We start from the raw sequence: 53,530 nt of genomic DNA on the forward strand, positions 1-53,530 counted from the left end.
CCTGCGGGTGCCCTCCGGCGTGTCGTACATGATGGAAAACCGGGTGCTGACCAAGCGGGTGTTCGGCGAGTTGTTCGAGAGCACCAGCATCGAACCCGTGGGCAACTACCCCACCCGGCTGTTCGACATGCTCGCGGCTCTGTCCCCCCGGCCCATGGACTACCCCGAGGTGGTGGTTCTCACCCCCGGCATCTACAACTCTGCCTACTTCGAACACTCCTTCCTGGCCCAGCACATGGGCGCGGAACTCGTCGAGGGCTCCGATCTCATGGTGGCCGCTGATGATTGCGTGTATATGCGCACCATCGACGGCCCCAAGCGGGTGGATGTCATCTACCGTCGCATCGACGACCTGTTCCTGGACCCGGAGGTGTTCCGAAAAGACTCCGCTCTGGGCGTGCCCGGCCTCATGCGCGCCTGGCGCAAGGGCAATGTTGGCCTGGCCAACGCCCCCGGCGCCGGCGTCGCCGACGACAAGGTGGTGTACGCCTTCGTCCCGGACTTCATCCGCTACTACCTGGCCGAGGAACCGATCATCCCCAACGTGCCCACCTACCGCTGCTACCTGGACGACGAGCGGGAATACGTGCTCGACCACCTGGATGAACTCGTGGTCAAGCCGGCCAACGAGTCCGGCGGCTACGGCATGCTCATCGGCCCGACCTCCACCAAGAAGGAGCGGACGGCCTTCGCCCGGCAGATCCGCAAGGACCCACGCAACTACATCGGCCAGCCGCTGATCCGCCTGTCCACGGTGCCCACGGTCACCGACGGCAGCGTCGAGCCCCGGCATGTGGACCTGCGACCGTTCGTCCTCAAGGGCGACGACATGTACGTCACCCCCGGCGGGCTCACACGGGTGGCCCTGCGCAAGGGGTCCACCGTGGTGAACTCCTCCCAGGGCGGCGGTAGCAAGGACACGTGGATCGTCGATACACAGGAGGGGCGCTGATGCTCTCGCGGGTCGCTGAACGGGTCTACTGGATGGGGCGCTACCTGGAGCGGGCCGAGAGCACCGCGCGGCTGGTGAGTGCATACTCCAACGAAGTCATGGATTTGCCGCGGGACATCAGTCCCAGCTGGCACAGCCTGGCGGACATCACCGGCGCCAACGAGGCCTTCGCCGGACACTACAAGAATTACGACGAGCGCAACGTGGTCAAGTTCCTGCTCGCCGATACGTTCAACCCCGGCTCCGTGCTCACCTCGGTGCGCGCCGCCCGGGAGAATGCCCGCACCACCCGGGAACTGCTCCCCACCGAAGCCTGGGAAGCCATGAACCGGCTGTACCTGTACGTCAAGGAGCATGCCCAGAAGTCCCTGGCGCGCCGCCACCGCTTCGACTTCCTGCACGAGGTCATCTTCCGCTGTCAGCACCTCAGCGGGCTGCTGGACGGCACCATGAGCCACGACTCCGCCTACGACTTCGTGCGCCTGGGGCAGAGCCTGGAGCGCGCCGACATGACCACCCGCATCGTCGACAGCGCCGTGACCATTCTCATGCCCCGCGAGGAGGCCCCCAGCGAGTACGACAACATCTTCTGGGTGAACGTGCTGCGCTCACTGTCGGCACTGCAGATGTACCGCCAGCGCATTCACCCGCGGGTGGTAGGGCCGGACGCGGTGCGCTTCCTTTTGCAGGACTACTTCTTCCCGCGGGCGTTCGCGTACAACATCGCCGTCGGCGAAGGCTGCCTGAAGGCGCTGCCACGCAACGACGCGCCCCTGCTCCGGGTCGGTCGCCTGCAGCGTCGTATTCAGGAAGCCATGCCCCGGGAGATGGGCCTGGAAGAACTCCACGCCTACATCGACACCCTGCAGGAGGGGATCGGTGACATCCATGAGCAGGTGGCCGACGTGTGGTTCCGGATGACACCGGACACGGTGCCCACCGCCTGACTGCGCCGGGGAACGCCCCACCATGGCCATCCACGTCGGTATCGAGCACCACACCGGGTATCACTTTGACCGGGACGTTCACCTGTCACCCCACCTGATCCGCCTGGCACCGGCGCCACATACGCGCACGCCGGTGCACCGGTACCACCTGGCGATCCAGCCGGAAAACCACCATTTACAGTGGCAACAGGATCCGTTCGGCAACTGGCTGGCACGGGTACGCTTCCCCGAACCGGTACGATCGCTGGCGATCACGGTGCATCTGACCGCGGAGCTCAGCGTCTTCAATCCGTTCGACTTCTTCGTCGAGCAGCACGCGGAGACGTTCCCGTTCCGCTACGACGCCCTGCTGCGGGAAGAGCTCCAGCCATACTTCGAGACCACTGACACCGGACTGCTGCTGCGGCAATGGCTCGCCGCCGTGGACCGTTCCCCACGCCCCATCGTCCACTTCCTGGTGGCCATCAACCAGCGCCTGCAGCAGGACATCGGCTATACCGTACGCATGGAACCGGGCATCCAGAGCTGTGAACAGACTCTGGAGCGGGGGATCGGCTCCTGCCGCGACACCGGCTGGCTGCTGGTGCAGATCCTCCGGCATCTGGGCCTGGCGGCCCGCTTCGCCTCCGGCTACCTGGTGCAGTTGCGCGCCGACGAGAAGGCCCTGGACGGCCCCTCCGGCACCGAGGAGGACTTCACCGACCTGCACGCCTGGGCGGAGGTGTATATCCCCGGCGCCGGCTGGATCGGCCTGGACCCCACTTCGGGACTGTTCGCCGGCGAGGGACACATCCCCCTGGCGTGCACTCCGGAGCCGGTGAGTGCCGCCCCCGTCACCGGGTTTACCGACCCCTGCGAGGTGGAGTTCGAGTTCGCCAATCGGGTGATTCGCGCCCACGAGGACCCCAGGGTCACCGCGCCGTACGATGACACCCAGTGGGCCGCCGTGCAGGCCCTGGGCCGGCGCATCGACGCCGAGCTGGACGCCATGGACGTGCGCCTGACCATGGGTGGCGAGCCCACCTTCGTCTCCGTGGATGACATGGAGTCCGCGCAGTGGAATACCGAACCCCTCGGCCGGCACAAGCGGGAGCGGGCGGAGGCCATGCTGCACCGCCTCCGGGACCGATTCGCCCCCGGCGGACTCCTGCATCACGGACAGGGCAAGTGGTACCCCGGGGAACCCCTGCCGCGCTGGGCCCTGGGCTGTTTCTGGCGCACCGACGGTGAGCCCCTGTGGCAGGACTCGTCGCTGCTGGCGGACGAGCGCGACGCGTCGGACCACACCACCGCCGATGCCCGGGCGTTCGCCGAGCAGCTGGCAACCCGCCTGGGCACGGATCCGGGCCATGTCCTGACCGGGTACGAGGACTGGCTCTATTACCTCTGGCGAGAAGCCAGCGGCCCGCCGGACGTGGACCCCATCGCCCTGGACTGGGCACCGGCCTACCGGGATGATCTGAGCCTGGCACTGGCCCGCGGCCTGGACACGCCCGTGGGTTATGCCCTGCCGCTGCAGTGGGACAATGACACCGAAAGCTGGCAATCGGGCCCGTGGCCATTGCCCGGCGGGACGCTGACCCTGGCGCCCGGGGCCGCGCCCATGGGGCTGCGCCTGCCCGTCGCTGAACTGCCCGCGCGGACCGCCGCCCCGGTGCGGCGCGGCACATCGCCCCGGGCGGCCACCGCGCCCGGGCCGGGACAGACCGGCGCGACGACCGGACAGCCTGCCGCCGCCGAGGCGGCAACCGATGCCTCCGTGACGGTTCCCCGCACGGCCCTGTGTGTCGAAGCCCGGCAGGGGCACCTACATGTCTTCCTGCCACCCGTGCGGGGGTTCGAGCCCTTTGTCACCCTGATCGAAGCCATCGAGGCCACCGCCGCGGAAACCGGCACCGCCGTGCTCCTGGAAGGCTTCGAGCCGCCGCGCACGCCGGCACTGGAGGCGCTCCGGGTAACGCCGGACCCGGGTGTCATCGAGGTGAACATCCACCCGGCCCGGGACTGGGACAGCCTCGAGCAGACCACCGTGGCCCTCTACGAAGATGCCCGGCAGGCCCGCCTCGGCACCGAGAAGTTCATGGTGGACGGGCGCCACTACGGCACCGGCGGGGGTAACCACGTCACTCTGGGCGGGCCGACCCCGGCGGACAGCCCCTTTCTGCGCCGGCCGGACGTGCTGCGTTCGCTGATTACCTACTGGCAGCACCACCCGGCCCTGTCATACCTGTTCTCTGGGCTGTTCCTGGGGCCCACATCCCAGGCGCCGCGGGTGGACGAACGCGGCGAGGCTTTCGTGCCCATGCTGGAGAAGGCCCTGAGCCTCATCGGGGCCGACACGCCCCCGCGGCAGGTGGACCGCACCCTGCGCAGCTGCCTGGCGGACCTCACCGGCAACACCCACCGCGCGGAGTTCAGTATCGACAAGCTCTGCGCCGCGGACCACGGTAGCGGCGCCCAGGGCCTGGTGGAGTTCCGCGCCTTCGAGATGCCGCCGCATCCGCGCATGAGCCTGGCGCAGATGCTGCTTCTGCGTGCGCTGGTAGCCCGCTTCTGGCAGACTCCGTATCACCATTCGCTGGCCCGCTGGGGCACGCTGCTCCACGACCGCTTCCTGCTGCCCCACTACACCTGGGAGGATTTCCGCGAGGTCGTCGCCGACATGAACGCCGCCGGCTACCCGGTGCAGGAGAGCTGGTTCGCGGCCTTTCACGAATTCCGCTTTCCGGTCCTGGGACGCGCCAGTTACGACGGAGTGCAGCTGGAACTGCGCACCGCCCTGGAACCCTGGCCGGTGGTGGAAGTGCAGAGCTCCATCCAGCGGTCGTCCCGGGCGGTGGACTCCTCCGTGGAGCGGGTGCAGATCCGCTGTTCCGGGCTGGATCCCGACCGCCACCTGATCACCTGCAACGGCCGTCGGGTGCCGCTGCAGTGCACGGGCACGCCGGGGGACTACGTGGCCGGCGTGCGCTTCCGCGCCTGGCCGGACCCTCTGGGCCGCCACCCCACCGTGCCCGTCCACGCCCCGCTGGTGTTCGACCTGGTGGACACCGGCCTGGGGCGGCCGGTGGGCGGCTGCGTCCACCATGTCGCCCACCCCGGCGGTCGCGCCTACGACACCGTCCCCATCAACGCCAACGAGGCCGAGGCGCGCCGCATGACCCGCTTCTGGGACTGGGGCCACAGCCCCGGCGGCGACACCCGGCCGGACTGGCTCGCCGCGCTGCGGATGCGCCGCGGCGACCCCGCCACACCACCGGCGGAGGAACCGGACCCGGATTGCCCCCACACCCTGGATCTGCGTCGGGAGCCCCGCTCATGAGCGAGCCCGCACCCCGCATTGCCCTGCGTCACCGGCTGGACTACCGGTTCGACCGACCGGTACGGCTGTCCACTCACTGGCTGCGGCTGTGCCCGGCTCCCGGCACCCGCGCCAACGTCACCGCCTACACGTTGCGGGTGGATCCGCGCACGCATTTCCTGAACTGGCTCCGCGATCCTTTCGAGAACCATCTGGCGCGGCTGGATCTGCCGGAGCCGGTCCGCCACTTGACCCTGGACGTGGAGATCCTGGCAGAACTGCAACCGGTGAACCCCTTCGACTTCCTGACGGAGCCCTACGCCGTCAGCCACCCCTTCGACTACCCGGAACAGCTTGCCCGCGATCTCGCGCCGTACCTGCTGCAGCCGGCCTGCGGACCGGCCACACGTGCCTGGCTTGCCGGGCTGGACGGTACCGCGACCCCCACCATCGAGCGTGTCACCGCCCTCAACCAGCGCGTCGGCGAGAGCCTCGCCGCGGCGGACGTCGACACCCCTGGCAGCGTCGATACCGATGCCGTGCTCGCCGCCGGTACCGGCTCCCCGCGGGCACTGGCGTGGCTGCTCACCCTGGCACTGCGCCATTGCGGGGTCGCCGCACGACTGGTGTCCGGCTACCGGCTCACCGGCACCACGCCGGACTATCACGCCGCCCTGGCCGCCTGGGTGGAGGCGTACCTGCCCGGCGCCGGATGGATCGGCATGGACCCGGTGACGGGTCTGTTCACGGCGGAGCAGCACATCCCCCTGGCCACTGCCGCCGATCCGCTGCGCCTGCGGCCGGTGGTCGGCTACCGGGAGGCCTGCGAGGAGACCGTAAGTGAGCACCTGCAGGTGATCACCCTGGCAGACCGGGAGGCGGACGGGCCCTACACCGACGCGCAGTGGACCACCATCGGAGAGACCGCCGCCGAGGTGGATAAACGCCTGCAGGACCACAACATCGCTCTGACCGGCGCGACCGCACTGGAATTCACCCGTCCGGATCACACGGCGGCACCGGAATGGCGCACCACGGGCCCGGGTCCGGACAAGCTGGCCACCGCCGAAAGGATGGCCCGCCGGCTGCGCGACCGGCTTCTCCCGGGTGGGGTGATCTGTACCGGCCAGGGAGAGTGGTTTGCCGGGGAGCCGGCGCCGCGCTGGCGCATCCACTGCATTGCTCGCCGGGATGGCACGCCGGCGTGGCAGGAACCGGCCCTGCTGAATGTGCCGGGGCGGGATGACAGTCCCGGGCAGGAGGCCGTGCTGACCCTGGCCACCGGCATCGCCCAGCAACTGGGCCTCGCCCCGGAGGACCTTCTGTCGGCCCACGAGGACCAGCTCTACGCCCTGTGGAACGACGGCCTGGCCGCGGACTTCCAGCCCGATGCCAACGATCTGGCCACACCGGAGGCGCGCCTGGCCCTGGCGCGGCACCTGGATCGTGCCCACGGCGCACCCACTGGATTCGTGCTCCCGCTGCACCGGGATCCGCATACGGGCACCTGGCGCAGCGGCCCGTGGCCCACCCGGCGCGGGACGGTGACGCTGCTCCCCGGCGAGGCGCCCATGGGCTTCCGGCTGCCGCTGGGCGGGCTGCCCCGGGCCGCGGCGGGGCGGGTGGAGCCGCCGCCGGCCCGCTCGCCGTGGGATGCCAACGCACCGCTCGCGCCCGCGCCGGGGAACAGCGGCGCCGCGACCGGGGCCGACCTCATACCCACCACAGCCCTGTGCGTGGAGCGCCGCCAGGGCCGGCTCCACGTCTTTCTGCCGCCGCTGGCCAGCAGTGACGATTTCCTCTACCTGGTGGGCGCCGTCGAGGCCGCCGCCACCGAACACGGATTGCCCCTGCATCTGGAGGGCTACACGCCACCCGCCGACCCGCACCTGCAATGCCTTGAACTGGAACCGGAAACCGGCACCCTGCGTATTACCGTGCCGCCAGCGCCGGACTGGCACCAGGAGTGCGCCTGGCTGCAGGCGGTCTATGGCGAGGCGCAATGCCTGGGACTGGCCGCCTGGACCGGTGACCCCGATCTACCAGCACCGGCGGGACAGCGAGCAGGTCGCCAACTGGGCGGACCGACCCCGGCCACTAGCCCGTTCCTGCGCAACCCGGGGCTGCTGCGCTCGCTGCTGCTCTACTGGCAGCGCCACCCCAGTCTCTCCTACCTGTTCGCCGGCCCCCGGGTCGGCGCCGACGGCTGGGCGCCGCGACTGGACGAAGTCAGCGGCAGCCACATGCACGAACTGGTACTGGCCCTGGAACGCCTGCCCCACGGCGACTGCGACCGGCCCTGGCTGGGGGACCGTGTGCTCTCGCACCTGGTCACCGATCCCACCGGCGACCCCCGGGGCGGCGAATTCCGCCTGCACCGGTTGTATCCAGCGGGCGCGGGCAACGAACGGCTGGGCATAGTGGAGCTGCACGCCTTTGCCATGGCGCCGCACGCCGGGCTCGCCGCCCTGCAGTCACTGCTGCTGCGGGCCATCGTGCTGCGGCTGGCGGAGCATCCGGAGAGCGGTGCCCCGGTGCCCTGGGGCACCGCCCTGCACGACCGCTTCCTGCTACCCGAGGTCCTGCAGCGGGATTTCGACGCAGTCCTGGCCGAACTCGCCGAGTGCGGCGTCAGCCTCGATGCTCGCTGGTTCGCGCCCTGGGTGACATGGATGTTCCCGCAACTGGCCGACCTGCACGCGGGCCCGGTTCGCCTGCGCCTGCAACCCGCGCTGGAACCCTGGCCGGTGCTGGCGGAGGAGAGCACCGGCCGGGGCAGCTTCCGTTTCATCGATCCGGCCAACGCCCGTTTCCAGGTGCACCTCAGCGGCCTGACGCCCGGCCGCCACGTGCTGCTGTGCAACGGCCACCGCGTCCCGTTGCAGGAGACCGGCAGGGCGGGGGAAGCCGTGGCCGGGATCCGCTGCAAGATGGCCGATCCGCCGGCCACGCTGTATCCCGGTGTCCCGCCGGTCCGCGCCCTGGTATTCGACCTGGTGGACACCTGGACTGGCCGGACCCTTGGCGGCTGTACCTACGAACTTCCCGACACCGGCACCTGGAGCCCTCCCCCGCTGTCACCAGCCACGGGTATCACGACTCCGACGCCTCCCGGCTCACCGGCAGAGGCGCGGCCGGCGCCACCGGGCCCTCCCCCGGGGTTCTGTGCCCGCGGGCGCGTCCTGCCCGAGGGCAGCCCGCGGACACCCGCCGTGCCACCGGGCCCGTCCGCCAGCCCCGAGGCGCCGTACCTGCTGGATCTGGCGGACCCACGGCCGGGATCAGTACCATGACCCGACCCGGGACCAGGCCGGGAGGCCGGAGCGGGAATCAGGCTTAGCGCGGCGGGGCTGCTCGGGTTATTCTGGCGACGATCAACAGCCCCCAGGCCCTTTCATGTCAGCCAGCCCCGAGTCCACGCTCCTGTCCACGTACCATCGTCTGTCCGACCAGCCGGACGAGATGTTCGCGGCCAATGGCCAGGTGCGCGCCACCTGGCAGTACCTGGCGGACGCTCTGGACGCACTGGGCGTGGACAACCTCCGGCAGCGCCACGGGCAGGCACGGCGCCTGCTGCGCGAGCGCGGTGTGACCTACAACGTCTACGGCGATCCGCAGGGCCAGGAGCGCAGCTGGGACCTGGACCCGATCCCGGTGCTCATCGGCAGCGATGAATGGGCCCAGGTGGAAGGCGCGCTGCAGCGCCGGGCCGAGCTTTTCAACCTGATTCTCAAGGACATCTACGGTCCGCAGGAACTGTTGAAACGCGGGCTGCTGCCGGCGGAGGTAGTCTACGGCCACAGTGGCTTCCTGCGGCCGTGCTACCCGTACGATCCGGAGCTGGCGCACCCGCTCACGATCTATGCGGCCGACCTGGCCCGCACCAATGACGGGCGACTGCATGTGGTCGGCGACCGCACCCAGTCGCCCTCCGGCGCCGGCTACGCCCTGGAGAACCGGGTCGTGATGAGCCGGGCCATGCCGAGCCTGTACCGGGAGTCCCACGTGCACCGCCTGGCGCTGTTCTTCCAGAACCTGCGCGCCAGCCTGGCGGCGCTGGCCCCGGACCGTGGACAGGACGAGCCCAGCGTGGTTGTGCTCACCCCGGGCCCGCTCAACGAGACCTACTTCGAACACTCGTTCCTGGCCAGCTACCTGGGGTACACGCTGGTGGAAGGGGGTGATCTCACGGTGCGCGACGGCCGGGTCTGGCTCCGGTCCATGGGCCGTCTGGAGCCGGTGGACGTGATCCTGCGGCGGCTCGACGATGACTACTGCGACGCACTGGAACTGCGCGGCGACTCCCTGCTGGGGGTCCCCGGCCTCACCGAGGCGGCGCGACGCGGCAACGTGGCCCTGGCCAACCCGCTGGGTGCGGGGGTCCTGGAGAATCCCGCCCTGCACGCCTTTCTGCCGGGGATCGCCCAGTACTTCCTCGGGCACGAACTGGATCTGCCCACCCTGCCAACCTGGTGGTGCGGTGATCCCGACTCGCTGGAACACGTCATCGCGCACCTGGACGAGCTGGTGATCAAACCCATTGCACCGGGGTCAGGGCCTGCGACGCTGTTCGGCAGTGCTCTGGATGCGTCAGGCCGGGAGACCCTGGCCCGGCGCATCCAGAGCGCGCCGCACCGATTCGCCGCCCAGCAGCAGGCACGCTTTTCCTCGGTGCCCACCCTGGGCGAGCAAGGGCTGGAACCCCGCGCAGCCACGCTGCGGGCCTTCCTGGTGGGGCGCCCCGACGGCTATGCCGTGATGCCGGGCGGGCTCACCCGGATCGCCCCGGCGGCGGGTGAACTCAACGCCTCCAACCAGGCGGGCGGGGTGTCCAAGGACACCTGGATCGTCGCCTCGGAACCGGTGCGGGAAGTCAGTCTCATGAGCACCGAGGGCGGCATGGATACCCCCACGGACCGATCGGCCGCCCTACCGCCGGCGGCCACGGAGAACCTGTTCTGGATGGCCCGCTATGCCGAGCGGGCGGAACACGGGCTGCGCCTGCTGCGGGTGATCCTGCGCCTGCAGCGAACCGCCCAGGACTATAGCGACCCGCTGGATCAGCAGACCCTGGAAACGCTGCTGATGGCCCTGACCCGGGTCACCGACACCCGGCCCGGCTTCCTGTCCGGCAACCCGACGCTGCTTGCCGATCCCATGCCCGAGTTGCGCTCCGTCCTGCGGGACCCTGGCCGGGTCGGCACGGTGGCATTCAACCTCCAGGCCATGCTGGCGGCCTCCCACGCGGTACGGGATCGTCTCTCCCAGGACACATGGCGGGTGATCGGCAACATCCGCGCGCGTCTGGCGGAAGGCGGTAACGGCGATCCGGGACCGGAGCTGGATGAAGCCATCACCCTCCTGGCAGCGGTGCGTGGGCTTCAGGACGACACCATGGTGCACAGTCAGGCCTGGGGGTTCCTGGAACTGGGCCGTTGCGTGGAGCGCGGGCTGCTCACCAGCAGCCTGCTGCGGGCCACCATGAGTACGCCCCGTGAGACGCGCCTGGAATCCCGGGTACTGGAAGCGGTGCTAAGCCATCTGGAGAGTGTCAACGCCTACCGGCGGAAGAATCACCAGGTGGCCCAGGCCCGGCCGGTACTGGACCTTGTGCTAATGCACGAGCGTAACCCCCGTGCGGTGGGCTACCAGCTGGCGCGGCTCAAGGCCGCGCTCCAGGCTCTGAGCACCTCCGCACGCGACAGCGGCCTGAGCCAGGAGGAGCGTCTAATCCTGGAGGCGCACACAGCCCTGCAGCTCAGTGATGCAGACAAACTGGCGGCAACGGACAGCGATGGCGACCGTCGTACGGAGCTGGATCAGCTGCTGGCCCGCACCTGGCGGTTGCTGGACCGCACCGCCCGCACCCTGGCCGAATCCTATTTCACGGACCCCCGTGGCCCGCGCCAGCTGACCGCGGCCAACACCGAGCTGCAGGAAACGCGCTGATGCGGTACCGGATCACCCACCGCACGGACTACAGCTACGCGCAGCCCATCATCCGGGGTTACAACGAGGCTCGGCTGGCACCGCGGAACACGGCGGTCCAATCGGTACACAGTCACGGCGTGACCATCTACCCGGCCCCGGCCTATCGGGCCGAGCGGGTGGACTTCTTCGGCAACGGGGTGCTGCACTTCGCCATGCAGCACCCGCACAGCCAGCTCACGGTCACCGCGGTGAGCGAAGTCGAGCTCCTGCAGGGAGCGGCAGACCAACAACTGGCCAACGGCATGGCCTGGGAGCAGGCTGCCACTGCCACCCGTGGCGACTGCAGTCCGAATGGCCTCGACGCGCGGCAGTACCTGCTGGCGTCCCCGCAGGTCCCGCTCAGCGACGAGGCCCTGGCCTATGCACAAAGCTCATTCCCTCCCGGGCGAACGGTTACCGACGCGGTGGCCGACCTCATGGGCCGGATTCACCAGGAGTTCGCCTACGACCCCACGGCCACCACCGTGAGCACACCCATCGACCGGGTGTTCCGGGATCGCCGCGGCGTGTGCCAGGACTTTGCTCATTTGGCCATCGCCTGCGTCCGCAGCATGGGCATCGCCGCCCGCTATGTCTCCGGCTACCTGGAGACACTGCCGCCGCCGGGACAGCAGAAACTCCAGGGCGCCGACGCTTCGCATGCGTGGTTCGCGGTCTACGACCCCAGCCTGGGCTGGATCGACTATGATCCCACCAACAACGTCGTGCCCATGGACCAGCACATCACCACGGCCTGGGGTCGCGACTACGGGGACATCTCACCTTTGAAAGGGGTCATTTTCGGTGGCTCCGGCGGGCAGCGCAGCCACGTGGCCGTGGACGTGGAGCGGCTGACGGAGTGCTGAAGCATTCTCCGGAGGCCTACAAAAGCCTTACTCGAACCACGAATTTCTTGACACGGCCGCGCAACACGCCGAGAGAAGCTTCATGGCCAGGGATGAACCTTAGGCTCAACCTTCAAGTGCAACACCTGCCCCCTTGGGAGGTAGGCTGTTGCGATGAATACCGGATACCGACACCTCAGCAGTGAAGAGCGCGCCGTGATCTTCTGTGAACACCAACGGGGCATGAGCATTCGAGAGACGGCTCATCGGATTGGTCGCTGCCCAGCGACTGTGAGTCGTGAACTGCGGCGCGGGCACTCGCCAGCCACAGGCGCGTATTGCCCGACGCACGCCTCGCAGGCATACAGGGCGCGGCGCAGCCGCTGCGGGCGGGGCCAGAAATTGGTGGCCGGCACATGGCTTCATGCCTGGGTGCGCGATCGGTTGATCCACAGGGCTTGGTCGCCGGAGCAGATCGCCGGCAGACTTAAGGCCATGGACCCCGATGATCCCGACAAGTACGTCAGCCACGAGACCATTTACGCGGCCATCTATGCCCACCCGAAAGGGACGCTGCGCAAGGCGATGATCGATGCTCTGCGCCGAGCCAAGGGCCAACGCGGCCAGCGGCGAACAACGCCGGCGGGCGGCTCCATGGTTCCCGAATCGCTGCGCATCCGCCACCGACCCGAAGAGATCGAACAGCGCCTGATGCCGGGCCACTGGGAAGGCGACTTTATCAAGGGCGCGTACAACCGCTCGGCGGTGGGCACCGTTGTCGAGCGCAAGACGCGCTTCGTGGTGCTCAGCAAAATGAACGCAACGACCGCTGAAGCCGCCCTGGAGGGCTTCTCCCGGCAGATGGGTTATCTGCCCGCCATCCTGCGCCAGAGCATGACCTACGACCGGGGCAGCGAAATGGCCTGTCATGCCGAACTGGCTCGGCGCTTGAGACTCGATATCTGGTTCGCCGATCCGCACGCGCCGTGGCAGCGCGGCAGCAACGAGAACACCAATGGCCTGCTGCGCCAGTTCCTGCCCAAAGGTGCAGATCTCAGCGAAGCCAGCCAGACCCAGCTCAACGACATTGCGCGGCTGCTCAACCAGCGCCCCCGCAAAACGCTCGGCTGGAAAACACCCGAAGAGGCCATGAACGAAGAGCTTCATGCGTTCTCAAAATCCGTTGCACTTGATTCTTGAATCCAAGGGGTTACGTGCTGCAGGCTGTCCAGGCCCATTGAGCGGCACCCCGTCGCACACTCCTCGGTCTGCTCAGTGAGTACGGCCACCAGCAGGCGGGTCAGCGCCTCGTCGCTGAGGAAGATGGCCACGATATTGCTGCGGCGCTTGACATCCTGGTTCACCCGCTCCAAGCAGGTTGGTGGAGCTGATCTTCGACCTCACCGCGGCCGGATAAGCCATGTGCCCTAGCACATCGTTTTGGGCCTCGTCCATCGCCGCAGCCACCTTCGAGGACTGCCCGCGGAGCTGATCGGCCACGTTGCGCCATTACTCCCGGGCTTGGCCCTGGTCCTGCTGAGCGAAGACCGTGCGCACCATCGCTGCCACCATGTCCTGGTGGGGCTTGGCGACATAGAAGAGGATGCCGCGGCAGAAGTGCATCCGGCAGCACTGCCAGTTCGCCTGAAGCACCTTGCTGGCTGCGCGCTTAAGCCCCTGGTGGGCGTCGAAGATGACCAGCTCCACCCCACTCAGGCCCCGCCCCCGAGGGGCTCACGCAGGGAATGCTTTCAGAAGCCCTCGGTCTCGCTGGTGCCCACGCGCGGGCCAAGCACCTCCCGGCGGCCCTAGGTGTTCACGCCCAACGCCATCACAATTATGTCCATGACCTCAAATCCAAACCCACCAACTGAGGTGGGGTAACTCCACCCGACACGGGAAAATTCGACACCGGCTCGAACTTGCGATAGGTTTCGAGTGCAACAACCCGAGACGCCAGGCTTTTTGGCCAGCGCCAAGTGCGAATAACAATGAAACGGGTACGGAGCGCTCGATCCTATGGCTGACTCTCCCCCACCGCCGGGAGTGGGCAACCAGGGGGATGCCAACGACGAACACGCGTTGGATGGTTCCCTGACGGCGAACGAACTCGCGGCACTGCTCGACGGGATCAGGGAACAGATCGCCATCGTTGATGCTGCGGGACGTCCGCGCAAACGCCCGAACAGGGACACGCAAGTACTCCCCGTTGACGACACAGCCGTTCCGGAGACGGAGCGGCGCGCGCTGCGGGACGCCATACGTGAGTGCGCCGAACTGGGTGTCCCTCGGGACACGGACTACAGGGTCCACACCGGACAGCGCACGACACGGCGTCATGCCCGGCTGCGGCCCACCGGAGATGGCTGCGTGCTGCTGGCATGGCAGGACGCGGCCACGGCAGAGGGCACGATTCCGGCGCTCAGCCGCCGCTATCAGATCGAGACCCTGCTCGCGCGCATTGCCGACAACCTGACCAACGCCACCCCGGACGGCATCGATGCCGCCATCGATGCTGCCCTGGCCGAAGCTGGCCGGGAATGCGGGGCGGATCTGGCGCACGTCTACCAGATTGCCGACAGCCACCGCCATCTGCGCAACAGCCACCACTGGCGCCGTAGCAGTGCAACCGGCGGCCAGGCGCCCTACCGACGCCTGCCGCTAAGGACACTGCCATGGGTCATGCAGTCCATGCGTGAAGGCAGTGCCCTGCCCGTGAACCGCGCCGACCACCTCCCTGCCGCCGCCCGCCATGAACGCGCCCTGCTGGCCGAGCGTGACATCCAGTCGCTGCTGGCGGTGCCCGTGACTTTCTCCGGCGAACTGCACGGCCTGATCGGCTTCGAGACGGTCACGCCACACGACGGCTGGTCACGGGACACCATCTACCTGGCGCGTCGCCTCGGCGAATTGGTGGCGGCAGCACTGCAGCGCAAGCAGTCCGAGCAGCGCATCTTCCGGCTTGCCTACTTCGATCAGCTCACCGGGCTGCCCAACCGCCTGCTGTTGCGCAGCCGCCTCAGCACACTGTTGCGCCTGCGGCGACGGCCATTCGGTCTGGTCCTGATCGATCTGGACGACGCCAGCATTCTCAACGACCTCATGGGGCACGATGTGGGCGATCTCCTGCTGCGCACGCTGAGCAGCCGCCTGCAGCAGTTTGCCGGCACCGGCGAGATTCTCGCCCGCTGGGGCGGCGACGCCTTCATGCTCACGGTACCCCTGGATGACGATCAGCCGTCGCGGACCGCCGAGCGGCTCGCCGCCCTGCGCCATGCGCTGTCTGCCCCGGTGCATATCGACAGCCACCAGATCCGCGTTTCATCGTGCATGGGCATGGCCACCCACCCGCGTCACACCAGCGAAGTCGACGAAATGATCCGCTTCGCGGAGATTGCCCTGAACCAGGCCAAGCGGCAGGGCCGCGACTCGATGGTGGTGTTCGATGCGGAAATGCAGCGGCGTGCAGCCCGGCGCAACCGGGTTGAGCGCCGCCTCCGGGAGGCGGTGGAAGCGCGGGCCTTCGACCTGCACTACCAGCCCCAGGTCTGCCTCCGCAGCGGCGAGCTTTGCGGCGCCGAGGCGTTGATCCGCTGGTACGACGAGGAACTTGGCCAGGTGGCGCCGGATCGCTTCATCGACCTGGCGGAAGAGACCGGACTGATTCTGCCCATGGGCGAATGGCTGGTGGAGCGCGCCTGCTCGGATCTCGCCCGCTGGCACAGCCAGGGGCTCAACGTCCCCCGCGTCGCCATCAACGTGGCCGGGCCGCAGCTGCTGGATGATCAACTGACAACGGTACTTGAGCGGGAGCTGCGGCGGAACGGCCTGCCCGCAAGTGCCCTGGAACTGGAAATCACGGAAAGCGCCCTGATGCAGCACCGGGAGCCGAGCCTGCAACTGCTCCACCGCCTGCGGGAGCTCGGCATCGGCATCGCCGTGGACGATTTCGGCACCGGCTATTCGTCACTCAGCCAGATCAAGCACCTGCCGGTATCGAAGCTCAAGATCGACCGCTCGTTCATTCAGGATATCTTTGCCGACCCTGACGACCGCGCCATTGTCACCGCCATCATCGCCATGGCCCGCCAGCTGGAGCTGCAGGTTGTCGCCGAAGGGGTCGAGACGATGCAACAACTGGCGTTTCTTCGTGAGCAACGCTGCGACATGGTCCAGGGATACATTTACGGCCATGCTGCAGCACCGACCACCTTCCTCCGCCGCATGCTGGATGCCACGCCGGGCCGGCGCCTGGCCTAGTGTCCTGTAACCCGCCCCTCAGGGCACCAGGATCACCGAATCGGGGAGCTTGATCTCCATGGCCACGGGCAGATGGTCCGACACCGGGTAGTCGACGACTTCGGCCCGCTCTACCTGGAGTGATGACGACACCAGGATATGGTCCAGCGGATGCAGCGGCCGCCAGCTCGGATAGGTAGGCATCAGCAGGGTGGGTTCGCTGAGGCTGGTACGGTCCAGCAGCGCGCGGATTTCCCGGCTCTCCGCCGGACAGTTCAGATCCCCCATGACCACCACGTGCTGCAGCGGTGCAATCAGGTCCGCCACATAGCCCAGCTGACGCATGCGGGTCCGCGCCCCCAGGGCCAGGTGCAGCAGAATGACGTGCAGGGGCTCGCCGGGGCCGCCGAAGGTCATGTGCAGGGCCCCGCGCCCGGGGATCATACCCGGCAGCGCGTGTTCGCGGATCTCCAGCGGCCGGTAACGGCTCAGGAATCCGTTGCTGTGCCGGGCCAGCTTGCCGATGCGACGGTTGGTCTGGTCGTGCCAGTAGGGGAACCCTCCCAGGCGGCTCACGAACTCGGTCTGGTTGATGAAGCCGCTGCGCAGACTGCCGCCGTCCACCTCCTGCAGACCCACCAGGTCGTAGGGCCGGGTCAGCCGGGCGACCCGCTTCAGCGTGCGCGGGCGATCCGCATGGGGGAACAGGTGCTGCCAGCTACGGGTCACGTAGTGCCCATAGTGACTGCTCTGGATGCCGGTCTGGATATTGTACGTCAGCAGCCGCAGCCGGCCCGGCGTGTTACCGGCCAGCTGCGGCTCGTGCTCGGTTTCCAGCTCCGGAGCAGCGGTGCGATCGTTCACTGAGTTTCTTCGTGTTCCTTGTCCACCAGGTACCGGATGATATCCAGCATCCTCTCCTGGCCGCCAGCGGCACGCACATCAACCACATATTTCCCGGCCACACCGACGGTGGGGGTGGAGCGGACCTGGTGGGCCCGGGCGGAGCGCTCGGCGCGGCGCAACTGCGAGTCCACGGAGAAGGAGTCCCAGGCGTCGAGAAAACCTTCCTGGTCGCCGCCCTGCTCGGCCACCACCTCGCTGATGGCATCCGCGCCCTGCAGTTGACGGTTGTCGTTGTGCAGGGCATCGAAGATTGCGGCGTGGGAATCATCCACGGCGTCCACGGCACTTGCCGCATAATAGGCGCGTGCCAGCGGTTCCCAGCTCTGGTTGAACACCACCGGGTTATGCACGAGCTGCGCCTTGTCACCAAGGCTCGCCATCAGCGACTCGATGCGAGGCCGGAACGTATGGCAATGCGGGCATGCGTAGGAGAAGAACTCGCGCACCTCGACCTTACCGTCATCCACACTGGTGGACACGGGCTCATCCAGTACCTGGTAATCCTGGCCCGCCTGGAAGCTCTGTGCCATCGCTGCCACCGGGGCCAGCAGGAATACTGCCAGCAAGTAGCCCATCCATTTCATCTCATGCCCTCTCTCGTTCTGTTATTCCTTACACTAGCGTCAGACCGCGCCGCCAAACGGCAGTTCCCGCCAGGGAGACGCTGAACCAGCCGGGAGCGCGTGTCCGCGCGAATTATTCAGCGTTTCCTTAAAGCTCGCCGTAGGAGTGCAGACCGCTGAGGAAGATATTCACACCCAGGAACGTGAACGTCACCACGAACAGCCCCACCACGGCCCACCATGCCATGGGCGTGCCGCGCCAGCCCTTGGTGAAGCGCAGGTGCAGCCAGGCGGCGTAGTTCAACCAGGTGATCAACGACCAGGTCTCCTTGGGATCCCAGCTCCAGTAACCGCCCCATGCCTCGGCCGCCCACAGGGCACCCAGGATGGTGGCAATGGTGAAGAAGGCGAAGCCCAGGGCAATGTTCTTGTACATGAGATCATCCATGACCTCCGGCGACGGCAGGCCGCGCCGCTGCCAGGCATCAGGCATGCGCGCCTGAATGAGGTAGGCCACGCCGATCATGGCAGCGATGGCGAACGCCCCGTAGGCGACGAAGTTCGTCGGCACGTGGATCTTCATCCACCAGCTCTGCAGCGCCGGGATCAGTGGGTCGATCTCGTGGGCGCCCTGAACGAAGTGGTACCACAGCAGAAAACCGATGGACGCCGCGATGATCAGACCGACGAACCCCCCCAGCGCCCGGGTCTGATAGCGGTACTCGTAGTACAGGTAGATCAGCCCGGTGGTGAAGGCGAACAGGACGAACACCTCGTAGAGGTTGGTCACGGGAATACGCCCCACCTCCGGAGCGATCAGGTAGGACTCCCACCAGCGCACCAGCAGGCCTACCAGACCCGCGCCGCTGGCCAGCCACATCATGGCCGTACCCAGCCGCTCCAGGAACGCGGCCCGGCCCAGCAGTCCGGCAAAGTAGACCACGGGCGCCGCCAGGAACAGCGCGCACATCCACATGATGGCGGCCTGGCTGGAGAGCAGGTAGTTCAGGAAGAAATCGCTCTCGGCCGCGGCCAGGTCCGGATAACGCATCACCGCGAACAGCGTCACGACGGCGACGATGATGGTGAACAGCCGCGCCGGTTTCCACATCCAGCCGATGGCCACGGTGGACGCCCAGGTCAGGTACAGGATGCCGTGCTCGTAGCGGTCCATCCAGGGCGCGAAATGGTAGCTGGCATACACACTGCCGAGCAGCAACGCCACAGCCCAGACCCAGTCGAACAGGGACAGGCGCGCGAGAAAGCCGCGATCGTCGTAGGTGTGTTCACCAAGAATCTGCTGGGTACTCATGTGTTGTCTCCGTTCACCCCGTTGGCGGCATCCCTGCGGCGATCTCCGAATCGTTGCTCAAGATCCCCCTCCAGCTTGCCAAAGGCCTTGGCAAAGCCCATGGGATCGCGCTGGCTGGATCCAGCCAGCAGCACCTGCGCGCCGCGGGATGCAGGCCGCACCCAACACCACACGCGCCGGTGGGCCACGTAGAACAGCAGGAATATCCCCACCGTCAACAGTAGCGACCCGAAGTAGACAATGTTCTGGCCTGGTGCCCGTGCGATCTGCAGACCGGTGGCCTGGCGGTGATCGAAGTCGGTGAGCTCCAGGAACACGGGCGCTTCGTACTCTGCCAACGCCGTCATGGCGGTAATGGCGTCACTGTAGAAGACCAGATCTTCTTCTGCAGGTTCCGCCGGATCGATGTCCTCATCCAGAAGAACCTGCGCATACGCCTCCCACAGCGTGCGCTCCACCACCAGGCGGTAGAAATCCATCAGCCGCTCCGGGGCATCGCCGCCGCGGGCCTCGGCGCGTTGCTGCTGTTCCGCCATGACCGCATCGAATCCCGACTCCAGCAGGGTCTGGATCATGCCGTGAGCCTCCCGGCCCACCTGCTGGCGCACCCGCTCTTCCGTGATGCCGATCTCCTCCATGGCGCGATTCGCCGCCGCGGCAATGGCGTCCTCGTCACGCAACTGCTGCAGCAGGGCCATGAAGCGGTCCAGTCCCCCGGAAGGGTCGGCGGGGATGTGCAGATAGCGGAACTCGTCTCCGGGTGAACGCCGCACGCCGCTGAGGAAATAGGAATCGCCATCGATGTCCACGGGCAGCATGTAGTTCTCGTACTCCAGCGCCTCGCCGGTGGGCCGGCGCAGGCGGTAGGTGAAACTGGGGCCGACGTTACGCACCTCCCGGCGGCTGGTGGCCTCGGGCACCGGATGAATATTGAAGACCTCGAAGTCGGTGACCTCCAGGCGACGACCGTTCTCCCCTGGCAGGGTCATCTCCTCGTTGACGTGGGTCTCCAGCTCGGCAGGCTCGCTGCCGTCCATCGGCCAGGCACGCAGCGCCAGCCGCGAGCCACCGTCACCGAAGTTCGCCTGGTAGATGGCATGGCCGTCGTAAACCAGCGGCTCGTTGACGCGGATGGTCTGCCTGATGGGTTCGTCCAGCTCCGGCGCATGGAGCACCACGTCACTTTCGAAGGAGCGCGGCTCGCCGGTGTCGTAGTGCTCGATGCGGAAATCCTCCACATGGAGCCGGAAGGGCAGCTCCTGCACCACGTACCCCTCGCCCAGCCGCAGGAACACCACACCGGCCCGCCCGCCTTCGGGGATGGTGACATTGCCGCGGAACGCGGTGCGGCGCGGCGGAATCTTGCTGCTGTCATCCACCTGAGAGACCGGAATATCCCGGGTCTCGACGGTCAACTGCCCGGTCCAGTGCTGCCACTGCACCAGCAGGTTGCCATCGATGAGGCCACCAATGCAGATCACGACGATGGCCAGGTGGGTGAAAACGTAGCCCACCCGGTTACTGCGACCGCTCATGGCCGCCACCATGATGCCGTCGCCCTTGTTCTTGCGACGAGAGCGGAAACCATGGCGCTTCAGTGCCGCTTCAGCGGTGGCCGCGACCGTCTCGGTGTCGGCGTCCAGTTCCCATTCACGCCGATGCCCCAACGCCCGCAGGGAGCGCTCCTGCTGGTGCTCGCGGAAACGGGTCATCTCCTTCCAGACGTGGGGCGTATGCCGCATCAGGCACACGGACGTCGACACCACCAGGAAGGCCAGCATCACCAGGAACCAGGGTGCACTGTAGACGTCGTAGAGACCCAGGAACTCGTAGACCTCGAACCAGAAGGGGCCGAACTTGAGGAGATAGTCCTGGTAGGGCTGGCCCTGTTGCAGGACCGTCCCGATCACCGACGCGATAGCCAGCGCCACCAGCAGCGTGATGGCCAGGTTCATGGAACCCAGGAAAGTCAGCAGAACAGACGCGGTGCTCTTGCGCCGGCGTCGCTCGCTCTGCGTGGATGCCGCGGCTGTCGCCATACCTCGTGGATCACCCGGAAGCGTGGGCGCGTCCCCTGCGCGTACCGCCCGTCAGGACGGCCCGTGGAACAGTGCGCCGCAGGCGGGGTGCCCGCGGCGCTGCATCAGCGCTCCGGCCAAGGAGCCCGGTCGTCAGTCGCTCTGACGGCGGTGCAGGCCAGAGAGATACGAGGAGACGGCTTCGATTTCGTCATCGGACAGGCGCTCGGCCACATCCCGCATCATGCGGTTCCGGTCGGTGTCGCGATCGCCGTCACGGTACTTACGCAGCTGCTCGGCGGTGTACTGGGCGTGTTGCCCCCCCACCCGCGGGAAGCCCGCGCCGGCCATGCCGGCACCGGCAGGCCCGTGGCACGCCATGCAGGCCGCCACGCCCTTGTCCGGAATACCGCCGCGGTAGATGTCCTCGCCGCGTTCCCTGAGATCGGGGTCCACCCCGCCGGCGACGCCCGGCTCCAGGGAGGCATAGTATGCAGCCAGGTCACGCATGTCCTGCTCATCCAGGTCGGACACCTGGCCGGCCATCACGGCATTCTCCCGGTCGCCGGTCTGGTACGCCTTCAGCTGCTCGAACAGGTAGCGCTGCCCCTGGCCGGCAATGTTCGGCCATTCGGGGTTGTCGCTGTTGCCATCGGCACCGTGGCAGGCGGCACAGGACCCGGAGAGCTCCTCACCGCGGGAGATGTCGCCGGCCTGCAGCAGCGGTGCCGCAACCAGCGCTGATCCGGCAAGAATCACCTTGATCCAGTTGTTCATGGAATCGTGTACTCCTGGAGACGAGGAATCTCTGGGGCGCGCTCACCTGGCACGCGGCTTCCGCAAACCCGATTCCGGGGTGCGAGCACGGCAGTGGGGAGTTCACGCGGCCCTGTGGACAAAGCGACCTGATTTATACCAGCCGGCCCGGTTCCGGTCAATTTGCCCCGGCAACACGCCGCCTGACAAGCCCTGTACCATGGGCGCCCGGCAACCCATATCGCGAGACCTATCAGCATGAGTGACCGCTATACCCGGGCTTGGTTCCTGAAAAGCGCCAACGCCCTGGACCAGCTCCCCCCCGATACCGGCCTTGAAGTGGCATTCGCGGGGCGGTCCAACGCTGGCAAGTCCAGTGCGTTGAACGCCATTACCGGGCAGAAACAGCTGGCGCGGATCAGCAAGACCCCGGGGCGCACCCAGCTCATCAACATCTTCCCCCTGGACGACGAGCGCGCCCTGGTGGACCTGCCGGGCTACGGCTATGCCAAGGTACCGGCCAGCATCAAGGCGCACTGGGACCAGGTGCTGCCGGCCTACCTGGGGCGTCGGGAAGCGCTGCAGGGGCTGATGCTGATCATGGACATCCGCCACCCGCTGAAGGAGTTCGATCGCCAGATGCTGGCCTGGTGCGACCATGCCGGCCTGCCTGCCCACGTACTGCTGAGCAAGGCGGACAAACTCAAACGCGGCGCCGCCGGCAACACCCTGCAACAGGTCCGCGCCACTCTGGGCGCGGAGTTCCCCGCCGCCACCGTCCAGCTGTTCTCCGGCCTGCGCGGCCACGGCGTCGACGAGGCGCGGCGGGTGCTGGACGTCTGGTTCGGCCTGGACGAAGGCATGGACTGAGCACGAACCGGCTCCATGGCCCCTTCGGCGCGGAGCCTGCTGACATCAGGGAACTTTTTCCGGGACAGAACGGTCTTAATCAGTGCGCCAGTGCCCGGCGCTGCCCGCTCTCCCCCCTGTATGTTGAGCGGGCTTTCGACGACCCTTCCCCTGGGTCGTCACGTTGGCCCCGGTCTTTCCCCCCCGAGAGCCGGGGCCTTTTCTTTTCCGGTCCTCCGGGACGCCGGTCAGTGGGCCTCGTGCCAGTTTGCGCCAACCCCCACATCCACTTCCAGGGGGACATCCAGGGATGCCGCCTGGACCATGAGCCCGCGGATGCGCTCGGCCACCGGCTCCACCTCGGTTTCCGGCACTTCGAACACCAGTTCGTCATGCACCTGCATGACCATGAGCACGTCCGGCTCGTCGGCCTGCAGCCATTCGTCCACCCGGAGCATGGCGCGCTTGATGATATCCGCCGCGGTGCCCTGCATGGGCGCGTTGATGGCGGTGCGCTCGGCGTACTGCCGGCGCTGCTGATTGCTGGCGTTGATCTCCGGCAGGTACAGCCGCCGGCCGTAGACCGTCTCCACGAACCCCCGCTCGTGGGCCTGGCTGCGGGTGCGGTCCATGTACGCCTTCACGCCCTGGAAGCGGTCGAAGTAGAGATCCACGTACTGCTGCGCCTCGCCGCGCTCCACGCCGATCTGCCGCGCCAGCCCCCAGGCGGACATGCCGTAGATGAGTCCGAAGTTGATGGCCTTGGCGGCACGGCGCTGCTCGTCGGTGACCTGGTCGGGCGCCCCACCGAACACCTCGGCGGCGGTGGCCCGGTGGATGTCCTGGCGCTGCTCGAAGGCCCGGCGCAGGCCGTCGTCCCCGGACAGGTGCGCCATGATGCGCAGCTCCACCTGGGAGTAGTCGGCGGCCAGCAGACGATACCCCGGGGTGGCGACGAAGGCCTGCCGGATGCGCCGCCCCTCGGCGGTGCGCACCGGGATGTTCTGCAGGTTCGGATCACTGGATGACAGCCGCCCGGTGGCGGTCACCGCCTGATGATACGAAGTGTGCACGCGGCCGGTATCCGTGTTGCACATCTGCGGCAGCTTGTCCGTGTAAGTCGACTTGAGCTTGGACAGTCCCCGGTGCTCCAGGATCAGGCTTGGCAACTCGTAGTCCGCCGCCAGCTCCTGGAGCACGGACTCCGCGGTGGAAGGCTGCCCCTTGGGGGTCTTCTGCACCACCGGCAGACCCTGGCGTTCGAACAGGATCTCCTGGATCTGCTTGGGCGAACCGAGATTGAACGGACCACCGGCGACTTCGTGGGCGCGCGCCTCCACGGCCTGCATCTTCTCGGCCAGCTCCCGGCTCTGGGTCCGCAGCAGCTCCCGGTCGATGCGCACGCCCTGACGCTCCATGCGCGATAGCACCGGCAACAGCGGCACTTCGATGTCCTGGTAGACGGTGGCCAGGGAGGGAATCTGCGCCAGCCGCGGCCACAGCTCCCGGTGCAGCTGCAGGGTCACGTCGGCATCTTCGCAGGCGTACGCCGTGGCCTGTTCCAGATCAACCTGGTTGAAGGTGATCTGCCGGGCGCCCTTGCCGGCCACGTCCTCGAACTTGATGGTGCCGCGGCCCAGGTACTTCAGCGCCAGGGAGTCCATGTCGTGACGGGTGGCGGTGCTGTCCAGTACGTAGGACTGCAGCATGGTGTCGTGGCGAATGCCCTGCATGTGGATGCCGTAGCGGGCCAGTACGCTCATGTCGTACTTCAGGTTCTGACCCACCTTGGGCCGCTCCGGGTCCTCCAGCAGCGGTTTCAGCGCCGCCAGCACGGCATCGCGGTCCAGCTGATCAACAGCCCCGGGGCCATCATGCGCCACCGGAATGTAGATGGCCTCGCCGGGCTCGACGGCAAAGCAGAGACCGACAATCCGGGCCACCATGTAATCCAGGCTATCGGTCTCCAGGTCGAAGGCGAACAGCTCGGCATCCCGCAGCCGCGCGAGCCAGGCATCGAACTCCTCCTGCTCCACCACCATGGCGTAATCACCGCCGAGACCTGCTTCCCCGGCCTCCCCGGGATCCTCACCCAGCTGCGAAAGCCACGCGGAGAACTCGAGGCGGCGATACAGGTCACGCAGGGCCGCCATGTCCGGCTCGCCCCGCTGCAGGTCCGCCGGTTTGCGGTCCATGGCCACATCACAGCGGATGGTGGCCAGCTCCCGGGACAGCGGCAGGTCGTCCAGATGCTGCCGCAGGCTCTCGCCGATCTTGCCGCGGACCTGGCCGGCGTTGGCGACAATGCTGTCCAGGTCACCGTGCTCCGCCAGCCACTTGGCAGCGGTCTTGGGGCCCACTTTGGGGATGCCGGGGATGTTGTCCGAGGTGTCCCCGACCAGGGCCAGGTAGTCGATGATGCGCTCCGGCGGCACGCCGAACTTCGCTGCCACACCGTCGCGGTCCAGCGTGGTCCCGCTCATGGTGTTGAGCAGGGTAATGTGGCCGCTGACCAGCTGCGCCATGTCCTTGTCGCCGGTGGAGATCACCACCTGCCAGCCATCGGCCTCGGCCTGCCGGGCCAACGTGCCGATGACATCATCCGCTTCCACCCCGGGCTCCTCCACCAGCGGCAGGCCCAGCGCGCGCACGACCTCCTTCAGCGGCTCCACCTGCGGGCGCAGATCCTCGGGCATGCTCGGGCGGTTGGCCTTGTACTGCTCGAACAGATCATCGCGGAACGTGCGCCCGGGGGCGTCGAAGACCACGGCGATGTGCCGGGGATCATACTCGTCCAGCAGCTTGCGCAGCATGTTGGCCACGCCGTAGACGGCGCCCGTGGGTTCGCCGGCGGATGTGCTCAGCGGCGGCAGGGCGTGGAACGCCCGGTACAGGTACGACGAGCCATCCACCAGAATCATGTCGGCCATGGGCGGTGCCAATCCTCCAGCCAGGTCAGAAGCGGGCCGAGACCCCGATATAGGGCCCCTCAACGGTGACGTCGGCATCGATGTCGTCGAAGTCGTCCAGGCGGATGTTCTGGTATTTCCAGCCACCCTCCACGGCCAGGGAGCCGACACCGTACCCGGCACGGTAGCCGCCGCGCAGGGTCACGTCCACGATGCGGTGGCCGTCATAGGCCAGGAAGCTGCCCTCACCGCCGCCGAAGAAACCGGTGCCCGGCATGCGGAACTCCGTGCGGGCGTAGGCCAGGGGCAGCGGGCCGGAGAAGGAGACCTTCTCTCGCTCACCGTTATTCTGGCTTTCCACCTCGACGAAGCCATCGATGTACTTGATGTTCAAACCCACATCCAGATCGAACAGCAGCGACCAGGGGGTCCAGTAGAGGACAATATCGGTCTGGTCCAGCTCCACCTCGGAGTCAACATCTTCCTGAGTTGTGAAGCCGACGCCACCGAACTCGAACGAGTTGTCCACCGTTCCACTGCCGGTGAGGTTGATCGGCGTGTACTGCAGCTTCAGCCGCGGCAGGATCGGCACGGGATGGCGCAGGTCCGCCCAGACGAAATAGCCGGTCTCGGAACCGATCTGCAGATCGTCCTCCACGTCGGCGCGGTTGCCGTCACTTTCCATGTAACCGCGAGGATCCTGGCTCCACAGGCCCGCACCGACGCTGACGCCGGTGAGTCCGGCCTGAGCACTGGAGATCGGCAGAACGGCGAGGGCAATGGCGGGGATCAGGTGGCGATGAATACGCATGGTGCCTCCGGGAATCTTTTCGTGTGACGCGACACTGACTGCCTTCGTGGCCCGTCATGGTACATAATGGAGCCAAAGCCGTACCGTGCAGCGCGCACGGAACAGTTCCTGGACGACGCCATCAGTAATACGGACCCTATGACCACACCCGACAAGTTCGCCGGCCGCGCGCCCATCAACGATTCCCTGATGACCCGGGAGTCCTGGAAAATCTTCCAGGTCATGGCCGAGTTCGTTGAAGGCTTCGAGCGGCTGGCGCAGATCAAGCCCTCGGTGAGCGTGTTCGGCTCGGCACGCACCCCCGTGGACCATCCCTGGTACGCCCTCGCCGAGGAGACCTCCCGGCAGCTCTCCAACGCAGGCTTCTCGGTGGTCAGCGGCGGCGGTCCGGGGATCATGGAGGCGGCTAACAAGGGCGCCTACCAGGGCAAGGCGCCCAGCATCGGGCTCAACATCCAGCTGCCCATGGAGCAGGGTGGCAACCCTTACCAGGACATCAGCCTGAACTTCCGCCACTTCTTCTCGCGCAAGGTGATGTTCGTGAAATACGCCTCGGCCTACGTGGTGCTGCCGGGCGGTTTCGGCACCCTGGACGAATTGGCCGAGATTCTCACGCTGGTGCAGACCGGCAAGACCCGACGCATCCCCATCATTCTGGTCCACGGCCAGTTCTGGCGCGGGCTGATCGACTGGTTCCAGGACACCCTGGTGGCCGAAGGCACCATCAACCCCGAGGACATGGATCTGTTCCTGGTGGTGGAGGACCCCAAGGACGTGGTGGAGGCCATTTTCGACCACTACGAGCACCGCGGTTTCGAGCCCTCGGCGCGGGAGCGGGAAATCCTGCTGGATCTGTAGGGCGGATCTTTAGATCCGCCGTCTGCCGACAGGCAGGCCCAGGTGGTTCATCGAAGACCGCAATGGTGGACGTCGGGTAGGCCGGCCGGTTACCCGGCCGGCCCCCACAGATCCACTCGTGCGGGTTTCCCGCAAGTGGCTCCTCGTGTGAGTGGCTTCGCTACGTGGCGCAGATCCTGGCCCGGGCGAGCGGGTAACACTCCAGGAACCGGGAGAACTCCGACCACGGGATCGCCGCCTTCTGCGAGCGCCGCGACAGCCATCGGTGCCAGGAGCGCATCGCCTGGGAGCGGACCTGGTCGATCGCTGCAAAGTTACCACGCACGCCGAAGTAGGCGTAGTGGCCCCGGAGTCTGCGGTTCAGGGCTTGCCACTGCTCAACCACGGGGTGATGCCGCATCACACAGCACCAACGATCGATTGCATGCATGGCCCGGCGCAGCCATCCCGCGCCGTCTTGCGCTTGACCACCAGCGCCCTCGCCTCGACCGCCCCCAGTAGTGGGTGAAGCCGAGAAAATCGAAGGTCTCCGGGTGCGGTCCTCCGCCCGATCCGGGCCGGTCGAACCGCACAACCCGGGTCTTCTCCGGGTGGAGTTCCAGCCCGTAGCGCGCAAAACGCTTGGGCAGCACCTCCATCACCCGCCGGGCATCGCTCTCGCAGGCGAACACCAGCAGCGCATCGTCGGCAAAACGCACCAGGTGCGCCTCACCGCGCAACCGGGGCCGGACACTGTCCTCGAACCACGTATCCAGCACCTCGTGGAGGAAAATGTTGGCGAGCATCGGCGAGATCACCCCGCCCTGCGGGTGCCCCGCCAGGCTGGCGCCACTGCCCTTCCTCCAGCACGCCGGCGTTCAACCATTTGCCGATCAACCGAACCAGCACGCCGTCACGTACCCGCCGACGCAGCACCTCCCGCAACAGACCATGGTCGACCCGGTCAAAGAACTTGCGCACGTCAAGATCAATCACCCAGCCACCGCCCATCGCCATCAACGGCCGCCAGACCGCCTGCAGCGCCTGGTGCGCCGAGCGTCCCGGGCGGAAGCCGTACGAGCCCTCGTGGAACTCCGGCTCGTAGACCGCCTCCAGCACCATCGCCACCGCCCGCTGGAGCACCTTGTCCTCAAACGTCGGAATGCCGAGCGCTCGGCGCTCGCTCCCGTCACCCTTGGGGATCGAGGTGCCCCGCACCGGCGGCGCCCGGTACGCCCCGGACTTCGCCCGCTCCAGCAGCGAGCTCAGGTTCGCCTCAAGCTCCTCGCCGTAGGCGGCACCCGTGCGACCATCAACGCCCGGCGCCCCGTCCTTGCGCGTGCGTCGATACGCCTCACGCAACCACGCCTCGTCAATGTGATGGGCCAACGTCAAAAGCGGCCTGTCCGGAAGACGCCGCGCCAGATCCGCTATCTGTTGGCATCGCGTTGAGATGAGATCAGAGTCCAATGCCTCCGCCATCGGTCCCTCCAACAGCTCCACTCACACGGTCTCCCCTTCCCCTTCACCGGGTCCGCTGGGGCGCGTTCCCCGGCTGCTCCGGTACTATGGGAGACTCCGACTGCCTGCCGCCCGTCTGGCACCGCTCTGGCTGTCCTCGCAGCACCATACCGCCGCAGCGCCCTCAGCCTTCGCTCCAGCAGCAGGAGGACGCTCCCACCACTGGCCCGGACTGCGGATCAGCGGTCGCCCGCACCGTCTACTTCTTAGGCGGAGACGACAGGCCCTCCCAGGTTCCTGGGGGACCCCAATGTGCCCATGCCCCGCTCTCGGACCCCGGCGGGCACACCACACCAGGCCTCTACAGTGCAGCGTTACTGCCTTCCGGTCTTCAGACACCGTCGGCACCCACAATGTCGCGGATTTCGGGGCTCAATCACGCAGCCTGGACACTCGCTGTCTACGCTTCACCACAGCAGTTACCCACTGCAGCGCAAGACTCGCTTCCGGCTGGTGGCCAACCTCTACCGGGCGGGCTCAACGGCCCGCTGGGTCCCTCTCGCAATTTCATGGCCGCCTCCATGCCACCAATCCCAAGCGACCAGGCTTCGCCTGGCGCTCCTGAAGGTCCACCCTACGGCTGCTACGGTCAGCGCCCGCACCATCAACCGTAGGAGCGGCGGAAGCCGCGACCGCTGGAAGGTGCATCAAGATGCACCCTACGGGTGCCATACTCTGGCGCTGTACCGCTGCGTAGGGTGCATCTTGATGCACCGCAAACACCCCCGCCTATGCGCTGTCCAGCTTGGCGTAGGCCGCCACCAGCCATTTGGTGCCGGCGTCGGTGAAGTTCACCTGCACCCGGGCACTGGGCCCCTGGCCCTCGTACTGCAGCACGATGCCGTCGCCGAACTTCGGGTGGTGAACCCGCTGCCCCAGACTGAAAGCCGCCTCCTGGGGCGCCATGGGTTCCCCCAGCCCGGCACGCACGGCCATCTGCGGGCGAGAGACGTTCATGCGGGTGCGCACGTGCTGCACGCAGTGCTCCGGCAGCTCGGCGAGAAACCGTGACGGCGCGCCGAAGGTCTCGGAGCCGTGCAGGCGACGTTTCTCGGCCCAGGTCATGACGGCGTGCTGGCGTGCCCGGGTGAGGCCGACATAACACAACCGCCGCTCCTCCTCGAGACGGTCCGGGTCCTCGGCGGACATGCGGTGGGGAAACAGGCCTTCCTCAAGGCCGGTGAGAAACACCACCGGGTACTCGAGTCCCTTGGCAGAGTGCAGGGTCATGAGCTGGACGCAGTCCTCCCAGGCGTCCGCCTGGCCCTCGCCGGCCTCCAGGGCGGCATGGGACAGGAATGCGGTGAGCACGTCCATGTCCTCGTCGCCCTCCCACTCCTGCTCGAAGTGGCGGGCGGCGTTGATCAGTTCGTCCAGGTTCTCCAGGCGCGACTCGCCACGGTCGCTGCTGTCCTTCTGGAACAGCTCGCGCAAGCCGGAACCGCGAACCACCACGTCGATCTGTTCCGCCAGGGGCTGCTCCGCGGCCTCCTCGCCCAGGGCATCGATGAGCGCCAGAAAGCGGGTCACCGACGTCGCCGCACGGCCCGGCAGGCTACGATCGGCAATGGCCGCCCGGGCGGCGGCCCAGAGGCTCACGCCGCGGGCACGGGCTTGCTCACGCAGGGTATCCACGGTCTTGCCGCCGATGCCGCGGGCGGGGGTATTCACCACCCGCTCGAACGAGGGGTCGTCATCACGGTTGTCCAGCAGCCGCAGGTAGGCCAGGGCATCCTTGATTTCGGCGCGCTCGAAGAAGCGCAGCCCGCCATAGACGCGGTAGGGTAGGCCGCGGGTGAGCAGCGCCTCCTCGAACACCCGGGACTGGGCATTGGAGCGGTAGAGAATGGCCATGTCGCTGCGCGCCAGCCCCTGGTTCTCGATCTGTTCGACAATGCGCTCCACCACGTAGCGCGCCTCGTCCAGTTCGTTGAAGGCAGCGTAGATGGCCACCGGGTCGCCCTCGGCGCCGTCGGTCCACAGGTTCTTGCCCATGCGCCCGCTGTTGTGGGCGATCAGGGTGTTGGCGGCGGTGAGAATGGTTTCCGTGGAACGGTAGTTCTGTTCCAGGCGCATCACCTTCATGCCCGGGTAGTCGTCGCTGAGCCGGCGGATGTTCTCCACCCGGGCCCCCCGCCAGCCGTAGATGGACTGATCGTCATCCCCGACCACGAACAGGTCGGCGTCGTTGCCGGCGAGCTGACGCAGCCAGGCGTACTGGATGCCGTTGGTATCCTGGAACTCATCCACCAGGAAGTGCCGGAGCTGCCCGCGGTAGTGGGCGAGCAGTCCCGGGTGATCCCGCAGCAGCTCGAAACTGCGCAGCAGCAGCTCGGCAAAATCCACCTGGCCATTGCGATCGCAGGCCTCCTGGTAGGCCGCATAGATGCGCACCAGGCGCTCGGTATAGGGGTCGCCGCCAGTGCCGAGGTCCGCGGGCCGGTGGCCGTCGTCCTTGCGGGCATTGATGTAGCCCTGCACCTGGCGCACCGGGAAACGGCTTTCGTCGATTTCCAGCAGCCGCATGACCCGCTTCACCTGTCGGCGCTGGTCTTCGGCGTCCAGGATCTGGAAGGTCTCCGTGAGCCCCGCCTCCCGCCAGTGACGGCGCAGCAGACGGTGGGCGAGACCGTGGAAGGTACCGGTCCACATGCCGGCGGCGGAGTAGCCCAACAGCCGTTCGATGCGGCCGCGCATCTCTGCCGCCGCCTTGTTGGTGAAGGTCACCGCGAGGATGCTGTAGGGCGGGGCATTTTCCACCCGGCCCAGCCAGGCGGCACGATGCACCAGCACCCGGGTCTTGCCGCTGCCGGCCCCGGCCAGCACCAGATTGTGGCCCAAGGGGACACTCACGGCCTCGCGCTGGGCGTCGTTCAAGGGATCGAGAATGTCGGATACGTCCATGGGTGCGCAGTGTAGCAACTCAGGCGCTGGCGGGGGCATGCTCCAGTGACGCGGCCAGGCGGTGCACGGGGTCCAGGGCACGGACGACCCGCACCAGCGCTCGCACAGCCGGCTCCCGGGCCGACCCCTTGCGCCACAGGGCGGCAATGCGGCGACGGGGTTGGGGGTCCAGGAACCGCCGCAGGGCCAGGCCGCCTTCGCCGACGGTACCGGTGGCGAGTTCCGGCAGCAGGGTGGGCCCGGCACCGGTGGCGGCCATCTGCCGCAGGGTCTCGAGGCTGGTGGCGCGGAACTCGGTTGCTTCCACGGCGCCCACCGCGTGGCACAGGCTCAGCGCCTGGTCGCGCAGGCAGTGGCCTTCGTCCAGCAGCAGCATGCGCGTGTCCATCAGGTCGTCGAGGCTCAGACGCGGGTGCGCCGCCAACGGGTGATCCTCCGGCGCGGCCAGCAGGAACGGCTCGTCGTAGAGGGTCAGTTGGGGGAAGGCGTCGCCGCCTTCCACGGGTACGGCGATGATGGCTGCATCCAGGGCGCCCTGGCGGAGTTTGTCCAGGCAACGGGCCGTCGGCTCTTCGTGCAGCAGGGGCCGTAACTGCGGCAACTCCTGCGCCAGGGCAGGAAAGAGATGGGGCAACAGGTACGGGGCAACGGTGGGGATCACCCCCAGGCGCAGATCACCGGCCAGTGGGTCGTGGGCCGCACGGGCCACTTCCACGATGTCGTCGGCAGTATTGAGTATGAGCCGGGCACGCCGGGCGACTTCGTCGCCGATGGGCGTCAGCATGACCTGTTTGCTGGAACGCTCCACGAGCTGCGCGCCGAGGAACGCCTCCAGCTTCTTCAACTGCGCGCTCAGGGTGGGCTGGCTGACAAAGCAAGCGTCGGCGGCGCGACCGAAGTGACGGTGCTCGGCCACTGCAACCAGGTAGCGGAGATCGCGCAGATTCATGGGAGTTCCACAGTAACAGCGTGGACCCGTATGATACTTGGATTGGGGCACGCTGAATAACGAGAAGAAGGGATCTCGCCATGTCGTCGGTTCATGCCACCGGGAGCGATCGCAGCATTCCCGTCGTCATCGTCGATGACGCCCGTTTCACCCTGGAAATGCTGCGACGGGTGCTGCACAGCACGGGGTTTTCGGATCTACGGGTCGCAGGCTCGGCTGAGGAGGCGCTGGCCATGTTGCGCGAGCGCCAGGCCGGTATTCTGGTGGCCGACTGGCTGATGCCGGAGATGGACGGCCTGAACCTCACCCGCGAGGTGCGCCATCTCGACGAGGAAACGGATCACTACACGTACGTCATCCTGCTGACGGCCAAGGAAGGCATGCAGTCCCTCACGGAAGCCTTTGACAGCGGTGTCGACGACTTCATCAACAAGTCCCCGGATAACCAGGAGCTTCTCGCCCGCGTGCATGCCGCGGGCCGCATCTCCCAGCTGCAGAACGAGCTGCTGACGGCGAAACGACAGCTCCAGGTGCTGACCCGGGAAGCGGGCTCACCGGAGAACTTCGACACCGCCACCGGCCTGGGCAACCGGGAGTTTGTCGAGGCGGAGCTGGAGAGGCTGCTGCGCCACACGGAGGCGCGGGGAGGCAGCGTGTGTGTTGCACTGGTGCGGTTGGCGGATGCCAAGGCAATGCGGCAGAAGCACGGTGATGCCGCCGTCGGCGAAATACTGGCGACCATGGCGCAACGTCTCCGGCGTGGCGTGCGGCCGCTGGACCGGATCGGAACCCTGGACGGCACCACCTTCGCCGTACTCATGCACCATGACCGCGGTGACAGTTGCCACCCGAACACCTTTCGCCGACTCCATCAGGCCCTGAACCTGCGGGCCTACCGCACCCGCGAAGGTTTCGTCAGTGCGGGCGCCGGGATGACACTTTGCAGCCTGGACCAGCAGGCGACCACGACCGGGCCGACCCCGGCAACGGTGCTGGACGCTGCTGCCGACGGGCTGGAGGAGTCGCATAATGCGGGGCGGGTCGTGGTTTCGCCCTGGCGCGGCTGAGCAACCGGGGCCGCACGCCGCCGCTTACTCCACCGTCACCGACTTGGCGAGATTGCGCGGCTTGTCCACGTCCGTGCCCTTGAGCACGGCCACATGATAGGCCAGCAGCTGCAATGGGATGGTAAACACCAGCGGCGCCACGAACTCGTCCACCGCCGGCACCGGCAGGACTGTCAAGCCGGCCCTCGGCGTGAAGGTCACCTGGTCATCGGCAAACACCAGTAGTTCTCCACCCCGCGCCTCGACTTCCTGCAGGTTGGATTTCAGCTTCTCCAGCAGTTCGTCGTTGGGCGCCACAGCGACCACGGGCATCTCGGCATCAACCAGGGCCAGGGGCCCGTGCTTGAGTTCGCCGGCGGGATACGCCTCGGCGTGGATGTAGGAGATCTCCTTGAGCTTGAGGGCCCCTTCCAGCGCCACCGGGAATTGCGGCCCGCGCCCCAGGAACAGGCTGTGGCGCTTGTCCACGAAGCGCTCGGCCAGGGCCGCGATCCGGGGCTCCAGCGCCAGGGTTCGCTCCACGGCGGCGGGGAGGTCGTGCAGCGCGGCCACCAGGCGGGCTTCCGTGGCCCCGTCCAGGGCCTGCCGGCGGCCCAGTGCGGCCACGAGTAACAGCAATGCCGCCAGCTGGGTGGTGAACGCCTTGGTGGACGCCACGCCGATTTCCGGACCGGCGCGGGTCATGAGGGTCAGGTCCGACTCCCGCACCAGCGAGCTCTCCGGCACATTGCAGATGGTTAGGCTGGCGGCGTAGCCCAGGGTTTTGGCCTCCCGCAGGGCCGCCAGGGTATCCGCGGTCTCGCCGGACTGGGAGATGGTCACGAACAGGGTTGCAGGCGGAACCACATGGCGGCGGTAGCGGAATTCGCTGGCAACCTCCACATCGCAGGGCAGTCCGGCAAGGCTCTCGAACCAGTAGCGGGCGATCATGCCGGCGTGGTAACTGGTGCCGCAGGCGACGATCTGCACCCGCTGCACCGTGTCGAAGATGGGCAGGGCATCGGGGCCGAAGATTTCCGGCAGCACCGTGTCCCGGGACAGCCGCCCCTCCAGGGTCTCGGTCAGCGCCCGGGACTGCTCATGGATTTCCTTGAGCATGAAGTGACGATAGCCGCCCAATTCCACGGCATCCGGGGAGACTTCCGACACCCGCACCGGCCGTTCCACTCGCTGGCCATCAACATCGTGAACTTGCAGCGAATCGCGGCGAACATCGGCGATATCACCTTCTTCCAGGAAGACGAAGCTCTGCGTCACCGGCAGCAGTGCGAAAACATCCGAGGCGATGAAGTGCTCGCCGATACCGATACCGAGCACCAAGGGGCTGCCCCGACGGGCCGCCACCAGGCGCTCGGGCTCGTCCACGGAGATCACGCCGAGGGCGAACGCGCCATGGAGATCCGCAACAGTTCGGCGGACCGCCTCCAGCAGGTCATTGCCGGCAGCGACGTGACGGTGGATTTCGTTGACCACCACCTCGGTGTCGGTCTCCGATTCAAAGGTGTAGCCATCCGCCTCGAGATTGCGGCGTAACGCCTCGTAGTTCTCGATGATACCGTTGTGGACCACGGCGATGCGGCCCCGGGCAAGGTGGGGATGCGCGTTGGCGTCGGTGGGCCGGCCGTGAGTGGCCCAGCGGGTGTGCGCGATGCCGGTTGCCCCGCTCATGGGCTGGGCGGTGAGCGCCTCCTCCAGGGCCGCCACCTTGCCTACGGCGCGACGTCGGTCAATGCCGCCGTCGCGCTGCAGCACCGCCATGCCAGCGGAGTCGTAGCCCCGGTATTCGAGGCGCTTGAGACCCTCCAGCAGGATGCGGATGACATCCCGCTCGGCAACAGCACCGACAATCCCACACATACCCGTACTCCTTCGGGTTCAGATCAGGCTGGAACGCGGCACCATGAGCACCGACTGGCTGGCGCGGCGAACGACGCTCTCCGTGGTGCTGCCGAGCATGAGTTCGCGGATCGGGCTCCGGCCGCGCTTGCCGACAATCAACATGGTGCTGCCCTCTTCCTCGGCAACATCCGCCAGCACGCGCGACGGGGTGCCCTCTTCCAGACGGGTGACAACACGGTCACGGCCTGCACCATACTGCTCCACCAGGGCCTCCAGGCGGCCCTGCGCCTGTTCCCGGGCGAGACCGGCGCCGATGTCCTCGATCACTTCCTGCTCGAGGACATGGCAGAGCACGATCTTCTCGGCGTGAGCTGCCAGCTCGGCGGCGTGGCGTTCGGCCTCGAAGCAGGAATCGGAAAAATCGGTGCCCAGCAGGACGGAGCGGAAACCACGGCCGGAGACCCGCGGCCGATCACCGATGGGCTCGATCAGCGTCGGGGTCGTTGTCTTGCGGATGAGCTGCAGCACCGTGGAGCCACGGAGGAACTCCCGGAAACGGCTTTCGCCACGGGACCCCACCAAAATCAGATCCGCCTGGCGTGCGCGGGCGATGGCGGAGAGCTCGTAGGCGGGCTGCCCGGTGCGGAGCTCGATGTTCACCTGGAATCCGGCGCCCTCGAGGGTACTTTTCTCCTCTTCCAGACGACGGCGCGCCTCCTGCCGATTAGCTTCGTCCTGAGTATCCGAATGGTGGGAGCGCAGCACGTCCACCAGGGTGAGGTGGCGGGTACCGAGCTTGTGGAGTTCGGTGAGTTCCTCCAGCAGCCCCGTGGAGGCGGATGCGAAATGGGCGGCCACTACAGCGTGTTCATACATGAGCGATGATCCTCCTGGCATCTTGATCCCGGCCGCCACGCTCCCGTGAGAATCGCAGCGGGCGCCTACTACCTCATCATGGGGACACGGGCGCGAACGTCAACCGCCGCCGCGTCATTCACTCACGCCGGCGCCGCCGTGCCCAGCCCTCAACGCTTTTCTGCGGCGCACGGGTGACGGTCAGGCTCTCCGGGGCCGTGTCGCGGGTGAGCGTCGTGCCCGCTCCAAGGTAGGCACCAGCACCGACGCTGACGGGCGCCACCAGCTGGCTGTCCGAGCCGATGAACGCGCCATCGCCGATCACGGTGCGATGCTTGTGGGTGCCGTCGTAATTGCAGGTGATGGTGCCGGCACCAACGTTGACGTCGCGCCCCAGTTCCGCATCACCGATGTAGCTGAGGTGGTTGACCTTGCTGCCGGGGCCGATCACGGCCTTCTTTATCTCGACGAAGTTGCCTGCTTTCGCGCCTTCCCGCAGCTCGGCACCGGGGCGCAGGCGGGCGAAGGGCCCCACCGTCGCGCCGCGGCCCACATGCGCCTCCTCCAGCACACAGTGGCTCTCGATGGTGGCATCGTCCTCAATGGTGACATCCCGGAGAACGGTGCATGGCCCGATGCGCACGTTGTCACCCAGGCGCACGCGCCCCTCGATCACCACACCGGTGTCGACGGTGCAGTCCTGACCAAAGGTGAGTTCGCCACGGAGATCGAACCGCGAAGCGTCGGCCAGACCAAGGCCCTCGCGCATCGCGGCTTCGGCTTGACGGCGCTGCAGGCGGCGCTCTGCGGCCTCCAGCTGCACGCGGTCGTTGACGCCGGCCACTTCATCCGCGTCGCCGGCGAGCACACCGGCAACGGAGGTTCCATCCCCCCGGGCCAGTCCCACCACGTCGGTGAGATAATACTCGCCCTGGGCGTTGTCGCTGGTACAACGGCCGAGCCACTCTCGCAGGCGGCCGGCCGGACAGGCGAGCAGGCCCGTGTTGATCTCGGTGACCGCGCGCTCCGCGGCGCTGGCGTCCTTGTGTTCCACGATCCGCTCCACTGCGCCAGCGTTGTCGCGAATGATGCGGCCGTAACCTGCGGGATCTTCTGCATGGACACCGAGGACCGCCGGCCCGTCACCCGCGGCGGCCGCCACGAGTTGCTGCAGCGTCGCCGGGCGGACCAGGGGCACGTCGGCGCAAAGCACCAGCACCACGGCATCGTCGGGAACGGCCGGCATGGCCTGCTGCACCGCATGCCCCGTGCCGAGCTGCTCGGGCTGCTCCACCCAGTTCACCGGCGCGGCGGACAGAGCGGCGCGCACCGACTCACCGCCATGGCCGTGAACCACATGAATGGCATCCGGCGACAGTGCGGCGGCAGTGGCGACCACATGCTCCAGCATGGGCCGCCCGGCCAGGCGATGCAGAACCTTCGGCAGCCGGGAACGCATGCGCGTGCCCTGCCCGGCAGCCAGAACGACAACGTGGATGGGCGCAGTGGTGGTTTCCGTCATGGGGCGATTCCGTTCCCGGGAACAAAAACCGCCGCGTCCGCAGGGCGGAGGCGGCGGCCTGGTATGACGCACAGCCGGCGCGACGGAGTCAGTTGCCGCGTTTACGGCGCAGGCTCTGTAGCGCCCGCAGTTGGGCGGCCGCCGCGGCAAGCTCCGTCTGCACGCGAGCATAATCCACCTCGGCGGTGCGGTCACGCAGGGCTTCCTCCGCGCGCCGCTTCGCTTCCTCCGCAGCGGCCTCGTCAATATCCTTGGCCCGCAATGCGGTATCCGCCAGGATGGTGACGACGTGAGGCTGGATCTCCAGCATGCCACCAGAGACGTAGAAGAACTGCTCCTCGCCGCCGGGCATGCGAACACGGACGTCGCCGGGCTGAAGCTTGGCCATCAGCGGAGCGTGCCTGGGCGTCACGCCCAGTTCGCCCTCGGTGGCACGAGCGACCACGAACTCCACTTCGTCGGAGAACAGGGCCTCTTCGGCGCTGACGATGTCCAGATGCATGGTATTGGCCATTAGGGCACCTTAAGTACGGCTACGTTACAGGTTCTTCGCCTTCTCGACGGCTTCGTCGATCGTGCCAACCATGTAGAAGGCCTGCTCCGGAATGGAGTCGTACTCGCCGTCAACAATGCCGCGGAAGCCGCGGATGGTTTCCTTGAGCGAGCAGTATGTCCCCGGCGATCCGGTGAACACCTCGGCGACGAAGAACGGCTGCGACAGGAAGCGCTGGATCTTGCGCGCCCGGGACACGGTCAGCTTGTCCTCCTCGGAGAGCTCGTCCATGCCCAGGATGGCGATGATGTCCTTGAGCTCCTTGTAACGCTGCAGCGTCCCCTGAACCGCTCGGGCGGTATCGTAGTGCTCGTCACCAATGACCAGCGGATCCAGCTGCCGGCTGGTGGAGTCCAGCGGATCCACCGCCGGGTAGATACCCAGCGAGGCAATGTCGCGGGACAGCACCACAGTGGCATCCAGGTGGGCGAAGGTGGTGGCCGGGGACGGGTCAGTGAGGTCGTCCGCGGGCACGTACACGGCCTGGATGGAGGTGATGGAGCCGGTCTTGGTGGAAGTGATGCGCTCCTGCAGCACACCCATTTCCTCCGCCAGGGTAGGCTGGTAGCCCACCGCCGCGGGCATGCGGCCCAGCAGCGCCGACACCTCGTTACCCGCCAGGGTGTAACGGTAAATGTTGTCGATGAACAGCAGCACGTCGCGGCCTTCGTCACGGAAGTACTCGGCCATGGTCAGGCCGGTCAGCGCGACGCGCAGGCGGTTGCCCGGTGGCTCGTTCATCTGCCCGTACACCAGCGCAACCTTGTCCAGCACGTTGGACTCGGTCATCTCGTGGTAGAAGTCGTTGCCCTCACGGGTCCGCTCGCCGACACCCGCGAACACCGAGTAACCGGAGTGCTCGATGGCGATGTTGCGGATGAGCTCCATCATGTTGACGGTCTTGCCCACGCCGGCGCCGCCGAACAGGCCGACCTTGCCGCCCTTGGCGAAGGGGCACATCAGGTCGATCACCTTGATGCCGGTCTCCAGCAGCTCGGCGCTGGCGGACTGGTCGTTGAACGTGGGCGCCTTGCGGTGGATGACCCATTCGGTGTCGTGTCCGATCTCGCCCTGCTGGTCGATGGGTCGGCCCAGGACGTCCATGATGCGCCCCAGGGTCTTGGTGCCCACCGGCACCGAGATGCCCTTGCCACTGTTGGTTACGGCGAGGCCACGCTTGAGACCGTCAGTGGTCCCCATTGCGATGCATCGCACGACACCGTCGCCGGTCTGCTGCTGGACCTCCAGGAGCAGACCTTCCTCGTCGACGGTCAGCGCGTCATAGACGTTCGGCACGGCATCGCGGGGGAATTCCACGTCCACCACGGCGCCGATGATCTGGACAATCTTTCCTGAGCTCATACCCCAGTTCCTCTCAATGCAATTCTAGAAAACGGTACGGTCGCCCTGCCGGGGCGCGTAGCCCGCGATCCGTCAGACCGCGGCCGCGCCGGACACGATTTCCGTGAGCTCCGTGGTGATGGCGGCCTGCCGTGCCTTGTTGTACGACAACTGCAGATCTTCGATCAGTGATTCGGCGTTATCCGACGCCGCCTTCATTGCCACCATTCGGGCCGCCTGTTCGCTGGCGATGTTGTCGACCACTGCCTGATACACCAGCGATTCCACATAGCGCTGCAAAAGCTCGTCGAGCACCAGAGCCGGATCCGGCTCGTAGATGTAATCCCAGCTGTATTTCTGCTCGTCCAGCTCCGGATCGTCGAGCGTGGGCAGGGGCAGCAGTGTCTCCACCGTGGGCTGCTGGGTCATGGTGTTGACGAACTCGTTGTACACCAGCCGGATCTGATCGATTTCGCCGTTACGGTAGCCGTCGAGCATCACCTTGATGGTGCCGAGCAGGTCCGCCAGGTGCGGCGTATCACCCAGATGGGTCGCCTGGGCCAGGGTGTTGACACCACTCAGGCGATTGACGAACTGGGCGCCCTTGTTGCCGATGGGGCAGACATCCACGCCCACCCCACGCTCGTCGCAACGCTGCAACTCCGGCAGGAACTTGCGGAACAGGTTCGCGTTGAGTCCGCCGCACAGTCCCCGGTCAGAAGTCACGAGAATGTAGCCGACGCGCTTGACATCGCGCTCCACCAGGAACGGATGGCGATACTCCGGCTGCGCCCGGGACAGATGACTGACCACCGAACGAATCTTCTCAGCGTATGGCCGCGTGGCCTGCATGCGTGCCTGGGCAGACCGCATCTTGCTCGCGGCCACCATTTCCATGGCACTGGTGATCTTCTGCGTATTCTGAACGCTGCTGATCTGCGTGCGTATTTCTTTGGCGCCCGACATCGGCGGACCTCTTCAGCTTTACCAGGAGCCCTGCGACTTGACCTCTTCGAGCAGCTTGTGAAGCTTGCTCGCGATGTCGTCGTTGAAGTCGCCCGTCTCGTTGATCTGCTTACGCAGCTCCGCATGCTGACCACGCAGATGCGCGTGCGCCGCAGCTTCGAAGGGGCCCACCTGCTTGACCTCCAGGTCATCCAGGTAGCCTTCGTTGGCCGCAAACAGCGACACCGCCATATCGGCAATGGACAGCGGCGTGTACTGCTTCTGCTTCATCAGCTCCATGACCCGCTCGCCACGCTCCAGCTGGTGCCGGGTCGCGGCGTCCAGGTCGGAGGCGAACTGGGCGAACGCTGCCAGCTCCCGGTACTGGGCCAGGGCCAGTCGAATACCGCCGCCGAATTTCTTGATGATCTTTGTCTGCGCCGAGCCACCGACTCGCGAGACCGAGATACCGGCGTTGATGGCCGGCCGGATGCCGGAGTTGAACAGGTCCGATTCCAGGAAGATCTGGCCGTCGGTGATGGAGATCACGTTCGTGGGCACGAAGGCGGACACGTCACCGGCCTGGGTCTCGATAATCGGCAGCGCGGTCAGGGAGCCGGTCTTGCCTTTGACCTTGCCACCGGTCTGCTCCTCGACGAAGTCGGCGTTGACGCGCGCCGCGCGCTCCAGCAGACGGGAGTGCAGGTAGAAAACATCACCCGGGTAGGCCTCGCGGCCGGGCGGGCGGCGCAGCAGCAGGGACACCTGGCGGTACGCCCACGCCTGCTTGGTCAGGTCGTCGAAGACAATCAGCGCGTCTTCGCCGGTGTCACGGAAGTACTCGCCCATGGCGCAGCCGGCGTAAGGTGCAATGAACTGGAGCGCGGCCGACTCGGAGGCCCCGGCGCAGACAACGATGGTGTGATCCATCGCGCCGTGCTCTTCCAGTTTGCGCACCACACTGGCGATGGTGGAGTTCTTTTGACCCACGGCCACGTAGATGCAGGTGATCCCCGTGCCCTTCTGGTTGATGATGGCGTCCACGGCCACGGCGGTCTTGCCGGTCTGGCGGTCGCCGATGATCAGCTCACGCTGACCGCGGCCGATGGGCACCATGGAGTCGATGGCCTTGAGACCGGTCTGTACCGGCTGATCCACGCTCTGCCGCGCGATCACGCCCGGGGCGACCTTCTCCACCGGCGAGGAGTGCTCGGTCTCGATGGGCCCCTTGCCGTCAATGGGATTGCCGAGGGCATCCACCACGCGGCCACGCAGAGCTTCACCCACCGGCACCTCCAGGATGCGGCCGGTGCACTTGACCGGGTCACCCTCGGAAATATGGGTATAGTCACCGAGGATCACGACACCGACGGAATCGCGCTCGAGGTTCAGCGCCATGCCGTAAGTCTCGTTCGGGAACTCGAGCATTTCGCCCTGCATCACGTCCGCCAGGCCAGCGACACGGACAATGCCGTCCTGTACGGAGACGGCGGTACCTTCGTTGCGGGCCTCGGCAACGGCATCGAAATTCTCGATGCGCTGCTTGATGAGATCGCTGATTTCCGAAGCTTTGAGTTGCATTGGAGTCATCCCCTTACCGGTTCAGCACTGTGGCCAGCCGATCCAGCCGCCCGCGTACCGAACCATCGATTACCAGATCCCCGGCGCGGAGCACGGCACCGCCCATGAGATGTTCGTCCACCTCGCTGTGCAGTCGCACCTTGCGTTTGAGCCGCTTACCAAGCGCCGCCTCGAGCTCCTTCTGGAGCTTGTCGTCCAGCGCCTGGGCGGAAACAACGGTGGCGTCCAGGGTGCCTTCCTCCTCTGCTCGGAGGTCCTCGTACTGCCGGGCCATGGCCGGCGCCGCCAGCAGGCGACCCTTCTCGGCCAGCAGCTTGACGAGATTGCCACCCTCGGCGTCCAGGTGCTCACCCGCGATGCGCAGCACCAGATCTCTGGCCTGATCCGGAGACAGCTTCGGACTGGCCAGCAGCGGGTTGAGGTTGTCGTCCTCCACCAGGGCTGCCAGCAGTCCGAGGGTGTCGGACCATTGAGCCAGGGTCCCCTTGTCCCGGGCGAGCTTGAACACCGCCTGGGCGTAGGGTCGGGCGATGGTGTTGAAATCGGCAGCCATCGTTTAGCCTCAGAGCTGTTTCGCCAGGTCCTGGAGGAGATCGTTGTGGGCCTTGGCATCCACTTCCCGCTCCAGAACGCGACTGGCACCGGTGATGGCCAGCGTCACGACCTGATCGCGAAGCTCGGTCTTGGCCTTGGTGATCTCCTGCTCGATCTGTGCCTGGGCCTGCGCCAGTTGGCGCTCACCCTCGGCACGGGCCGACTCACGCGCTTCCTCGATGATCTCGTTGGAGCGCTTGTTGGCCTGCTCGAGGATGTCGCTCGCCTGCTGGCGAGCCTCCTTGATGAGCTCGGCCTTCTCGGCCTCGGCCTTTTCGAGCTCCTCGCGACCGCGCTCGGATGCGGCAAGACCATCGCTGATCTTCTCCTGTCGCGCCTTCATGGCGGAGGACAGGGGCGGCCAGACGAACTTCATGGTGAACCAGACGAACACCGCGAAGCCGAGGGCCTGGCCTAATAGCGTGGCATTGATGTCCATGCCATCACCTCCAGTACCTGTTCCAGTGGATTAGCCGTTGCCGAGGATTACGCGCCAGCGGCGGCCTCGATGGCACCCACGAACGGGTTGGCAAAGATGAAGAACAGCGACAGACCCACGCCGATCATGGAGATGGCGTCCAGCAGGCCGGCCAGCAGGAACATGCGACCCTGGAGCATGGCGGCCAGCTCGGGCTGCCGGGCAATGCTCTCAAGGAATTTGCCGCCCATGATGGCAAAGCCAAGGGCGGTACCCAGGGCGCCGGCGGAAAGGATGATGGCCACGGCGATGACGGTCATGCCCTGCACGTCCGCAATCAGGCTAGCGAGTTCCATTGTCTACCTCCGAGTCGTATGACAGTAAGTTGCTAAAACAGTGAACCCATTCAGTGATGTTCAGCCGCCATATTCAGATAGACGACGGTGAGCATCATGAAGATGAACGCCTGCAGGGGCACCACGAGAATGTGGAAAATGGCCCAGACCGCGGCCAGGATCGTCTGCCCGATCAGCAGGGTGATGCCGCTGAGGCTGGTCAGCATCTCGCCCCAGGAGCTGCCAAAGCCCAGCGTCAGGGTGGCAATGAGGATGAAGATCAGCTCGGCGGCGTACAGGTTGCCGAACAGTCGCAGCGACAGCGAGATGGGCTTCGCCAGGGTCTCGACGATGTTCAGCAGCAGGTTGAACGGCAGCAGCCAGGGGCCGAAGGGGTGGAACAGCAGTTCCTTGAGATAACCGCCCGGACCCTTGTAGTAGAGGCTGAACACGATGATCAGCGCCAGCACCGACAGGGACAGCCCGAAGGTGACGTTCAGGTTCACCACCGGCAGAATCTTGAAGTAGTCCCAGCCGAGGGCGCCCATGAAGTCCGGCGCGAAGTCGATGGGGACCAGATCCATCAGGTTCATCAGGAAGACCCAGACGAAGATGGTCAGGGCCAGCGGTGCGACAAGATTGCTCTTTTCGTGAAACGTGTCTTTGCAGATGCCGTCTATGAACTCCATCAGGGACTCCACGGCGTTCTGCAGGGGACCGGGCGTGCCGGCCGTGGCGCGGCGCGCAGCCGCCCAGAAGATCAGGCAGAACAGGGCACCGAGCAGATAGCCGACGGCCAGGCTGTCGAGATCCAGGGCCCAGAAGCCATCGCCGATGCGCCAGTGCGTCAGATGGTGCTGGATGTACCCAGTGACACCCGAATTATCGCTCATCGTTGTTCACCGCTGTTCGGTGACGCCGACACGCAGCGCCATCCAGTAGACGAGTAAGGCCAGAATGTAGGTCGCAATAAGGGGGGCGAAGACCGACGCGAACCATTGCAACGCAATGATGAAAAGAAACGCGGTCAGGCCGAACTTGACAGCTTCCCCCCGATAGAACGCTCCGAGCACCTGCTTGGGCGGTGCGTCCGGCGGCACCGAAAAGACCTTAACGGCCAGGTACAGACCGGGCACCAGCGCAACTGCCCCCCCCGCCAGTGCCGCCAGTGCCGCCTCGGTGCCCGAGGCCAGCCACCAGGCGCCGGCACTGATCAGCGCAACAAGCGCCTGGCCGCCGAACACGGCGCGTACGGTAGCGTTGCTTCCCATGATGCCTCGCGTTTCCGTGTGGAAACCCCTGACCCGCGCGGCCTGCGCGGCCCAGGCGCGGCATCACCTGAGCGGCGCAGTATAAAGACTCCCCCCGGGGGGGTCAACGCGCCACACCGGCGTCAACGGATGCGCTCGATGATACCGTCGAGTTCGTCAAGGCTGCCGTACTGAATGACAAGTTTGCCCTTGCCCTGACGCCCTTGCTGGATGGTGACACTGGCACCCAGGCGATCGGCGAGATCGTCCTGGAGCCGGCGCACGTCCGGGTCAAGAGGAGCTTGCGTCTTCGATTGTTGCTGTTCGCCCTCGAGGGCCTTGCGCACCAGGGACTCCGTTGCGCGCACGGAAAGCCCTTTCGCCACCACGCGGGCGGCGACGGCATTCTGCTGATCCAGCGGGAGAGCCGCCAGGGCGCGGGCGTGGCCCATTTCCAGTTCGCCGTTCTGGACCCGTTCACGCACCTCCGGGCTGAGTTCAAGCAGACGCAGCAGATTGCTCACCGCAGCACGGGATCGCCCCACGGCTTCGGAGACCGCCTGGTGGGTCATGCCGAACTCCTCCACCAGCCGGCGCAGGGCAACGGCTTCTTCCAGAGGGTTCAGGTCCTCGCGCTGGATATTCTCGATCAGCGCCACGGCCACGGCCACTTCGTCCGGGATGTCGCGGACGATGGCCGGGACCTCGCCAAGGCCGGCGAGCTGGGCCGCCCGCCAGCGGCGCTCGCCGGCGATGATCTCGAAGCGCTGGTCGTCGTCGTCCAGCGGGCGCACCACCAGGGGCTGAACCACGCCCTGGGCACTGATGGAATCGGCAAGCTCCTGCAGCGCCGCCGGGTCCATCTCACGGCGGGGCTGATAGCGGCCACGCTCGAGCCATTCCACCGGCAGCTGCCGCAGCACCCCCGGGTCGTCGGGGTCGGTGCTGTCGCTGGCACCCAGCAGGGCGTCGAGTCCGCGTCCGAGTCCTCGTTTCTTGGGGCTCATGGTCTCCGTCCGTTCAGGCGGTGGCCGCCGCTGTCATGTTCTTGCGGATGATCTCGCTGGCCAGGGCCATGTAGGCCAGCGAGCCCCGGGAGTAGCGATCGTACTGGATGGCCGAGATGCCGTGACTCGGCGCCTCGGCCAGGCGTACATTGCGGGGAATCAGGGTGCTGTACACCTGTCGCGGGAAGTGCTGCAGCAGTTGCGCGCCGACCTGGGTTGCCAGGTTGTTGCGCGGATCGAACATGGTCCGCAGCAGGCCCTGGATCTGCAGTTCCGGGTTGGCCTGTTCCTGCACCCGGTGGATGGTGTCCAGCAGGGCCGTCAGCCCTTCCAGGGCGTAGTATTCACACTGGATGGGAATGAGCACGCCGTGGGCGGCCACCAGCGCATTGACCGTGAGAATGTTCAGGGACGGCGGACAATCCACGAGGACGAAGTCGTAACTGTCGCGCACACGCGCCAACTGCCGCCGGAGGTGCTGCTCACGGCTCTCGGCATCCATGAGCGCAACCTCGGCGGCGGTGAGATCACCGTTTCCTGGAACCAGATCGAAGCCGCCGCCCGGGGCCTCGAGAACGGCCTCGCGCACGGACACCTCATCCATGAGGACATGGTAGCCGCTGACGCGGACGTTATTGCGGTCAATGCCGGAACCCACCGTGGCGTTGCCCTGGGGATCCAGGTCGACCAGCAACACGCGTTGCTTGTTCATGGCAAGCGCTGCGGCCAGATTGACGCAAGTGGTGGTCTTGCCCACGCCGCCTTTCTGGTTGGCAATGGCGATGATTCTACCCATGGTGGTCTCCGTCGATGACCTCAGCGTCGCGCCGGACGCGAACTAGCGTTCGCGTCGCATCCAGTCCCGGCACATGCAGCGGGTTGACCGTGTACTGCCACTCCCGCGGCAGCGCCGCCGTCTCAGCGTCGGCATCGAAGCGACCCTTCATGGCCAGGAACTGCCCGCCCGGTGCCAGCAGGTGTAGGGAATCCGCGACGAAACCGTCCATCCGTGCATAGGCCCGGGCGATGATGGTGTCAAAACGCTGCTCCGGGTGCCACTGCTCCACCCTCGTGCCAACAACGCTGACATTGCTCAAGGGCAACTCCGCCACCGCCTGACGCAGAAACCGGACCTTCTTGCTGTTGGTATCCAGCAGCGTCACCTGCAGATCGGGCCGGCAAAGCGCGAGGGGGATGCCGGGCAGGCCGGCTCCGGTACCGACATCCAGGAGCTGCTCGCCCTCAAGATAGGGAAGGGGGGTGAGACTGTCCAGCAGATGCCGGGTCACCATTTCCCGGGGCTCACGCACCGCCGACAGGTTGAAAGCGCGGTTCCAGCGGTGCAGCAGGGCCAGGTAGTCCACCAGCGCCTCAACGGGTGGCTCGCCGGCAACCAGTTCACCGATCGCGGGACGCAGCGCCCGTTCCACTTCGGCGCACGGGAAGTTCTCGCTCATGCGCTGGCACGGCGAGGCGTTGTGTCGCCACGGCGAAGATGCACCAGCAACAGAGACACCGCCGCGGGCGTCACCCCCTGAATGCGCCCGGCCTGCCCCACCGTGGCGGGACGATGCTCGGCGAGCTTCTGCCGCACCTCGGCGGACAGACCCGCCACGGCGTCGTAGTCCACGTCGTCAGGGATGCTCAGGTGCTCATAGTGGCGTGCCCGCTGGATTTCCTCCTGCTGACGGTCCAGGTACCCGGCGTACTTGGCCTGGATCTCGATCTGCTCTGCCACCGCAGCATCGTCAACGCCGGTATCACCCACCAGGGCCATGAGTTCTCGGTAGCCCAGCTCCGGGCGCCGCAGCAGCGCTTCCAGGTGCTGCTCCTTGCGCAGCGGGCCACCCAGCAAACGCTGGCTGGCCTCGGCGTTGATGTCGGCGGGTCGGATCAGCGTCGCAGCGAGGCGCTGCTGCTCCCGCTGGATGGCATCACGCTTGCGGGTGAAAGCCTCCCAGCGCGCGTCGTCCACCAGGCCGAGGTCCCGGCCGACGGGCGTCAACCGCAGGTCGGCATTGTCCTCCCTGAGCAGCAGCCGGTACTCCGCCCGGCTGGTGAACATGCGATACGGCTCCAGGGTACCCCGAGTTGTCAGGTCATCGATGAGCACACCGATGTAGGCCTGATCACGGCCCGGCGACCACGGCTCTTCACCACGCACGGAGCGCGCCGCGTTGATGCCGGCAACCAGCCCCTGCGCCGCCGCCTCTTCGTACCCGGTGGTGCCGTTGATCTGACCCGCAAAGTACAGACCTGGCACATAGCGGGTCTCGAGACTCGGCCGCAGGTCCCGGGGATCGAAGTAGTCATACTCGATGGCATAGCCAGGCCGGGTGATGTGCGCCTGTTCCAGCCCGGCGCAGGAGCGCACCAAGGCCAGCTGCACGTCGAAGGGCAGGCTCGTGGAGATGCCGTTGGGGTAGACCTCATGGGTATCCAGCCCTTCCGGCTCCAGGAAGATCTGGTGCGCCGTCTTGTCGGCGAAACGGACCACCTTGTCCTCCACCGACGGGCAGTAGCGGGGACCGACCCCGTCGATCTCGCCGGAGAACATAGGCGACCGGTCCAGGGCGCCACGGATGATGTCGTGGGTGCGCTGGTTGGTGTAAGTGATCCAGCAGCTGACCTGCTGCGGATGGTCCTCCCGGGAACCCAGAAACGAGGCCACCGGCTCCGGATCATCTCCCGGCTGCTCGGCGAGAGCCGAGAAGTCGATGGTGCGGCCGTCCAGGCGCGGCGGTGTGCCCGTCTTCAGCCGTCCGACCCAGAACGGACGCGCACGCAGCTTCTCCGCCAGGGCATTGGCGGGCGGGTCGCCGGCACGGCCACCCTGGTGGTTGTCCTGGCCGATGTGAATACGGCCACCAAGGAAGGTCCCGACGGTCAGCACCACTGCAGGGGCGTGGAAACTCAGCCCCATCTGGGTGACGACACCGTGGACGCGATCGCCATCCATGAGCAGGTCGTCCACACCCTGCTGGAACACCGTCAGGCCGGGCTGGTTCTCTACGATGGAGCGGATCGCTGCCTTGTAAAGCGTGCGGTCGGCCTGGGCCCGGGTTGCTCGCACCGCCGGACCCTTGCGGGCATTCAAGGTGCGGAACTGGATGCCGCCACGATCCGTGGCGCGCGCCATGGCGCCCCCCAGGGCATCAATCTCGCGCATCAGGTGACCCTTGCCGATCCCGCCGATGGCGGGATTGCAGCTCATTTGCCCGATGGTCTCGATGTTGTGGGTCAGCAGCAACGTTTGCCCGCCACTGCGGGCTGCTGCCAGGGCCGCCTCGGTTCCGGCGTGCCCACCGCCGACGACGATGACGTCAAAGCGCTCGGGATAATCCAAACCAGCGTCCTCCAGGCCGAAGCGACCGGAATCAGTATGTTGCAGAATCGGGCAGTTTAGCAGGCGGTCGCGGTATCAGTGAACGTGAGGCTGTTTCCGGGGCCCGGCGTTCCACGTGGAACGTACCGGATCGCCCCTACTTGCCGATACAGAAACTGGAGAAAATCTCGCCCAGCAGGTCCTCGGTGCTTACGGCCCCAGTAATCTCGCCCAGGGCATCCTGCGACCGGCGCAACTCCTCTGCCATCAACTCGCCCGCCCCGACATGCAATTGCGCAGCCGCGTCTTGCAGGAACTGATCCGCCCGCCGGAGAGCATCCAGATGGCGGCGGCGAGCGATGAACCCGCCCTCACCGGCACTGTAGCCCATGCACTCCTTGAGGTGCTCCCGCAATCCATCCATACCGGCACCGGACAGTGCGCTAAGGACCATCTCTGCCCGCGGGCCGTGGCCGTCCAGCCCGGTCGCTGCCCCGGAAAGATCCGCCTTGTTGCGCACCACGGTCACCGGGAGTTCCACGGGCAGACGGGCGAGAATCGCCTCGTCTGCAGCGGTTACTCCATCGCAATCATCCACCACGAGCAGTACGCGATCGGCATCGTCGATGGCCCGCCAGGCGCGGCGTATCCCCTCCTGCTCCACCTCTTCCTCGGTCTCGCGCAGACCCGCGGTATCCACCACGTGCAACGGCATGCCGTCGATCTGGATCTGCTCGCGCAGGATGTCCCGAGTCGTGCCGGCAACGGCAGTGACGATCGCGGTAGGGGCATCAGCCAGGGCATTCAGCAGGCTGGACTTGCCAGCATTGGGGCGACCGGCGATCACCACGGTCATGCCATCCCGAAGCAAGCGCCCCTGCCCCGCCGCGTCCGTTACCGACTGCAGGCGCTGACGCGCATCCTGCAGGCGCGCCGCGACCTCGCCGTCACCAAGGAAATCGATCTCCTCGTCCGGGAAATCGATGGCCGCCTCGACGTAGACCCGCAACTCCATGAGTGCATGGCTCAAGCCCTGCACCTCGCGGGAGAAGGCACCGTGGAGGGAGGCCATGGCGGCCCGCGCCCCGGCCTCGGAACCAGCGGCAATGAGATCAGCAACCGCCTCGGCCTGAGTCAGGTCCATGCGGCCGTTGAGAAAGGCGCGCTGGGAAAACTCGCCGGGGCGCGCCAGGCGGCAACCAAGCCCCGTGAGCCGTTGCAGCAGCCGATCCATGACCACCGGGCCACCGTGGCCCTGGAACTCGACCACGTCCTCGCCGGTAAACGAATCCGGACCAGGGAACCAGAGCACCAGACCTTCGTCGAGCACATCGCCGTCCCGCCCGCGGAAACGGCGGAACCCGCCCCGACGCGGTTCGGGAAGTGTGCCAACAACGCTGGTGGCATGCTCGGCCGCGGCGGGCCCGGACAGTCGCACGATGCCCACGCCCCCCTGACCGGGGGGCGTGGCGACCGCGCAGATCGTGTCGGTCATGGCGGCGTTCCGCTACTCGCTGCTGCCCTTCTCGATCTGTCGGGTGATGTACCACTGCTGAGCGATGGACAGGCTGTTATTGACCACCCAGTAGAGCACCAGCCCGGCCGGGAAGAACATGAAGAAGATCGTGAACACGAACGGCAACGCCATCATGATTCGTTGCTGGATCGGGTCCATCGGAGCCGGGTTCAGCTTCTGCTGCAGGAACATGCTCGCGCCCATGAGCAGCGGCAGAATGAAATACGGATCCCGGCTGGACAGGTCCTGAATCCACAGGATGAACGGCGCGTGGCGGAGTTCCACGCTCTCCAGCAGCACCCAGTAAAGAGCGATGAAGACCGGGATCTGGACAAGGATCGGCAGACACCCGCCCAGCGGGTTGATCTTCTCCTCCTTGTACATCTTCATCATGGCCTGGTTGAGGGCCTGACGGTCGTCGCCGTAGCGCTCCTTGAGCTGCTGCATGCGCGGCTGCAGTTTGCGCATGCGCCCCATGGAGCGATAACTGAACTCGGAGAGCTTGTAGAAGGCCAGCTTGATGCCAATGGTCAGGATGACGATGGCCCAGCCCCAGTTGCCGACGATACCGTGAATCCAGGACAGCGCGATGAACAGGGGCTTGGAGATGATGGTCAGCCAGCCATAGTCCACCGTGAGATCCAGCCCCTCGGCAACTTCGGCCAGGCGATTCTGCTCCTTGGGCCCGACCCAGAGCTGGTGCTCGAAGGTCCCCGAGTCACCGGCGGCGATGGACTTCCGCGGCGATGACATCCCCAGCAGGTACTGATTGTCGTCCAGAGACCGCGTGTAATACCGGTGGGTCTCGTCCCGGGGCGGGATCCACGCACCGACGAAATAGTGCTGAATGATTGCTCCCCAGCCGTTACGCAGGTCGCGGGAGAGGTCGCTGCTGCGCATGTCGGAGAAAGAGATCTTGTCGTAGCGGTCCTCCTCGCCATGGACGACGCCACCGGTATAGGTGTAGATAAACCAGGAGGTGCCATCATCGATCTCACCGGATCGGAGCTGGGCGTATTGATACGCATCCCAGGCGCTGTCCGAGGTGTTCTCCACTTCGTGGCGGACATCGATGACGTAGCTGTCGCGGTTGAAGACGAAATACCGCGTGACCCGGATGCCATCATCGCTTTCCCATACCAGCGGGACTTCCACCGTATCCTGGTCATCACCGAGCTCAAACTCACGCTGATCGCCTTCGATGCGGAATTCGCTGCGAGGGCCGGGCCCATCCCCCTCCCGGGGAACCAGTCCGGCCTGGGCAATGAACAACGCGTCCAGGCGGTCCGACATCAGCCGCAGCGGTTCTTCCTGATCCAGGGTCTTGAAATGCTGGAGCAAGTCGACCTGGCGGATGTCGCCGCCGCGGGTGCTGATCTCCACATCCAGCTTGTCCGTACGGACCCGGATGGTCTCACCGCGCTCCATACGGTCGCCGGCGGCCGTGGCGGGGGCCGCTTCCTCCCGGTCGGCTTCTGCCGCCTCGGCAGGCGCCGCGTCGTCATCCGGGTCTGCGGGACCGGGGGCGTCCGCGGGTGCGTCGTCAGGTGCCTCTTCAACGCGCTCTTCGGTGGCGGTTTCCTCGGTGGCGGAACGGCCGTACTGGTCCTCCCAGGCTGTCCAGATGAACAGCAACACAAGGCCCAGGGCGAAGAACTGAAGTAACCGTTGCGTTTCCATCGAGCGTCAATCTTCCGGTTTTGATTCGGGGACCGGGTCCACGCCCCCGGGATGCCATGGATGGCACTTGAGAATACGCCGGATCCCCAGCCAGAGGCCCTGGCCTACACCATGCGCGGCGACCGCTTCAATGGTGTATTCCGAGCATGAGGGGTAGAACCGGCAGCAGTTGCCGAGGAACGGGCTGACCAGGAGCTGATAGCCCCTCAGGAGGCCGGTGACGACGGTTCGCATCGCTGACTCACTCGTTGCCACAGCCGTGCAAGCGCCTGGTGGAGCGTGCCGTTATCGGTGGTACGGGCCACCGGTCGGGTCATCAATACGACGTCCACGGCTGGCAGATCTCCCTGATGATGCCGGAATGATTCCCGGGCGACGCGCTTGATGCGATTCCGGTCCACGGCGCGAGGGGATACCTTGCGCCCGATGGCCAGCCCCAGTCTGGGGCGCGCTTCGGCATTTTCCGCGACAAGAAGGGTAAAGTAGCGATCCGCGATCCGGTCTGCGCCCGCAAACACCCGCTGGAACGCCCGCGGTGTCAGCAGCCGCGCTGTGCGGGGAAATGCCGTTCCGAGCGCGTACACCGGGCCCCGGATCAGGGTGTCAGCCGGGCCCGACCCTTGGCGCGGCGGGCTTTCAGCACCTGCCGGCCACTCTTGGTTGCCATGCGGGCACGGAAGCCATGGGTGCGCTTGCGCTTGATCACGCTGGGCTGATAAGTGCGCTTCATGATGATGTCCGTTTGTCTGGTGACGTGTGGAAAGAGGCACGGAGCCGATCGAGCCGGCGAATTTACCCCTGCGCGAAGCACCCTGTCAACGGCCGCTCTGGAACAACGTGGCGCCCTGGCCGGGTCGGTCAAGTCCGCACTCTTGCTGATCCGGGTCCGAGCACACCCGGACAGCGATCCTGACGGGTTGTGGATGAACACGGCAACGGGGTATAGACTCGGCGGGCGAGCCAACAATGCGTCAGCACTACCCGCGGACGGGCGGAGAGTCCCCCGCCCGCTTGTCTGCATGCATGGCACGCTGCCTACGGGACAAGCGCGTTCCGCCTCGGCAGTCCATCTTTCGGTGAATCAGCGTCCGCTTCATTTTTGGGGGTCCATCC

45 protein-coding genes and 1 pseudogene (1 of these 46 cut by a window edge) are annotated in these 53,530 nt (G+C 66.5%); 11 read left to right on the plus strand and 35 right to left on the minus strand.

The genetic code is table 11. The features are described from left to right. The 7 genes from KU884_RS18575 to KU884_RS18605 form a co-directional block, all read left to right on the plus strand. Positions 1-952: the 3' portion of a circularly permuted type 2 ATP-grasp protein gene (locus KU884_RS18575; RefSeq protein ID WP_167784010.1), read on the plus strand. Its footprint begins 503 nt before the window's first position; the window shows 952 of its 1,455 coding nt (coding positions 504-1,455); its start codon lies off the left edge, out of view; the stop codon is at positions 950-952. Further along, positions 952-1,899 (plus strand): alpha-E domain-containing protein, encoded by a 948-nt coding sequence (locus tag KU884_RS18580; protein WP_167784011.1) that lies wholly within the window; start codon positions 952-954, stop codon positions 1,897-1,899. The genes KU884_RS18575 and KU884_RS18580 overlap by 1 nt, the downstream gene beginning before the upstream one ends. A gap of 22 nt (positions 1,900-1,921) precedes the next feature. After that, on the plus strand, positions 1,922-5,221 hold the full coding sequence (locus tag KU884_RS18585; protein WP_167784012.1) for a DUF2126 domain-containing protein: 3,300 nt from the start codon (positions 1,922-1,924) through the stop codon (positions 5,219-5,221). Further along, the gene (locus KU884_RS18590) at positions 5,218-8,493 is read left to right on the plus strand and encodes a transglutaminase family protein (RefSeq protein WP_167784013.1); all 3,276 of its coding nucleotides are present in this window, start codon (positions 5,218-5,220) and stop codon (positions 8,491-8,493) included. The genes KU884_RS18585 and KU884_RS18590 overlap by 4 nt, the downstream gene beginning before the upstream one ends. A gap of 103 nt (positions 8,494-8,596) precedes the next feature. Next, positions 8,597-11,149: a circularly permuted type 2 ATP-grasp protein gene (locus tag KU884_RS18595; RefSeq protein ID WP_167784014.1), complete on the plus strand. Its 2,553-nt coding sequence runs from the start codon at positions 8,597-8,599 to the stop codon at positions 11,147-11,149. Further along, positions 11,149-12,036, plus strand: a complete 888-nt coding sequence (locus KU884_RS18600) for a transglutaminase family protein (protein WP_167784015.1) — start codon at positions 11,149-11,151, stop codon at positions 12,034-12,036. The genes KU884_RS18595 and KU884_RS18600 overlap by 1 nt, the downstream gene beginning before the upstream one ends. Before the next feature lie 153 nt (positions 12,037-12,189). Further along, positions 12,190-13,215 (plus strand): IS30 family transposase, encoded by a 1,026-nt coding sequence (locus KU884_RS18605; RefSeq protein ID WP_167781469.1) that lies wholly within the window; start codon positions 12,190-12,192, stop codon positions 13,213-13,215. Here KU884_RS18605 and KU884_RS19325 read toward each other — a convergent pair. Together KU884_RS19325 and KU884_RS19070 are read right to left on the minus strand one after the other, a co-directional pair. Next, positions 13,179-13,379 (minus strand): transposase, encoded by a 201-nt coding sequence (locus tag KU884_RS19325; protein ID WP_167784016.1) that lies wholly within the window; start codon positions 13,377-13,379, stop codon positions 13,179-13,181. The genes KU884_RS18605 and KU884_RS19325 overlap by 37 nt on opposite strands. After that, positions 13,288-13,722: pseudogene (locus KU884_RS19070) on the minus strand (transposase). Before KU884_RS19070 ends, KU884_RS19325 begins: the two are co-directional and overlap by 92 nt. A 312-nt stretch (positions 13,723-14,034) precedes the next feature. On the opposite strand from KU884_RS19070, the gene KU884_RS18625 reads away from it, so the two are divergent. Beyond that, positions 14,035-16,275: a bifunctional diguanylate cyclase/phosphodiesterase gene (locus KU884_RS18625; RefSeq protein ID WP_167784019.1), complete on the plus strand. Its 2,241-nt coding sequence runs from the start codon at positions 14,035-14,037 to the stop codon at positions 16,273-16,275. An 18-nt stretch (positions 16,276-16,293) separates the two neighbouring features. Here KU884_RS18625 and KU884_RS18630 read toward each other — a convergent pair whose 3' ends face one another. From KU884_RS18630 to KU884_RS18650, 5 genes are all read right to left on the minus strand, one after another. Next, a complete protein-coding gene (locus KU884_RS18630; RefSeq protein ID WP_254432121.1) occupies positions 16,294-17,118 on the minus strand; it encodes an endonuclease/exonuclease/phosphatase family protein in 825 nt (274 codons plus the stop codon). Then, positions 17,115-17,744, minus strand: coding sequence for a thiol:disulfide interchange protein DsbA/DsbL (locus KU884_RS18635; protein ID WP_167784020.1), 630 nt, complete (start codon positions 17,742-17,744; stop codon positions 17,115-17,117). The genes KU884_RS18630 and KU884_RS18635 overlap by 4 nt, the downstream gene beginning before the upstream one ends. A 127-nt stretch (positions 17,745-17,871) precedes the next feature. Then, on the minus strand, positions 17,872-19,035 hold the full coding sequence (gene ccsB, locus KU884_RS18640; RefSeq protein ID WP_167784021.1) for a c-type cytochrome biogenesis protein CcsB: 1,164 nt from the start codon (positions 19,033-19,035) through the stop codon (positions 17,872-17,874). Then, positions 19,032-21,074 (minus strand): cytochrome c biogenesis protein ResB, encoded by a 2,043-nt coding sequence (locus tag KU884_RS18645; protein WP_167784022.1) that lies wholly within the window; start codon positions 21,072-21,074, stop codon positions 19,032-19,034. The genes ccsB and KU884_RS18645 overlap by 4 nt, the downstream gene beginning before the upstream one ends. 132 nt (positions 21,075-21,206) lie before the next feature. Continuing rightward, positions 21,207-21,830, minus strand: a complete 624-nt coding sequence (locus tag KU884_RS18650; protein WP_167784023.1) for a cytochrome c — start codon at positions 21,828-21,830, stop codon at positions 21,207-21,209. Positions 21,831-22,067: 237 nt separating this feature from the next. Between KU884_RS18650 and yihA the strand changes: the two genes are divergently transcribed. Further along, complete coding sequence (yihA, locus tag KU884_RS18655; protein WP_167784024.1) at positions 22,068-22,679, plus strand: ribosome biogenesis GTP-binding protein YihA/YsxC; 612 nt, start codon at positions 22,068-22,070, stop codon at positions 22,677-22,679. Between the two features lie 227 nt (positions 22,680-22,906). Here yihA and polA read toward each other — a convergent pair whose 3' ends face one another. Both polA and KU884_RS18665 read right to left on the minus strand, forming a co-directional pair. After that, entirely contained in the window at positions 22,907-25,588 is a 2,682-nt protein-coding gene (polA, locus tag KU884_RS18660; protein ID WP_167784025.1) for a DNA polymerase I, read from the minus strand. A gap of 25 nt (positions 25,589-25,613) precedes the next feature. Continuing rightward, positions 25,614-26,378 (minus strand): TIGR04219 family outer membrane beta-barrel protein, encoded by a 765-nt coding sequence (locus tag KU884_RS18665; protein ID WP_167784026.1) that lies wholly within the window; start codon positions 26,376-26,378, stop codon positions 25,614-25,616. Between the two features lie 138 nt (positions 26,379-26,516). Here KU884_RS18665 and KU884_RS18670 point away from each other — a divergent pair, with 138 nt between their 5' ends. Next, on the plus strand, positions 26,517-27,236 hold the full coding sequence (locus KU884_RS18670) for a TIGR00730 family Rossman fold protein (RefSeq protein ID WP_167784348.1): 720 nt from the start codon (positions 26,517-26,519) through the stop codon (positions 27,234-27,236). Positions 27,237-27,396: 160 nt separating this feature from the next. Here the strand turns inward: KU884_RS18670 and KU884_RS19075 are convergent, their stop codons facing one another. From KU884_RS19075 to KU884_RS18685, 5 genes are all read right to left on the minus strand, one after another. After that, a complete protein-coding gene (locus KU884_RS19075; protein ID WP_217351354.1) occupies positions 27,397-27,636 on the minus strand; it encodes a hypothetical protein in 240 nt (79 codons plus the stop codon). After that, entirely contained in the window at positions 27,614-28,021 is a 408-nt protein-coding gene (locus KU884_RS19080; RefSeq protein ID WP_254432026.1) for a reverse transcriptase domain-containing protein, read from the minus strand. The genes KU884_RS19075 and KU884_RS19080 overlap by 23 nt, the downstream gene beginning before the upstream one ends. Then, positions 27,945-28,604 (minus strand): reverse transcriptase domain-containing protein, encoded by a 660-nt coding sequence (locus KU884_RS19085; RefSeq protein WP_254432122.1) that lies wholly within the window; start codon positions 28,602-28,604, stop codon positions 27,945-27,947. Before KU884_RS19085 ends, KU884_RS19080 begins: the two co-directional genes overlap by 77 nt. A gap of 861 nt (positions 28,605-29,465) precedes the next feature. Beyond that, positions 29,466-31,640 carry a DNA helicase II gene (uvrD, locus tag KU884_RS18680; protein WP_167784027.1) on the minus strand — a complete coding sequence of 725 codons (2,175 nt, stop codon included), beginning with the start codon at positions 31,638-31,640 and terminating at the stop codon, positions 29,466-29,468. Positions 31,641-31,659: 19 nt separating this feature from the next. Further along, positions 31,660-32,589 carry a LysR substrate-binding domain-containing protein gene (locus KU884_RS18685; protein WP_167784028.1) on the minus strand — a complete coding sequence of 310 codons (930 nt, stop codon included), beginning with the start codon at positions 32,587-32,589 and terminating at the stop codon, positions 31,660-31,662. Between the two features lie 80 nt (positions 32,590-32,669). On the opposite strand from KU884_RS18685, the gene KU884_RS18690 reads away from it, so the two are divergent. Further along, the gene (locus KU884_RS18690; protein ID WP_167784029.1) at positions 32,670-33,656 is read left to right on the plus strand and encodes a response regulator; all 987 of its coding nucleotides are present in this window, start codon (positions 32,670-32,672) and stop codon (positions 33,654-33,656) included. 24 nt (positions 33,657-33,680) lie between these two features. On the opposite strand, the gene glmS is transcribed toward KU884_RS18690, so the two are convergent. The 21 genes from glmS to rpmH all read right to left on the minus strand — a co-directional run bounded on the left by glmS (position 33,681) and on the right by rpmH (position 53,147). Beyond that, entirely contained in the window at positions 33,681-35,513 is a 1,833-nt protein-coding gene (gene glmS / locus KU884_RS18695) for a glutamine--fructose-6-phosphate transaminase (isomerizing) (protein WP_167784030.1), read from the minus strand. A gap of 18 nt (positions 35,514-35,531) precedes the next feature. Beyond that, positions 35,532-36,371, minus strand: coding sequence for a universal stress protein (locus KU884_RS18700; protein WP_167784031.1), 840 nt, complete (start codon positions 36,369-36,371; stop codon positions 35,532-35,534). A 118-nt stretch (positions 36,372-36,489) separates the two neighbouring features. After that, a complete protein-coding gene (gene glmU, locus KU884_RS18705) occupies positions 36,490-37,872 on the minus strand; it encodes a bifunctional UDP-N-acetylglucosamine diphosphorylase/glucosamine-1-phosphate N-acetyltransferase GlmU (RefSeq protein ID WP_167784032.1) in 1,383 nt (460 codons plus the stop codon). An 88-nt stretch (positions 37,873-37,960) separates the two neighbouring features. Then, positions 37,961-38,386, minus strand: coding sequence for a F0F1 ATP synthase subunit epsilon (locus KU884_RS18710; RefSeq protein WP_167784033.1), 426 nt, complete (start codon positions 38,384-38,386; stop codon positions 37,961-37,963). Between the two features lie 24 nt (positions 38,387-38,410). Further along, positions 38,411-39,787 (minus strand): F0F1 ATP synthase subunit beta, encoded by a 1,377-nt coding sequence (gene atpD / locus KU884_RS18715; protein ID WP_167784034.1) that lies wholly within the window; start codon positions 39,785-39,787, stop codon positions 38,411-38,413. 72 nt (positions 39,788-39,859) lie between these two features. Beyond that, on the minus strand, positions 39,860-40,732 hold the full coding sequence (atpG, locus tag KU884_RS18720; protein WP_167784035.1) for a F0F1 ATP synthase subunit gamma: 873 nt from the start codon (positions 40,730-40,732) through the stop codon (positions 39,860-39,862). An 18-nt stretch (positions 40,733-40,750) separates the two neighbouring features. After that, a complete protein-coding gene (atpA, locus tag KU884_RS18725; RefSeq protein WP_167784036.1) occupies positions 40,751-42,292 on the minus strand; it encodes a F0F1 ATP synthase subunit alpha in 1,542 nt (513 codons plus the stop codon). 13 nt (positions 42,293-42,305) lie between these two features. After that, a complete protein-coding gene (locus KU884_RS18730; protein WP_167784037.1) occupies positions 42,306-42,845 on the minus strand; it encodes a F0F1 ATP synthase subunit delta in 540 nt (179 codons plus the stop codon). Between the two features lie 9 nt (positions 42,846-42,854). After that, positions 42,855-43,325 carry a F0F1 ATP synthase subunit B gene (locus KU884_RS18735; RefSeq protein ID WP_167784038.1) on the minus strand — a complete coding sequence of 157 codons (471 nt, stop codon included), beginning with the start codon at positions 43,323-43,325 and terminating at the stop codon, positions 42,855-42,857. 47 nt (positions 43,326-43,372) lie between these two features. Further along, on the minus strand, positions 43,373-43,660 hold the full coding sequence (atpE, locus tag KU884_RS18740) for a F0F1 ATP synthase subunit C (RefSeq protein ID WP_167784039.1): 288 nt from the start codon (positions 43,658-43,660) through the stop codon (positions 43,373-43,375). Between the two features lie 50 nt (positions 43,661-43,710). Beyond that, positions 43,711-44,532, minus strand: a complete 822-nt coding sequence (gene atpB / locus KU884_RS18745; RefSeq protein WP_167784040.1) for a F0F1 ATP synthase subunit A — start codon at positions 44,530-44,532, stop codon at positions 43,711-43,713. 6 nt (positions 44,533-44,538) lie between these two features. After that, positions 44,539-44,910 (minus strand): ATP synthase subunit I, encoded by a 372-nt coding sequence (locus KU884_RS18750; protein WP_167784041.1) that lies wholly within the window; start codon positions 44,908-44,910, stop codon positions 44,539-44,541. A gap of 122 nt (positions 44,911-45,032) precedes the next feature. Next, entirely contained in the window at positions 45,033-45,896 is an 864-nt protein-coding gene (locus tag KU884_RS18755) for a ParB/RepB/Spo0J family partition protein (RefSeq protein WP_167784042.1), read from the minus strand. 13 nt (positions 45,897-45,909) lie between these two features. After that, complete coding sequence (locus KU884_RS18760) at positions 45,910-46,692, minus strand: ParA family protein (RefSeq protein WP_167784043.1); 783 nt, start codon at positions 46,690-46,692, stop codon at positions 45,910-45,912. Then, on the minus strand, positions 46,685-47,353 hold the full coding sequence (gene rsmG, locus KU884_RS18765) for a 16S rRNA (guanine(527)-N(7))-methyltransferase RsmG (protein ID WP_167784044.1): 669 nt from the start codon (positions 47,351-47,353) through the stop codon (positions 46,685-46,687). Before rsmG ends, KU884_RS18760 begins: the two co-directional genes overlap by 8 nt. After that, complete coding sequence (gene mnmG, locus KU884_RS18770) at positions 47,350-49,242, minus strand: tRNA uridine-5-carboxymethylaminomethyl(34) synthesis enzyme MnmG (RefSeq protein ID WP_167784045.1); 1,893 nt, start codon at positions 49,240-49,242, stop codon at positions 47,350-47,352. Before mnmG ends, rsmG begins: the two co-directional genes overlap by 4 nt. Before the next feature lie 136 nt (positions 49,243-49,378). Then, entirely contained in the window at positions 49,379-50,716 is a 1,338-nt protein-coding gene (gene mnmE / locus KU884_RS18775) for a tRNA uridine-5-carboxymethylaminomethyl(34) synthesis GTPase MnmE (RefSeq protein WP_167784046.1), read from the minus strand. Positions 50,717-50,728: 12 nt separating this feature from the next. Beyond that, the gene (gene yidC, locus KU884_RS18780) at positions 50,729-52,417 is read right to left on the minus strand and encodes a membrane protein insertase YidC (RefSeq protein ID WP_167784047.1); all 1,689 of its coding nucleotides are present in this window, start codon (positions 52,415-52,417) and stop codon (positions 50,729-50,731) included. Between the two features lie 6 nt (positions 52,418-52,423). Next, complete coding sequence (yidD, locus tag KU884_RS18785) at positions 52,424-52,651, minus strand: membrane protein insertion efficiency factor YidD (protein ID WP_217351394.1); 228 nt, start codon at positions 52,649-52,651, stop codon at positions 52,424-52,426. Then, complete coding sequence (gene rnpA / locus KU884_RS18790) at positions 52,624-53,001, minus strand: ribonuclease P protein component (RefSeq protein WP_217351395.1); 378 nt, start codon at positions 52,999-53,001, stop codon at positions 52,624-52,626. The genes yidD and rnpA overlap by 28 nt, the downstream gene beginning before the upstream one ends. Before the next feature lie 11 nt (positions 53,002-53,012). Further along, on the minus strand, positions 53,013-53,147 hold the full coding sequence (rpmH, locus tag KU884_RS18795) for a 50S ribosomal protein L34 (protein ID WP_167784350.1): 135 nt from the start codon (positions 53,145-53,147) through the stop codon (positions 53,013-53,015). Between the last annotated feature and the right edge of the window lie 383 nt (positions 53,148-53,530).

Source organism: Aquisalimonas sp. 2447 (genome assembly GCF_012044895.1).
In the GTDB taxonomy this organism is placed as follows: domain Bacteria; phylum Pseudomonadota; class Gammaproteobacteria; order Nitrococcales; family Aquisalimonadaceae; genus Aquisalimonas.

Excerpts from the sequence above, each read along its gene's own strand:
- KU884_RS18645 (WP_167784022.1), bottom strand. The coding sequence starts at position 21,074 with ATGGCGACAGCCGCGGCATCCACGCAGAGCGAGCGACGCCGGCGCAAG.
- KU884_RS18650 (WP_167784023.1), bottom strand. The coding sequence starts at position 21,830 with ATGAACAACTGGATCAAGGTGATTCTTGCCGGATCAGCGCTGGTTGCG.
- KU884_RS18735 (WP_167784038.1), bottom strand. The coding sequence starts at position 43,325 with ATGGACATCAATGCCACGCTATTAGGCCAGGCCCTCGGCTTCGCGGTG.
- atpD (WP_167784034.1), bottom strand. The coding sequence starts at position 39,787 with ATGAGCTCAGGAAAGATTGTCCAGATCATCGGCGCCGTGGTGGACGTG.
- KU884_RS18595 (WP_167784014.1), top strand. The coding sequence starts at position 8,597 with ATGTCAGCCAGCCCCGAGTCCACGCTCCTGTCCACGTACCATCGTCTG.
- KU884_RS19075 (WP_217351354.1), bottom strand. The coding sequence starts at position 27,636 with ATGCGGCATCACCCCGTGGTTGAGCAGTGGCAAGCCCTGAACCGCAGA.
- atpA (WP_167784036.1), bottom strand. The coding sequence starts at position 42,292 with ATGCAACTCAAAGCTTCGGAAATCAGCGATCTCATCAAGCAGCGCATC.
- KU884_RS18685 (WP_167784028.1), bottom strand. The coding sequence starts at position 32,589 with ATGAATCTGCGCGATCTCCGCTACCTGGTTGCAGTGGCCGAGCACCGT.
- KU884_RS18690 (WP_167784029.1), top strand. The coding sequence starts at position 32,670 with ATGTCGTCGGTTCATGCCACCGGGAGCGATCGCAGCATTCCCGTCGTC.
- yidD (WP_217351394.1), bottom strand. The coding sequence starts at position 52,651 with ATGCGAACCGTCGTCACCGGCCTCCTGAGGGGCTATCAGCTCCTGGTC.
- KU884_RS19080 (WP_254432026.1), bottom strand. The coding sequence starts at position 28,021 with ATGCTCGCCAACATTTTCCTCCACGAGGTGCTGGATACGTGGTTCGAG.
- glmS (WP_167784030.1), bottom strand. The coding sequence starts at position 35,513 with ATGTGTGGGATTGTCGGTGCTGTTGCCGAGCGGGATGTCATCCGCATC.
- KU884_RS18665 (WP_167784026.1), bottom strand. The coding sequence starts at position 26,378 with ATGCGTATTCATCGCCACCTGATCCCCGCCATTGCCCTCGCCGTTCTG.
- atpB (WP_167784040.1), bottom strand. The coding sequence starts at position 44,532 with ATGAGCGATAATTCGGGTGTCACTGGGTACATCCAGCACCATCTGACG.
- KU884_RS18755 (WP_167784042.1), bottom strand. The coding sequence starts at position 45,896 with ATGAGCCCCAAGAAACGAGGACTCGGACGCGGACTCGACGCCCTGCTG.
- yihA (WP_167784024.1), top strand. The coding sequence starts at position 22,068 with ATGAGTGACCGCTATACCCGGGCTTGGTTCCTGAAAAGCGCCAACGCC.
- KU884_RS18625 (WP_167784019.1), top strand. The coding sequence starts at position 14,035 with ATGGCTGACTCTCCCCCACCGCCGGGAGTGGGCAACCAGGGGGATGCC.
- KU884_RS18590 (WP_167784013.1), top strand. The coding sequence starts at position 5,218 with ATGAGCGAGCCCGCACCCCGCATTGCCCTGCGTCACCGGCTGGACTAC.
- mnmE (WP_167784046.1), bottom strand. The coding sequence starts at position 50,716 with ATGACCGACACGATCTGCGCGGTCGCCACGCCCCCCGGTCAGGGGGGC.
- KU884_RS18580 (WP_167784011.1), top strand. The coding sequence starts at position 952 with ATGCTCTCGCGGGTCGCTGAACGGGTCTACTGGATGGGGCGCTACCTG.
- KU884_RS18730 (WP_167784037.1), bottom strand. The coding sequence starts at position 42,845 with ATGGCTGCCGATTTCAACACCATCGCCCGACCCTACGCCCAGGCGGTG.
- KU884_RS18700 (WP_167784031.1), bottom strand. The coding sequence starts at position 36,371 with ATGTATGAACACGCTGTAGTGGCCGCCCATTTCGCATCCGCCTCCACG.
- polA (WP_167784025.1), bottom strand. The coding sequence starts at position 25,588 with ATGGCCGACATGATTCTGGTGGATGGCTCGTCGTACCTGTACCGGGCG.
- rpmH (WP_167784350.1), bottom strand. The coding sequence starts at position 53,147 with ATGAAGCGCACTTATCAGCCCAGCGTGATCAAGCGCAAGCGCACCCAT.
- KU884_RS18760 (WP_167784043.1), bottom strand. The coding sequence starts at position 46,692 with ATGGGTAGAATCATCGCCATTGCCAACCAGAAAGGCGGCGTGGGCAAG.
- yidC (WP_167784047.1), bottom strand. The coding sequence starts at position 52,417 with ATGGAAACGCAACGGTTACTTCAGTTCTTCGCCCTGGGCCTTGTGTTG.
- KU884_RS18635 (WP_167784020.1), bottom strand. The coding sequence starts at position 17,744 with ATGAAATGGATGGGCTACTTGCTGGCAGTATTCCTGCTGGCCCCGGTG.
- KU884_RS18710 (WP_167784033.1), bottom strand. The coding sequence starts at position 38,386 with ATGGCCAATACCATGCATCTGGACATCGTCAGCGCCGAAGAGGCCCTG.
- KU884_RS18605 (WP_167781469.1), top strand. The coding sequence starts at position 12,190 with ATGAATACCGGATACCGACACCTCAGCAGTGAAGAGCGCGCCGTGATC.
- glmU (WP_167784032.1), bottom strand. The coding sequence starts at position 37,872 with ATGACGGAAACCACCACTGCGCCCATCCACGTTGTCGTTCTGGCTGCC.
- KU884_RS18585 (WP_167784012.1), top strand. The coding sequence starts at position 1,922 with ATGGCCATCCACGTCGGTATCGAGCACCACACCGGGTATCACTTTGAC.
- KU884_RS18670 (WP_167784348.1), top strand. The coding sequence starts at position 26,517 with ATGACCACACCCGACAAGTTCGCCGGCCGCGCGCCCATCAACGATTCC.
- KU884_RS18600 (WP_167784015.1), top strand. The coding sequence starts at position 11,149 with ATGCGGTACCGGATCACCCACCGCACGGACTACAGCTACGCGCAGCCC.
- atpE (WP_167784039.1), bottom strand. The coding sequence starts at position 43,660 with ATGGAACTCGCTAGCCTGATTGCGGACGTGCAGGGCATGACCGTCATC.
- KU884_RS18750 (WP_167784041.1), bottom strand. The coding sequence starts at position 44,910 with ATGGGAAGCAACGCTACCGTACGCGCCGTGTTCGGCGGCCAGGCGCTT.
- rsmG (WP_167784044.1), bottom strand. The coding sequence starts at position 47,353 with ATGAGCGAGAACTTCCCGTGCGCCGAAGTGGAACGGGCGCTGCGTCCC.
- atpG (WP_167784035.1), bottom strand. The coding sequence starts at position 40,732 with ATGTCGGGCGCCAAAGAAATACGCACGCAGATCAGCAGCGTTCAGAAT.
- ccsB (WP_167784021.1), bottom strand. The coding sequence starts at position 19,035 with ATGAGTACCCAGCAGATTCTTGGTGAACACACCTACGACGATCGCGGC.
- uvrD (WP_167784027.1), bottom strand. The coding sequence starts at position 31,640 with ATGGACGTATCCGACATTCTCGATCCCTTGAACGACGCCCAGCGCGAG.